The 54345-nt window shown below is 68.9% G+C and carries 56 protein-coding genes and 1 tRNA gene (1 of these 57 only partly in view); 26 read left to right on the top strand and 31 right to left on the bottom strand.

Features of this window, described 5'->3' with window-relative positions; genetic code table 11:
• The first annotated feature begins 272 nt into the window (after nucleotides 1–272).
• Both ACE3PU_RS09035 and ACE3PU_RS09040 read left to right on the top strand, forming a co-directional pair.
• Nucleotides 273–998 (top strand): hypothetical protein, encoded by a 726-nt coding sequence (locus ACE3PU_RS09035; protein WP_374388897.1) that lies wholly within the window; start codon nucleotides 273–275, stop codon nucleotides 996–998.
• A gap of 213 nt (nucleotides 999–1211) precedes the next feature.
• A complete protein-coding gene (locus tag ACE3PU_RS09040) occupies nucleotides 1212–1448 on the top strand; it encodes a hypothetical protein (protein WP_374388899.1) in 237 nt (78 codons plus the stop codon).
• A gap of 8 nt (nucleotides 1449–1456) precedes the next feature.
• Here the strand turns inward: ACE3PU_RS09040 and ACE3PU_RS09045 are convergent, their stop codons facing one another.
• The 7 genes from ACE3PU_RS09045 to ACE3PU_RS09075 form a co-directional block, all read right to left on the bottom strand.
• Complete coding sequence (locus ACE3PU_RS09045; RefSeq protein WP_374388901.1) at nucleotides 1457–2659, bottom strand: MFS transporter; 1203 nt, start codon at nucleotides 2657–2659, stop codon at nucleotides 1457–1459.
• A 43-nt stretch (nucleotides 2660–2702) separates the two neighbouring features.
• On the bottom strand, nucleotides 2703–3755 hold the full coding sequence (locus tag ACE3PU_RS09050) for a LacI family DNA-binding transcriptional regulator (RefSeq protein ID WP_374388903.1): 1053 nt from the start codon (nucleotides 3753–3755) through the stop codon (nucleotides 2703–2705).
• Nucleotides 3756–3820: 65 nt separating this feature from the next.
• Nucleotides 3821–5353 (bottom strand): tryptophan halogenase family protein, encoded by a 1533-nt coding sequence (locus ACE3PU_RS09055; RefSeq protein ID WP_374388905.1) that lies wholly within the window; start codon nucleotides 5351–5353, stop codon nucleotides 3821–3823.
• Between the two features lie 8 nt (nucleotides 5354–5361).
• On the bottom strand, nucleotides 5362–6879 hold the full coding sequence (locus ACE3PU_RS09060) for a tryptophan halogenase family protein (RefSeq protein ID WP_374388907.1): 1518 nt from the start codon (nucleotides 6877–6879) through the stop codon (nucleotides 5362–5364).
• A gap of 72 nt (nucleotides 6880–6951) precedes the next feature.
• Complete coding sequence (locus tag ACE3PU_RS09065) at nucleotides 6952–10113, bottom strand: TonB-dependent receptor (RefSeq protein ID WP_374388910.1); 3162 nt, start codon at nucleotides 10111–10113, stop codon at nucleotides 6952–6954.
• 48 nt (nucleotides 10114–10161) lie between these two features.
• Complete coding sequence (locus ACE3PU_RS09070; RefSeq protein ID WP_374388912.1) at nucleotides 10162–12441, bottom strand: beta-glucosidase; 2280 nt, start codon at nucleotides 12439–12441, stop codon at nucleotides 10162–10164.
• 262 nt (nucleotides 12442–12703) lie between these two features.
• Nucleotides 12704–12793 (bottom strand) — tRNA-Ser (locus tag ACE3PU_RS09075).
• 94 nt (nucleotides 12794–12887) lie between these two features.
• Here ACE3PU_RS09075 and ACE3PU_RS09080 point away from each other — a divergent pair.
• The 5 genes from ACE3PU_RS09080 to ACE3PU_RS09100 are packed head-to-tail and all read left to right on the top strand — an operon-like array spanning nucleotide 12888 to nucleotide 16921.
• Complete coding sequence (locus ACE3PU_RS09080) at nucleotides 12888–13676, top strand: septal ring lytic transglycosylase RlpA family protein (protein ID WP_374388914.1); 789 nt, start codon at nucleotides 12888–12890, stop codon at nucleotides 13674–13676.
• A 47-nt stretch (nucleotides 13677–13723) separates the two neighbouring features.
• On the top strand, nucleotides 13724–14356 hold the full coding sequence (gene tmk / locus ACE3PU_RS09085) for a dTMP kinase (protein WP_374388916.1): 633 nt from the start codon (nucleotides 13724–13726) through the stop codon (nucleotides 14354–14356).
• Nucleotides 14353–15345, top strand: coding sequence for a DNA polymerase III subunit delta' (locus ACE3PU_RS09090; RefSeq protein WP_374388918.1), 993 nt, complete (start codon nucleotides 14353–14355; stop codon nucleotides 15343–15345). The genes tmk and ACE3PU_RS09090 overlap by 4 nt, the downstream gene beginning before the upstream one ends.
• A complete protein-coding gene (locus ACE3PU_RS09095; protein ID WP_374388920.1) occupies nucleotides 15345–16130 on the top strand; it encodes a TatD family hydrolase in 786 nt (261 codons plus the stop codon). Before ACE3PU_RS09090 ends, ACE3PU_RS09095 begins: the two co-directional genes overlap by 1 nt.
• Complete coding sequence (locus ACE3PU_RS09100; protein WP_374388922.1) at nucleotides 16127–16921, top strand: MBL fold metallo-hydrolase; 795 nt, start codon at nucleotides 16127–16129, stop codon at nucleotides 16919–16921. The genes ACE3PU_RS09095 and ACE3PU_RS09100 overlap by 4 nt, the downstream gene beginning before the upstream one ends.
• A gap of 1 nt (nucleotide 16922) precedes the next feature.
• Here ACE3PU_RS09100 and ACE3PU_RS09105 read toward each other — a convergent pair whose 3' ends face one another.
• Entirely contained in the window at nucleotides 16923–18191 is a 1269-nt protein-coding gene (locus ACE3PU_RS09105) for a DNA polymerase IV (RefSeq protein WP_374388924.1), read from the bottom strand.
• Between the two features lie 106 nt (nucleotides 18192–18297).
• Here ACE3PU_RS09105 and ACE3PU_RS09110 point away from each other — a divergent pair, with 106 nt between their 5' ends.
• Together ACE3PU_RS09110 and ACE3PU_RS09115 are read left to right on the top strand one after the other, a co-directional pair.
• On the top strand, nucleotides 18298–18663 hold the full coding sequence (locus ACE3PU_RS09110) for a response regulator (RefSeq protein WP_374388926.1): 366 nt from the start codon (nucleotides 18298–18300) through the stop codon (nucleotides 18661–18663).
• Nucleotides 18660–20021 (top strand): PleD family two-component system response regulator, encoded by a 1362-nt coding sequence (locus ACE3PU_RS09115; protein ID WP_374388928.1) that lies wholly within the window; start codon nucleotides 18660–18662, stop codon nucleotides 20019–20021. Before ACE3PU_RS09110 ends, ACE3PU_RS09115 begins: the two co-directional genes overlap by 4 nt.
• A gap of 76 nt (nucleotides 20022–20097) precedes the next feature.
• On the opposite strand, the gene rpmG is transcribed toward ACE3PU_RS09115, so the two are convergent.
• Nucleotides 20098–20265, bottom strand: a complete 168-nt coding sequence (gene rpmG, locus ACE3PU_RS09120) for a 50S ribosomal protein L33 (protein WP_003164451.1) — start codon at nucleotides 20263–20265, stop codon at nucleotides 20098–20100.
• A 125-nt stretch (nucleotides 20266–20390) separates the two neighbouring features.
• On the opposite strand from rpmG, the gene ACE3PU_RS09125 reads away from it, so the two are divergent.
• Nucleotides 20391–20957 (top strand): hypothetical protein, encoded by a 567-nt coding sequence (locus ACE3PU_RS09125; RefSeq protein ID WP_374388930.1) that lies wholly within the window; start codon nucleotides 20391–20393, stop codon nucleotides 20955–20957.
• A 1-nt stretch (nucleotide 20958) separates the two neighbouring features.
• Here ACE3PU_RS09125 and ACE3PU_RS09130 read toward each other — a convergent pair whose 3' ends face one another.
• Genes ACE3PU_RS09130 through rnr form a run of 3 tightly spaced genes read right to left on the bottom strand, consistent with a single transcriptional unit; the run spans nucleotide 20959 to nucleotide 24382 of the window.
• Nucleotides 20959–21366: a DUF5990 family protein gene (locus ACE3PU_RS09130; protein ID WP_374388932.1), complete on the bottom strand. Its 408-nt coding sequence runs from the start codon at nucleotides 21364–21366 to the stop codon at nucleotides 20959–20961.
• Nucleotides 21367–21368: 2 nt separating this feature from the next.
• The gene (locus ACE3PU_RS09135; RefSeq protein WP_374388934.1) at nucleotides 21369–22070 is read right to left on the bottom strand and encodes an NUDIX domain-containing protein; all 702 of its coding nucleotides are present in this window, start codon (nucleotides 22068–22070) and stop codon (nucleotides 21369–21371) included.
• A complete protein-coding gene (gene rnr / locus ACE3PU_RS09140) occupies nucleotides 22067–24382 on the bottom strand; it encodes a ribonuclease R (protein ID WP_374388936.1) in 2316 nt (771 codons plus the stop codon). The genes ACE3PU_RS09135 and rnr overlap by 4 nt, the downstream gene beginning before the upstream one ends.
• Nucleotides 24383–24486: 104 nt before the next feature.
• Here rnr and ACE3PU_RS09145 point away from each other — a divergent pair, with 104 nt between their 5' ends.
• Together ACE3PU_RS09145 and ACE3PU_RS09150 are read left to right on the top strand one after the other, a co-directional pair.
• Complete coding sequence (locus ACE3PU_RS09145; protein ID WP_374388938.1) at nucleotides 24487–25887, top strand: pyridoxal-phosphate dependent enzyme; 1401 nt, start codon at nucleotides 24487–24489, stop codon at nucleotides 25885–25887.
• Nucleotides 25888–25891: 4 nt separating this feature from the next.
• A complete protein-coding gene (locus ACE3PU_RS09150; RefSeq protein WP_374388940.1) occupies nucleotides 25892–27055 on the top strand; it encodes a cystathionine gamma-synthase in 1164 nt (387 codons plus the stop codon).
• A 19-nt stretch (nucleotides 27056–27074) separates the two neighbouring features.
• Here ACE3PU_RS09150 and ACE3PU_RS09155 read toward each other — a convergent pair whose 3' ends face one another.
• From ACE3PU_RS09155 to ACE3PU_RS09180, 6 genes are all read right to left on the bottom strand, one after another.
• Entirely contained in the window at nucleotides 27075–27329 is a 255-nt protein-coding gene (locus ACE3PU_RS09155; protein ID WP_374388942.1) for a hypothetical protein, read from the bottom strand.
• A 26-nt stretch (nucleotides 27330–27355) separates the two neighbouring features.
• On the bottom strand, nucleotides 27356–27529 hold the full coding sequence (locus ACE3PU_RS09160; RefSeq protein ID WP_374388944.1) for a hypothetical protein: 174 nt from the start codon (nucleotides 27527–27529) through the stop codon (nucleotides 27356–27358).
• 69 nt (nucleotides 27530–27598) lie between these two features.
• Complete coding sequence (locus ACE3PU_RS09165; protein ID WP_374388946.1) at nucleotides 27599–27811, bottom strand: cold-shock protein; 213 nt, start codon at nucleotides 27809–27811, stop codon at nucleotides 27599–27601.
• Nucleotides 27812–27982: 171 nt separating this feature from the next.
• A complete protein-coding gene (locus tag ACE3PU_RS09170; RefSeq protein ID WP_374388948.1) occupies nucleotides 27983–28684 on the bottom strand; it encodes a TorF family putative porin in 702 nt (233 codons plus the stop codon).
• Between the two features lie 35 nt (nucleotides 28685–28719).
• Complete coding sequence (locus ACE3PU_RS09175; RefSeq protein WP_374388950.1) at nucleotides 28720–29652, bottom strand: NAD(P)H-dependent flavin oxidoreductase; 933 nt, start codon at nucleotides 29650–29652, stop codon at nucleotides 28720–28722.
• Nucleotides 29653–29965: 313 nt separating this feature from the next.
• Complete coding sequence (locus ACE3PU_RS09180) at nucleotides 29966–30319, bottom strand: endonuclease domain-containing protein (RefSeq protein ID WP_374388952.1); 354 nt, start codon at nucleotides 30317–30319, stop codon at nucleotides 29966–29968.
• Nucleotides 30320–30426: 107 nt separating this feature from the next.
• Here ACE3PU_RS09180 and queF point away from each other — a divergent pair, with 107 nt between their 5' ends.
• Nucleotides 30427–30888, top strand: coding sequence for a preQ(1) synthase (queF, locus tag ACE3PU_RS09185; protein WP_374389020.1), 462 nt, complete (start codon nucleotides 30427–30429; stop codon nucleotides 30886–30888).
• Entirely contained in the window at nucleotides 30889–31758 is an 870-nt protein-coding gene (locus ACE3PU_RS09190) for a DUF817 domain-containing protein (RefSeq protein WP_374388954.1), read from the top strand.
• On the opposite strand, the gene ACE3PU_RS09195 is transcribed toward ACE3PU_RS09190, so the two are convergent.
• The gene (locus ACE3PU_RS09195; RefSeq protein WP_374388956.1) at nucleotides 31742–32335 is read right to left on the bottom strand and encodes a nitroreductase; all 594 of its coding nucleotides are present in this window, start codon (nucleotides 32333–32335) and stop codon (nucleotides 31742–31744) included. The two genes, ACE3PU_RS09190 and ACE3PU_RS09195, sit on opposite strands and share 17 nt — an antisense overlap.
• A gap of 45 nt (nucleotides 32336–32380) precedes the next feature.
• Between ACE3PU_RS09195 and ACE3PU_RS09200 the strand changes: the two genes are divergently transcribed.
• Genes ACE3PU_RS09200 through ACE3PU_RS09210 form a run of 3 tightly spaced genes read left to right on the top strand, consistent with a single transcriptional unit; the run spans nucleotide 32381 to nucleotide 34123 of the window.
• Entirely contained in the window at nucleotides 32381–33007 is a 627-nt protein-coding gene (locus ACE3PU_RS09200; protein ID WP_374388958.1) for an NUDIX domain-containing protein, read from the top strand.
• Between the two features lie 20 nt (nucleotides 33008–33027).
• The gene (cysE, locus tag ACE3PU_RS09205; RefSeq protein ID WP_374388960.1) at nucleotides 33028–33849 is read left to right on the top strand and encodes a serine O-acetyltransferase; all 822 of its coding nucleotides are present in this window, start codon (nucleotides 33028–33030) and stop codon (nucleotides 33847–33849) included.
• Between the two features lie 52 nt (nucleotides 33850–33901).
• Entirely contained in the window at nucleotides 33902–34123 is a 222-nt protein-coding gene (locus ACE3PU_RS09210) for a DUF3126 family protein (RefSeq protein WP_374388962.1), read from the top strand.
• 42 nt (nucleotides 34124–34165) lie between these two features.
• On the opposite strand, the gene topA is transcribed toward ACE3PU_RS09210, so the two are convergent.
• Nucleotides 34166–36769, bottom strand: a complete 2604-nt coding sequence (topA, locus tag ACE3PU_RS09215; RefSeq protein WP_374388964.1) for a type I DNA topoisomerase — start codon at nucleotides 36767–36769, stop codon at nucleotides 34166–34168.
• Nucleotides 36770–36908: 139 nt separating this feature from the next.
• Here topA and ACE3PU_RS09220 point away from each other — a divergent pair, with 139 nt between their 5' ends.
• Nucleotides 36909–37103 (top strand): hypothetical protein, encoded by a 195-nt coding sequence (locus tag ACE3PU_RS09220; RefSeq protein WP_374388966.1) that lies wholly within the window; start codon nucleotides 36909–36911, stop codon nucleotides 37101–37103.
• Here ACE3PU_RS09220 and dprA read toward each other — a convergent pair.
• Nucleotides 37100–38173, bottom strand: coding sequence for a DNA-processing protein DprA (dprA, locus tag ACE3PU_RS09225; RefSeq protein ID WP_374388968.1), 1074 nt, complete (start codon nucleotides 38171–38173; stop codon nucleotides 37100–37102). The two genes, ACE3PU_RS09220 and dprA, sit on opposite strands and share 4 nt — an antisense overlap.
• A complete protein-coding gene (plsY, locus tag ACE3PU_RS09230; protein WP_374388970.1) occupies nucleotides 38170–38808 on the bottom strand; it encodes a glycerol-3-phosphate 1-O-acyltransferase PlsY in 639 nt (212 codons plus the stop codon). Before plsY ends, dprA begins: the two co-directional genes overlap by 4 nt.
• A gap of 128 nt (nucleotides 38809–38936) precedes the next feature.
• Here plsY and ACE3PU_RS09235 point away from each other — a divergent pair, with 128 nt between their 5' ends.
• On the top strand, nucleotides 38937–39869 hold the full coding sequence (locus tag ACE3PU_RS09235; RefSeq protein ID WP_374388972.1) for a glycerophosphodiester phosphodiesterase family protein: 933 nt from the start codon (nucleotides 38937–38939) through the stop codon (nucleotides 39867–39869).
• A 51-nt stretch (nucleotides 39870–39920) separates the two neighbouring features.
• Here ACE3PU_RS09235 and pyrC read toward each other — a convergent pair whose 3' ends face one another.
• Genes pyrC through ACE3PU_RS09260 form a run of 5 tightly spaced genes read right to left on the bottom strand, consistent with a single transcriptional unit; the run spans nucleotide 39921 to nucleotide 44234 of the window.
• Nucleotides 39921–41195, bottom strand: a complete 1275-nt coding sequence (gene pyrC, locus ACE3PU_RS09240; protein WP_374388974.1) for a dihydroorotase — start codon at nucleotides 41193–41195, stop codon at nucleotides 39921–39923.
• The gene (locus tag ACE3PU_RS09245) at nucleotides 41192–42175 is read right to left on the bottom strand and encodes an aspartate carbamoyltransferase catalytic subunit (RefSeq protein ID WP_374388976.1); all 984 of its coding nucleotides are present in this window, start codon (nucleotides 42173–42175) and stop codon (nucleotides 41192–41194) included. Before ACE3PU_RS09245 ends, pyrC begins: the two co-directional genes overlap by 4 nt.
• Before the next feature lie 23 nt (nucleotides 42176–42198).
• Nucleotides 42199–43122, bottom strand: coding sequence for an AEC family transporter (locus ACE3PU_RS09250; protein WP_374388978.1), 924 nt, complete (start codon nucleotides 43120–43122; stop codon nucleotides 42199–42201).
• Nucleotides 43122–43601: a Holliday junction resolvase RuvX gene (gene ruvX, locus ACE3PU_RS09255; protein ID WP_374388980.1), complete on the bottom strand. Its 480-nt coding sequence runs from the start codon at nucleotides 43599–43601 to the stop codon at nucleotides 43122–43124. The genes ACE3PU_RS09250 and ruvX overlap by 1 nt, the downstream gene beginning before the upstream one ends.
• Nucleotides 43602–43646: 45 nt before the next feature.
• Nucleotides 43647–44234 (bottom strand): hypothetical protein, encoded by a 588-nt coding sequence (locus ACE3PU_RS09260; RefSeq protein WP_374388982.1) that lies wholly within the window; start codon nucleotides 44232–44234, stop codon nucleotides 43647–43649.
• 157 nt (nucleotides 44235–44391) lie between these two features.
• On the opposite strand from ACE3PU_RS09260, the gene gatC reads away from it, so the two are divergent.
• Entirely contained in the window at nucleotides 44392–44679 is a 288-nt protein-coding gene (gatC, locus tag ACE3PU_RS09265) for an Asp-tRNA(Asn)/Glu-tRNA(Gln) amidotransferase subunit GatC (protein ID WP_374388984.1), read from the top strand.
• 2 nt (nucleotides 44680–44681) lie between these two features.
• Nucleotides 44682–46160, top strand: a complete 1479-nt coding sequence (gene gatA, locus ACE3PU_RS09270) for an Asp-tRNA(Asn)/Glu-tRNA(Gln) amidotransferase subunit GatA (protein ID WP_374388986.1) — start codon at nucleotides 44682–44684, stop codon at nucleotides 46158–46160.
• Between the two features lie 38 nt (nucleotides 46161–46198).
• On the opposite strand, the gene ACE3PU_RS09275 is transcribed toward gatA, so the two are convergent.
• Nucleotides 46199–46543 carry a hypothetical protein gene (locus ACE3PU_RS09275; RefSeq protein WP_374388989.1) on the bottom strand — a complete coding sequence of 115 codons (345 nt, stop codon included), beginning with the start codon at nucleotides 46541–46543 and terminating at the stop codon, nucleotides 46199–46201.
• A gap of 95 nt (nucleotides 46544–46638) precedes the next feature.
• Between ACE3PU_RS09275 and gatB the strand changes: the two genes are divergently transcribed.
• On the top strand, nucleotides 46639–48141 hold the full coding sequence (gene gatB, locus ACE3PU_RS09280) for an Asp-tRNA(Asn)/Glu-tRNA(Gln) amidotransferase subunit GatB (RefSeq protein ID WP_374388991.1): 1503 nt from the start codon (nucleotides 46639–46641) through the stop codon (nucleotides 48139–48141).
• A 61-nt stretch (nucleotides 48142–48202) separates the two neighbouring features.
• Here the strand turns inward: gatB and ACE3PU_RS09285 are convergent, their stop codons facing one another.
• Nucleotides 48203–49189, bottom strand: coding sequence for an RcnB family protein (locus tag ACE3PU_RS09285; RefSeq protein ID WP_374388993.1), 987 nt, complete (start codon nucleotides 49187–49189; stop codon nucleotides 48203–48205).
• Between the two features lie 151 nt (nucleotides 49190–49340).
• Nucleotides 49341–49925 carry an RcnB family protein gene (locus ACE3PU_RS09290; protein ID WP_374388995.1) on the bottom strand — a complete coding sequence of 195 codons (585 nt, stop codon included), beginning with the start codon at nucleotides 49923–49925 and terminating at the stop codon, nucleotides 49341–49343.
• A 228-nt stretch (nucleotides 49926–50153) separates the two neighbouring features.
• On the opposite strand from ACE3PU_RS09290, the gene ACE3PU_RS09295 reads away from it, so the two are divergent.
• On the top strand, nucleotides 50154–50879 hold the full coding sequence (locus ACE3PU_RS09295; protein ID WP_374388997.1) for a glutathione S-transferase N-terminal domain-containing protein: 726 nt from the start codon (nucleotides 50154–50156) through the stop codon (nucleotides 50877–50879).
• 171 nt (nucleotides 50880–51050) lie between these two features.
• Entirely contained in the window at nucleotides 51051–51362 is a 312-nt protein-coding gene (locus ACE3PU_RS09300) for a sel1 repeat family protein (RefSeq protein ID WP_374388999.1), read from the top strand.
• 9 nt (nucleotides 51363–51371) lie between these two features.
• On the opposite strand, the gene ACE3PU_RS09305 is transcribed toward ACE3PU_RS09300, so the two are convergent.
• Nucleotides 51372–52127, bottom strand: a complete 756-nt coding sequence (locus ACE3PU_RS09305; protein WP_374389001.1) for a polysaccharide biosynthesis/export family protein — start codon at nucleotides 52125–52127, stop codon at nucleotides 51372–51374.
• 125 nt (nucleotides 52128–52252) lie between these two features.
• Between ACE3PU_RS09305 and ACE3PU_RS09310 the strand changes: the two genes are divergently transcribed.
• Both ACE3PU_RS09310 and ACE3PU_RS09315 read left to right on the top strand, forming a co-directional pair.
• Nucleotides 52253–53692 carry a GumC family protein gene (locus ACE3PU_RS09310; protein ID WP_374389003.1) on the top strand — a complete coding sequence of 480 codons (1440 nt, stop codon included), beginning with the start codon at nucleotides 52253–52255 and terminating at the stop codon, nucleotides 53690–53692.
• 51 nt (nucleotides 53693–53743) lie between these two features.
• On the top strand, nucleotides 53744–54345 hold the 5' portion of the coding sequence (locus ACE3PU_RS09315; RefSeq protein WP_374389005.1) for a hfsB. Its footprint extends 100 nt past the window's final position; only the first 602 of its 702 coding nucleotides appear in the window; the start codon lies at nucleotides 53744–53746; its stop codon lies beyond the right edge, outside the window.

Consider the following 54345-nt stretch of genomic DNA (forward strand, 5'->3'; position numbering starts at 1 on the left):
ACGCCGCCGCCGCCGTACACCAGCCGCCAGCCCGCCGCCGCCGTCGCCGCGCCAAAGTCCCGCGCGGACTGCAGATAGGCGGGATCGGCGCCGTCGGACGAGGCGCAGAACAGGCAGACGGACGGACCGTCGAACGGCTGGATGGAGACGTCGGGAAGCGACATGGGGCCTCTGAATCTGGGAATGCGCGGCAGGCCATGGCCAAACCGCCGGCGGTCGAGCTAACACGAGCGGACCGCTGGGTCGCCAGTCCTATATCGTAGAGGCGAGGGATGGAACGTCGGATCGTCATCATGGCGACGCTGGTCGTCGCACTCGGCGCCTGCTCCGCCGGCGAGGACGCGCCGGCGCGCCCGACGGACGCCCCCGCGGCTTCGGCCTGGGTCCAGCCGCCGCGCATCGACGCGATCTCTCCGAACGGCGCGAGCCTGATCGTGCGGGGCGTCGCGGAGCCAGGGGCGCGGGTCGTGCTGCGCGGCGCGGACGGGGCCGCCGCGGCCGTGGCCGCCGATTCCAACGGACGATTCGAGCTGCGCATTCCCGCACCGCCGGCGCCCGTGCTGATGGCGCCCGAGGTGCAACTGGGCGAGGACGCGGCCGTCTCGCCCGATACGCTGGTGGTGATCCCGGGCGGGCCGGCGGCGTTGATCGCGGCAGGCGAGGCGACGCGCCGGCTGGATCGCGCCGGGCCGCTGGAAGCGGTCGATTTCGACGGGGCCGCCGTTCAGATGGTCGGACGGATCGCCGACGGCGCGGCGTCTGCGCCGACGCTCGTGGTCGACGGCGCGCCCCTGGCGGTCATGCGCCTGCCTAATGGGCGGTGGCGCGCCGTGCAGAGCGGGGGTGCCGCGCGCGAGATCGTCGTCGGGGGCCGCGCCTACGCCTATCCTGGCGCGCAGGCGCTTGAGGGCGAAGGGGTCGCGCGGACGGGGCAGGGGTGGCGGGTCGCCTGGGTCGGCCGGCCGTCGGGGCGTCAGGTGACCTGGCTGCCTGACTGAGCGATTAATCGCGAATTAACCAATTCGCTTAAGGAACGGGATGACCTCTGCGTATTGAGAGGCCACCATCACCGAACCTCATATCGGCCCGGCCCCGTCGCCGGGCCTATTTTTTGTTGAGGGCGATGGTTACGCAGAAGTGAACGCGGGCGCGACGCGAGGACTCCCGAAACGCCGGTTTGTATGGAAATCTGCTGGCGAAGGGATGTCGCCATGCCCATGCGCAGGACATTGATCCGGTCGGAAGCCGGCGTTCGGCTGCAGCGTATCGAGCGGCTGAGCGCCCAGCAGGTCACCCATCAGCAGTTCAGCCTGTCCAGCCTGCGTCGCCACGGCGCGCGGCTGTTTTCCGACCGGGATCAGGCGGAGGACGCCTTCGACCTGGAGGTGATCGCCGCGCTCAGCGACCCGGTCGTGGCCGACATGCAGCGTCGCGGCCTGATCGACTGAGGTCGCCGTCAGTTCGGGGACGGGCGGCCGATGGACAGCATCAACAGGGCGGCGGCGGCGCTGAACCCGGCCAGCAGCAGCAGCAGCGTCCGGTAGTCCGCGAACGACAGCACAGCCCAGGTCAGGCCCGGCCCCAGCATCGAGGGCAGGGTGTTCGACAGGTTCATCAGGCCCAGATCCCGCCCACGATGTCGGGGCGACGGTAGCAGCTTCATCGCATAGCTGGCGTGCAGGGCCAGGAAGACGGCCAGGGCGGCGCCGAAGAGGGCGTATCCCGCCACGGCGGCCGGCCAGCCCGCCGCGAAGGCCATGATCGTCAGCCCCAGGGCGCAGACCGAGGCCGCGCCCGCCAGCCAGGGCCGCCATCCGCCGCGCCGGTCGGTCGCCCAACCGATCGCCAGGCCGACGGGGGCGCTGGCCGCGGTCACAACGGCCGCGACGCCGGCCACGCGCGCGGCGACGATGTCCTTGGACGATCCCGCGTCGGGCAGGTCCGCGAGATAGTAGAGTAGGAAGGCGAACACGACCCCGCCGGCGACCTGCACCAGGAAACGGGCGACGCCGGCGCGGCCGAAGTCCGCGATCCGGCGTTTGCCGGGATCTGACAAGGCGGAGGGGGACGTCGCTGGCGCCGTGACGGGCGGGCGCGACAGGATGAACGGCAGCACCATGGCCGAGGTCGCCAGGGCCACGAGAAGCAGCTCCGCGCCGAAGGCCTGGATCGGTGCGAAGGTCGCCGCCACGCCCACCAGGGCGCCCGCCGGATAGACCAGCGCCAGAACGCCGCCGAGCAGGCCGCGGCGCTTGTCCGGCGTCTCTTCGGCGAAGGCGGCCATCAGCGGCCCCAGGATCAGGTTCAGGGCGAACTGGAACGCGACTATGGCCGCCAGAAGCGAGACCGGGCCGGCGCTGCGGGCGATCATCAGGAAGGACAGCAGGAAGCCGACCAGGCCCACCGCCATCCAGCCCCGACGTCCCAACCGCCCGTCACGGGTTCGGTCGCTGGCCCAGCCGCCGAGGACGCCGCCCAGGCTGGCGGACCCCGCGCCGCCGATGGCGCACAGACTGAGCCAGCCGACTTGCCCATCCGCCGGGACCATCTCCGACAGTTTCAGCGGGAGCAGCAGGGTGAGCAGCGGCACATAGCCGACCACGACGCCGGCGTAGGCCAGGCCCTGAAGGCCGAGGTGGGAGTGACGATAGGCCGACATCGGACGCGCAATAGGACGCAGTCGGGCCTCGGTGGCAATCGGCCTAATCGCGTCGCGGCCGCGCCGGGCCGGTCGAGTCGCGTTCGACCAGGGAGAAGGGCACGATCCAGTCGCCGGGCAGGGTCGTCTCGCCCGCCTTGGCCCGCATCAGCAGGTCTGCGGCCTGGGCGGTCATGGCCGCGATGGGCTGGCGGATCGCCGTTAGCGGCGGATGGCTGAAGCGGACGATCGGCGTGTCGTCGAAGCTGATGATCGCCAGGTCGTCGGGAACCGACAGGCCGCGCTCATTGGCCACCTTCAGGGCCGCCAGCGCCATCTGGTCGTTGCTGGCCACGACGGCGGTCGGCGGATGCGCCAGGGCCAGAAGCGCCGTCATGGCGGCGACGCCCGAGTCGAAACTGAAGTCGCCCGGCTGCACCAGGTCGGGATCGAACAGGTCCCGCGCACGCAGGGCGCCCGCATAGCCTTCAAGCCGTGCGGCGCTCAGGGCGTATTCGTCGCTGCCGGCGATGAAGGCGACGCGGCGATGGCCCAGATCCAGCAGGCGGCAGGTGGCGACGCGGGCGGCCTCGGCGTCGTCCATGGCGATGGCGAAGCCCGCGCCCTCGGCCTGCGACCCGATCCGCGCGAACGGCAGACCGCGCTGCGTCAGAAGCTCGGTGATCAGCGGATTGTCCGAGTGCGGCGGCGTGAGGATCACCCCGTCCGGGTTCAGCGCGGCGATGGCGCCCGCGACCTCGCGCTCGACGTTGCTGGAATGGGTGTCGACCAGTTCGAAGATCATGCGGTAGCCGCGCTTGGCGCATTCCAGCATGCCGCCCATCAGCATCTGGTCGACCCAGTCCGTGCCCTGGCCCGACGTCCAGCCTTCGATCGTGCGGTCACGGTCGTTCAGCGCCAGCAAGAGGTAGGAACGCGAACCGCCCATCCGGCGCGCGGCCAGGCTTGGGGTGTAGCCGAGCTTGGCGATGGCGGCGTTGACCCGCGCCTTGACCTCGGGGCGCACGTTCGGGCCGTCGTTGATGACCCGTGACACGGTCTGCAAGGAGACGTCGGCCTCGGCGGCGACATCCTTGATGGTTATCGCGCGGGCCAAGACGTCACTTCCTCATGCATCTTCACCACCATGTCAGCTTTGCCGTTTCGAAAGCAAGCGGGGGCTCAGACCGGGACCCGCCAATCGGGCGTGGGCGCCGTGCAGTGGTCCCTCAGGAAGTCGCCGTGGCTGGGCAGGCCGTCGACCGCCCGGCGAATGACGGCCGAGACCTGATCCAGATGGGCCGGCAACGGTCCATAGTCCATCCGGTCCATGAAGGGATGGTAGGCGCGCGGCCGCACGCCCATGCCCTCCAGCACCGATTGCCAGCTGACGTCGCGGAACATCAGATCGACGCCTTCGCGCACCGTCCCGTTGGTCTTGAACAGGTCGATCTTGCTCTGAAGGGACTCCGGCAGCTCCATGTCGCGACAGGCGCGCCAGAAGTCGTTGTCGTCCCTTTGGGTCGTCGCATAGTGCAGGATGACGAAGTCGCGGATCTCCTCGTAATCCTGGGTCATGCGCCGGTTGTACTCGGCGATCAGGTTCGGATCGCAGTCGGCGTCGGGCATGAACCGCAGGAAGAAGTCCACGCCGCGATAGATCAGGTGCAGGGCCGTGGACTCCAGGGGCTCGATGAAGCCGCCGGCCAGTCCCAGGGACAGGACGTTCTTGCGCCACAGCTCCTCGCGCATGCCGGTGCGGAAGGGAATGACCCACGGATCGACGACGGGTTCGCCCTCGGCCTGGGCCAGCAGGGTCGCCAGGGCCTCGTCGTCGCTGACATGCTTGTCGCAGAAGACGTAGCCGGCGCCGCTGCGTTCCTGCAGCGGGATCCGCCAGCACCAGCCGTGCGCCTGGGCGTGGGCCAGGGTGTAGGGGCCGGGCGGGGTGGGGTTGGTGACCTGCAGGGCGACGGCGCGATTGCACATCAGCCAGGGCGACCAGTCGTGATAGCCGACGCCCAGGGTCTTGCCGATCAGCAGGGCGCGGAACCCGGTGCAGTCGATGAAGAAGTCGGCCTCGATGCGCCGCCCGTCCTTGAGAACGACCGCCTCGACGAAGCCGTCCGGCCGCTGCGCCACCTGGTCCACGATGCCCTCGGTCCGCGTGACGCCTCGGGCTTCCGAATAGCGGCGAAGGAACTGCGCCATTCTGCGGGCGTCGATGTGGACGGCGTAGGCGGCGTTGGCGACCGGCGTGCGCGGCGCCTTGAACGGCAGCATGAACCGGTCTTGGCGGATCATCACCGAGGCGGCGGCGAACTCCTGCAGGCCGCGGGGATAGCCCTCGGCCTGAGACCGGAGCCAGGCCTGGTGGAAGTCTTCCAGGTCGGAGGGCAGGCCGAACCGGCCGAAGGGGTGGATGTAGTCCTCGCCTTTCAGCTTCCAGTCCTTGAAGAGGATGCCCAGCTTGAAGGACCCCTTCACCTCCTTGAGGAAGTCCTGCTCGTTGACCCCAAGGCGGGCCAGCATCTGCAGGAAAGGCGGGATCGTCGATTCACCGACGCCGACGATGCCGATGTCGTCGGACTCGACCAGTTCGATCTCGGCCAGCCGGCCCTTGAAATGCTCGGACATCAGCGCGGCGGCGATCCAGCCGGCCGAACCTCCGCCGACGATGCAGATCTTCTTCAGGGGGCGACGGGATTCGTCCATCGAGCGGCTCACGGGGTTGGGGCGCGATCAAGCGCATTGAGGAATTGGGCGTGTTCGGGCGTCTGGTCGACCAGACGACGGATGTTGTCGCGCATGTCGCGAAGGCTGCGCGCGAGATAGGCGGGCTCCATCGCATCGACGGACGGGTCGTAGTCGTCTGGAAAGACGCCGAAGCCGTCGTAGATCGCCAGCCAACTGGCGGGATGGAACATTTCCCAGCGATAGCGGACGAACTGGCCGCGCGCGGTCCAGAGGTCGATCTTGCGCTGCAGGGTCTCCGGCACCGCCATTTCGCGACAGTCGCGCCAGAAGGCGGAGTCCGTCCGACGGTTCAGCTTGTAGTGCAGGATGACGAAGTCGCGCACGCGCTCCATCTCGCGCGCGCTCTGGTCGTTGTATTCGTCGATTACGGGCCGGGCGAAGCGGCGGTCGGGAAACAGCTGCTTCAACCGCTCGATCCCGGTCTCGATCAGGGCGATGCTGGTGCTTTCCAGCGGCTCGAGGAAGCCTGCGGACAGGCCGATGGCGACGCAGTTCCTGGCCCAGGCCTGGGCGCGGCGGCCAGGCCGGAAAGGAATGCGGCGCGGCTCGGCGAGGGGATCGCCCAGCAGATGCGGCGTCAGCTCCGCCAGCGCCTGCTCGTCGCTGAGGTGCGCGCTCGAGAAGACCAGGCCGTTGCCCGCGCGATGGCGTAGCGGAATGCCCCATTGCCAGCCGGCCGAGCGGGCCGTGACGCGGGTGTAGGGCGGCGGGGCCTCGCCGGGACGGTTCTGGCTTTGAACCGCGAAGGCGGCGTCGCAGGGCAGCCAGCGGCCCCAGTCCTCGAACGGCACGCCCAGGGCTTCGCCGATCACCAGGGCGCGAAAGCCGGAGCAGTCGACGAACAGGTCGCCTTCGACCTCTCGTCCGTCGTCCAGGGTCGCGGCGCGCACGAAGCCGTCCTCGGGCCGCAGCTCGACCGAACGGATGCGAGCGTCGATCCGGGCGCAGCCTCCGGCCTGGGCATAGGCGCGCATGTGCTGGGCGAAGAGGGCGGCGTCCAGATGCAGGGCCCAGTCGAAGACCGACAGCTGTGTGGGGGGATTGGCCGCAGGCTGGGCGAACTTGCCGTCGGCGGCCAGGGCGGCGCCCAGCGAATAGGCGGCCAGGGGCGTGTCGTCGCCAGCCTGTCGCTGCTTCAGCCAGTAGTGATGAAAGCCGGTTCCTCGCACGTCCTGGCCGTAGTGGCCGAACGGATGAATGAAGTCGGAGCCCGGCCCGGACCAGTCGAGAAAGCGGATGCCCAGCTTGCAGGTCGCCTGGGTCGCCCGCATGACCGCTTCGTCGGTCATGCCCAGCTGGGCGTAGAAGCGGCGGATCGTGGGGATGGTCGCTTCGCCGACGCCGATCGTGCCGATCTCGGACGACTCGACGAGCGTGATCTTCACCGGGGTCGAACGGAAGTGCTGGACCAGGGCGGCGGCCGTCATCCAGCCTGCGGTCCCTCCGCCCACGATGACGACGGACCGGATGCGGTGGTCTTCCATGGCGGATCCTGAATACCGAAAAAGGCGGCCGGCGACACGAATGCGTCGCCGGCCCAGTCGCTCAGGAAGAAGTCAGAAGCGAGCGCGTATCCCGATGGAGTAGCGCGGCTCGAACTGATTGCGGCTGTGGAACTGCTGCTGTCCGGGCTCGAACTCGAAATAGTACTCTTCGATCTCGCCGAAGATGTTCGAGCCGTTGGCGTACACAGTCACCATGTCGTTGACGTCATAGGTGATGTTAGCGTCCACATACTGCGCCGTATCCTGGAAGATCGGAATGGCGCCGAAGGTGTTGGCCAGACGCGGCGTACGATAGTTCCACGCCACCCGGGCCTGCAGACGATCGCCCTGGTACCAGACCGCGGCGTTCATCGATTGCTCGGAGTTGTCGGGGAAGGGCAGATCCTCGCCCGACAGGTTCTGCGCGTTCTGAGAACTGTCGGAGTAGGTGTAGCTGCCGTCGAAGCCGAAGTCCCTCCAGATGGGCGTGTCGATGAAGTCCGACAGGCCGATCTTGGCCCCGATCTCGACGCCCTGGAGTTCGCCGCCTTCACCCTGGACCGGACGGTTCACATCCACCAGGCGACGGATGACGCCGTCGCCGTCCGGATATTCGCCGCTGAGCGGCACCGTTTCGCGCGTGACGAAGCTTTCGATGTTCAGGCGGAAGATGCCGATGTTGAACATCGTCGCCGGCCCGAAATAGTACTCGAGCGCCAGGTCGTAGTTGTCCGACCGCCACGGGTTCAGCTCCACCGTGCCGCCCAGGGTCGCCCCGGTGACGCGACGGACGCCGACGGGCGGCATGGTCGGGTCGACAGGCGCGCCGGGTTCGGGCTCGGGCGTGTCGGCGGTCGAGATGGTGACGCCGCCGCCGTAGTTGCCCAGGTCCAGCGGGATCATGGTCTTGGCGTAGGCGAAACGCAGCTTCAGCTGGTCGCTGAATTCGTACTGCAGGTTCAACGACGGCAGCCAGTCCGTGTAGCTTCGGCTGGAGATGGTGTCGCCGATGTCGTTGTTGGTGTCGCCGTAGGCGCGCGTGTCGCCCGTCAGGTTCTGGCGCGCACGCAGCTCGGTGCGGACCATGCGAACGCCGACATCGCCGCTCAGTTGTCCGAACTCGATGGCGCCGTTCACATAGGCGGCGTCCTCGTACAGGTCGACATCATAGGTGTTGCCCGGGATGATGACCTCGTAGGCGTTGCCGAACACCCGCTCCTGGAACGACCGGACATCGTCGAAGTCGCGCGGATCGGCCACCCACACGCCCGGAAGGCCGGTGGTGATCGAGCCGTAGTTGTCCAGGAAGTAGGTGTTGTTGTTTTCGCGCAGCAGCGTCGGACGGTTGACCGTGTAGCCCTGGAAGCAGGTCGGGGCGTTGGCCACGGCGCCGGAGGTGCAGCTTCCCGCCTCGACGATCGGAGCGGTCGGATCGAACGACGGGTTGGTGACGAACTCGCCCGCGCGGCACTGCGGATTGTCCATGACGACGTCGATGGCCTTCCACTGCGCCGAGCAGCCCGCCTGGTTGCCCGCGCCCTGGCCGGCGTAGAAGTCCGAGAACAGGTGGAAGTTGCGGATCTCCACCTCGCGCGAACTGTGGCGAACGCCGGCGTCGACCCGGGTGAGGAAGCCGAACGCGGGCGCGTCCTGGAACTCGTACGAGCCGTCGAAGCGGACCACGGTCAGGTCGGAGTTGTTGCGTTGGTTGCCTTCCGACGAATAGGCGCCGACCGTGTAGCTGTCGAGGTTCGACATGTACTGGGTCAGCGGAACCTCGCCGAGGCCGCCGGAGATCGGATTGTCGAAGCCGCTCCAGGCCAGGGTGCCGCCGCTGATGTCGATATGGACAAGCGGATCTTCGCCGTAGCCGTACGGGTTCGGATTGATGTAGCGACCGCCTTGGCTGCCGACCACGCCGTTCGAGTATTGCGAGGCGGGATACAGGGCGGCGATCGACGCGGGGTAGAAGGTGCCGCGCGTCCGGTCGCCCGCCTGCCGGAACAGGGTGAAGGCGCGGTCAGGCGAATACTGCCAGTTCGACAGGTCGCCCTGAACCTGGCCGTTCATGCTCTCCAGGCTGGCTTCGGCCTTGATGGCGCGCGCCGTGAAGGTGAACGGTCCGCCCTTGTCGTAGTCCAGCTCCAGGTTGAAGTTGGTCGACTCGTTCTCGGTCGCCCGGTTGACGGTGAACGAGTTCATCCACCAGACGTCAAGGTCGTACTCGCTGACGTTCAGCCACGGATTGCCGTTGTTGCCGTTCACGCCGGTTTCGACGAACTCGGTCGGCGTGGTCCAGGTCACCCCGCTCCAGCGGTTGGAGATGTTCAGGCCGGCGGCGCGGTTGTATTCCTGCTGGTGGGTGTAGAAGACCTCACCGGTCAGGCGGATGCCGTCCTCGATGTCGAACTGGAAGGCGCCGTTCAGGCTGTAGCGCTCACGCTCGACGACGCGGTTGAAGCTGTCGTAGCCGTGGGGCGCGATCCAGTTGTCGGCGTCGCCGCCCCAGTCGTTGTTGCCCATGACGCTCTGGCTGATGCCAGAGTAGTTGTTGCCCAGGTTGGAATTGCTGATGACGCCCGACAGCATCGCGCCGAAGCGGTCGCCGCGCCAGTTCAGCAGGCCGTTGAACAGATAGTCCGACTCCTTGGTGCGCTCGCCGGTCTGATATTCGGCGGCGGTGAAGACGGTCGGGCCGTAGTCGAAGTCCATCGGCCGGCGGGTGCGCAGGTCGATGGTGCCCGAGATGCCGGACAGGGCGTTCGAGACGTCCTGCGACTTGAACACGACGATCGAGTTCATCAGCTGCGAGGGCACGTCGTTCAGGTTCGGCTGGGCGCTGCCCAGGTTGCCCGGCGCCAGATACTGTTCGCCGTTCAGCAGGGTGATGACCTGCGGCAGGCCGCGGATGTTGACGGTCGAGCCTTCGCCCGCCGTGCGCTGGACCTGAATGCCCGGAATGCGCTGCAGGGCGTCGGCGACGGTGACGTCGGGCAGCTTGCCGATGTCCTCCGCCGAAATGGCGTCCACGAGCGCGGTTTCGTTGCGCTTGATGTCGATGGCCTGAGCCTGCGAGGCGCGGATGCCGGTGACGACGATTTCGTCGACCTGCGTCACGCCCTGGTCCATGGGGACCTGATCCTGGGGCGCGTCCGCCGTCTGGGCGTAGGCCGGCGCGACGAGCGCCGAACTGGCCAGCAGGGCCGCGACCAGGGGTCGCTGGTGAATTCTCATTGTGTCTTTCCTCCCTCTTTGCAGCGCCGCGTGCGTTGGCGGCTGGTCTCAGGGCCTCGTGGCGGTCCCTGAAATGGTGGTTTCGCCGGTCACGCCGGGATCTTCGGCGTCACGAGCGATGGAGACGGCGTACGCCCCCTCGGCGATGCGCCAGCCCGGCAGGCTGGTGTCGTAGTTCGCCAGGATGCGGGGTTCGGCCTTGATGACGACGCGGCGCGTCTCGCCCGGCTGGAGCGCCAGGCGGGACCAGCCGGCCAGGCGGCGGGGCTGGTCGCCGGCGGCGGGCCGGACGTAAAGCTGGGGCACGTCGACGCCGGCGACGCGGCCGGTGTTGGTCACGTCGACGCTGACGCTGACGCCGTCGGTGTTCGACACCGTCAGATTGTCATAGGCGAAGGTCGTGTAGCTGAGGCCGTGCCCGAACGGGAACAGCGGCTTCAGGTTCTGGCGGTCATACCAGCGATAGCCGACGTCGGCGCCTTCGACATAGTCGACGGCGAAGTCCTGCATGCCGGGGGCGGGCGGGGCGCCGGGATTGGCGGCGGCGTCCGCGGCGGCGCTGTCGGCGGCCTTCATCAGATCCAGGCCCGGCGGGACCGGACGAGGCGGCTGGTCGGCCGTGGCGGGGAAGGTGATCGGCAGGCGGCCCGACGGATTGACCTGGCCGAACAGGATGCGGGCGATGGCCTCGCCGCCGCGCTGACCGGGATACCAGGCCTGAATGACGGCGGGCGTCTGGTCCAGCCAGGGCATCAGCACCGGACCGCCGGTCTCCAGCACCACGACCGTCTTCGGATTGGCCTGGGCCGCCGCCGCGATCAGGGCGTTCTGCTCGGCCGCCAAATCCAGGTTCTCGGAATCAACCGCCTCGGTGCTCCACTTGGTCGCGAAGACCACGACGACATCGGCCGCCGCCGCCGCCGCGCGGGCGGCTTCGAGATCGTCGCCGGCGGTGAAGGTCACCGTCGCCTGCGGGGCCAGCGCGCGGATCGCGTTCAGCGGCGAAGAGGCGTGGTAGGTGTAGCGCGCGAAGGAGGCCGCCGCGCCCGACGTCAGCGGCACCTCGACCGGCGCGCCGCCGACCGAGCGGACCTGGGACGAGCCGCCGCCCGACAGGACGCCGACATCGGCATGGCCGCCGATCAGGGCGATGGTGCGGGCGTTCGCCGCCAGCGGCAGGACGCCGCCTTCGTTCTTCAGCAGGACGATGCCCGCCTCGGCCGCGCGCTGTGCGACCTCCGCATTGGCGGCGTAGTCGATGGGCTGGGGCTCGGTCACCACCGGCGCGTCCAGCACGCCCGCGTCGATCAGGCCGATCAGGAAGCGGCGGACCATGTCGTCCAGCCGCGCCTGCGGAATCTGGCCCGCCTCCAGCGCTTCACGGAACGGCGCGTCGAAATATAGAGCCTTGTCCAGTTCCTGGCCCGAAGCCTGGTCCAGCCCGGCCATGGCCGCCTTGACGGTGGAATGAACCGCGCCCCAGTCGGACATGACCCAGCCTTCGTAGCCCCAGTCGCGCTTGAGCACCTGGTTCAGAAGGAAGTCGTTCTCGCAGGCCCAGTCGCCGTTGACCTTGTTGTAGGCGCACATGACCGAGGCGGGATCGCCGATCTCGATGGCGATCTGGAAGGCCAGCAGGTCGCTTTCACGCAACGCCGCCTCGTCCAGGCGGGCGTCCATGATCATCCGCCCCGTTTCCTGGGAGTTGAAGGCGAAGTGCTTGATGGTGGAGACGATGTGGTTGGACTGGACCCCCCGGATGTGCTCGCCGGCCATGACGCCGGCCAGCAGCGGATCCTCGCCCAGATATTCGAAGTTGCGGCCCGCCCAGGGATCGCGCGTCAGGTTGACCCCGCCGGCCAGCAGGACGTTGAAGGTCTTGGCCCGGGCCTCGGCGCCGATCATGGCCCCGCCGGCGTAGGCGATCTCGGGATCGAAGCTGGCCGCGGTGGCCAGGCTGGCGGGCAGGGCGGTGGCGACATCGCCCTTGCGCTGCTCGACCTGATTGGCGACGCCCAGGCTGGCGTCGCTTTCGCGGATGTTCGGGATGCCCAGGCGCGGGATGCCGGGGATGTGGCCGGCGGAGGGGATCATGTCCTCGACGGGCGCGCCGGGCGTCCGGTCGGCCAGCGGCGGGAAGTAGCCGTGGATCAGCTGCAGCTTCTCGTCCTGCGTCATCTGCGCCAGCAGGGCGTCCGCGCGCTGGGCCGCGGTTTGCGACGCGGCGGCGACCGCAGGAGCCGGTTGCGCCTGCGCCCAGGCGGGCGAGGTCGTCGCCAGGGCGACGACGAACAGAGATGCGCCGAACAGAAGCGGACGAGAACGCATGGAGACTCCCCGGAAGACATCAAAGGACCGCCCCTCGCGGCCATCAGTTGTCAGGAGAATCGGTCCCGCGACGTCGCGCGGCGCGACGGATGCATGGTCCAAAGGGCGCGGAATGACGGGAAATAGCCCGTCTGTCGCTCCCGAATCCTCCCTGAGCGGAAGAGTCTGACGCTCTTCTCGAGTCGCTTTGAAGCATGAAATGAGAACGTTCACAACGACAACGCGGAATTGCCGCGATCACGCTGTGCAACAAGAGGGGGAATGGCGGGTGGTGAGAGATTCGAACTCTCGGAAGCCTCGCAGCTTCGCCGGTTTTCAAGACCGGTGCATTAAACCGCTCTGCCAACCACCCGCGGCGCGGACGCCATAGCAAACGAATGTGTCATTAACCAAAGGGGAAATCTCGTCCGTCATGCTGCAAGCATGGTTAAGCGGCGAGGCGTGCGATGACGGCGCGGAAGATGGGGCGAGGCGCCCTGGTCGTGGCGATGTTCTCCCTGCTGGCGGCCTGCTCCAGCCTGGGCGGGCGCGGCGCGCCGGCCAGCGCGCCCGTGGTCCGCGATCCGGCGCCGATCGTGTCGGGGACGATGCGCCCCTATCAGGTGCGCGGGCGCTGGTACCGCCCGGAAGAGCAGCCGAACTACGACGAGGTCGGCATGGCCTCCTGGTACGGCTCGGCTCACAACGGAAGGCCCACGGCGACGGGCGAGCGTTTCGACATGAACGCCCTGACGGCGGCGCACAAGACGCTGCCGCTGCCGGGACTGGTCGAAGTGACCAATCTGGACAATGGCCAGCGCGTCGTGGTGCGCATCAACGATCGCGGGCCGTTCGCCGAGGGCCGCATCATCGACCTGTCGCGCGAGGCGGCCGACGAGCTGGGCCTGCTGGCGAAGGGCGTCGGAAGGGTTCGCGTCCGCTATCTGGGCCGCGCGCCGCGGCTGGGCGGGGGCGCGGTGCTGACGGCGTCGACGACGTCGTCTCGGCCCCCGGCGCCGACCGACGCCGCGGGCGCCGAAGCCGGGCCCTTCTGGGTCCAGGCCGGGGCCTTCTCCGACGCCGACCAGGCCCGGCGAATCGCCGACAGCCTGAGCGGCTGGGTGCGGGCCAACGGCGCGGACGCCCAGTTCCGCGTCGTCGTGGGGCCGTGGGACGACGCCAATGCGGCGGAAAGCGCCCGTCAGGCGGTCGTGGCGCGCGGCTATGTCGACGCCCTGTTGATATCCGGAAGCTGATCGTCGCGGGGCTTGCGTCCGGGCTCGCCGGGGCGCCATGAAGCCTCGTGACCCGTGGAAAGTTCATCACCTTCGAGGGCGGCGAGGGCGCCGGCAAGTCGACCCAGGTCGGCCGTCTGGTCGCCCGCCTGCAAGCGCTGCTGGGCGAGCGAACCGTGGTGCGCACCCGGGAGCCCGGCGGCTCGAAGGGCGCCGAGGTGATCCGCAACCTGGTCGTGGCCACCGAGGCCGAGCCCTGGTCGGCGATGACCGAGACGCTGCTGATGTACGCGGCGCGATCCGACCATCTCGAGAACACCATCCGGCCGGCGCTGGAGGCGGGCGATTGGGTGGTGTGCGACCGCTTCGCCGATTCCAGCCGCGCGTATCAGGGCGCGGGCGGCGGGGTGGCCCAGAGCTTCATCGAACAGATCGACGCCGGCGTGGTCGGCGAGGACCAGCCGGACCTGACCCTGGTGTTCGACCTGCCGGTCGAGGTGGGCCTGGAGCGGGCGTTCGGGCGCGGCCTGTTCGAGACCCGCTTCGAATCCAAGGGGCTGGAGTTCCACCAGCGGCTGCGCGAGGGCTTTCTGCGCATCATTGAGGCCAATCCGCAGCGTTGCGTCCGGATCGACGCGGTCGGCGACCTCGACGAGGTCGAGGCGCGGGTCTGGCGGGCGGTCGAGGAGCGGCTGCTGTGAGCGAGGACCACCCCCGCGACCGGTTCGACCTGGTTCCCGACGCCCAGGCCGAGACGGCCTTCCTGGATGCCTGGGAGCGGGGACGGCTGCACCACGCCTGGCTGCTGTGCGGGGTCGAGGGGACGGGCAAGGCGACCTTCGCCCATCGCGCCGCGCGGCGACTGATGGGGGCGGCGGCCGATCCGGCGCGCGGGCCGCTGGGCGCGCGCCGCGACGATGCCGTCAGCCGGCTGATCTCGGCCCAGGCCCATCCCGACCTGCTGGTGCTGGAGCGGACGGTGGAGGGCGGCAAGGTCAAGAAGTCGATCTCGGTCGACCAGGCGCGGGAACTGCCGGAGTTCTTTTCCAAGAGCCCGTCTCAGGCGCGCTATCGCGTGGCGATCATCGACGCGGCCGACGACCTGAACCTGAACGCCGCCAACGCCCTGCTGAAGGTTCTTGAGGAACCGCCCGAGCGCGGGGTGCTGTTCCTGGTCACCCATGCGCCGGGCCGTCTGCTGGCCACGATCCGGTCGCGGTGCCGGCGTCTGAGTTTCCCGATCTGGCCGCAGGACCGGCTCGAGACGCTGGTCCGCAACCGCACGGGCGCCGAGCCCGAGGACGCGGCCCATGCAGCGGCGATGGCCGGAGGCTCGCCGGGCGCCGCGCTGGCGCTGGCGTCGGGCGCGACCTTCGAGATGGACCAGCTGGCGCGGCAATGGGTGTTGGGCGACATCGACCGGGCCGAAGCCCTGGCCGTCGCCGACAAGTTTCGCGGCGCCGAGGGGCAAGAGCGGTTCGAGACCCTGATGGACCGGCTGATCGCGGCGGTTCGGATGCGCGCGCTGGAGGCCCCGCCCGGCATGGGAAACCGCTGGGCCGAACTGTGGGAGCGGCTGAGCCCGCTGCCTGACCGCGCGGCGGGCCTGAACCTGGATCGGGGCGACGTTCTGGCCGCGACCCTCGCCGACATCCGGCGCACCCGCGCGAGAACGGAGGCCACAGGCTGATGCTGATCGACAGCCACGTGAACCTTCACGCCCCGCAGTTCGACGAGGATCGCGACGCGGTCATCGAGCGGGCGCGCGCGGCGGGGGTGCGGCTGATGGTCGAGATTTCCGACCGGCTGACGACCTTCGAGGCCACCCACGGCCTGGCCATGGCGCACGACGACATCTGGTGCACCGTCGGCGTTCACCCTCATGAGGCCAAGGACGCCGCGGACCTGACGGCGGAGACGTTGGTGCGACTGGCCGGGCGCCCCAGGGTGGTCGGCATCGGCGAATGCGGCCTGGATTTCCACTACGACCTGAGCCCGCGCGAGGTGCAGGCGGCGGTGTTTCGCCAGCATGTGGCGGCGGCGCGGGAAACCGGTCTGCCGCTTGTAATCCACACGCGCGAGGCCGACGCCGTCATGGCCGAAATCCTGCGGGAGGAACACGCCGCCGGGCCGTTCCGGATGCTGATGCACTGCTACACCAGCGGCGCTGAGCTGGCGGCGACGGCCGCGGAACTGGGCGCCTGGTTCTCGGTTTCCGGCATCGCCACCTTCAAGGCGGCCGAAGAGGTGAGGGCGATCATCCGCGACATGCCTGCCGATCGGATCATCGTCGAGACCGACTGCCCCTATCTGGCGCCGGTTCCGCACCGGGGCCGTCGCAACGAGCCGGCCTATGTCGGCCTGGTCCTCGACAAGCTGGCCGAGATACGGGGCTGGAGCGCCGAGGAGGCCGATGTGCGCACGACCGACGCCTTCTTCGCCCTGTTCGACCGTATCTCGAGGCCGGCGGCATGAGCCTGAAGGTCGTCATCCTGGGCTGCGGCTCGTCGGGCGGGGTGCCGCGCGGCGATGGCGACTGGGGCGCCTGCGATCCGGCCGAACCGAGAAACCGCCGCACGCGCTGCTCCATGCTGGCGCGCCGCACAGGGCCGGACGGCGTCACCAACGTCCTGATCGACACCTCGCCGGACCTGCGTGAGCAGATGCTGGCCAGCGGCACGAAGCACATAGATGCGGTGCTCTACACCCACGACCATGCCGACCAGACGCACGGCATCGACGATCTGAGGGTTTTCGCCACGCGGGCCAGACAGCGGATCCCCGCCTGGATGGACGCGGCGACGCACGCCGCGCTCAGTCACCGCTTCGACTACATCTTCGAGATGAAGCTGGGCTATCCGGCGCTGCTGGACGCCCGCATCGTTCCTCCGCACGGACAGGCCTGGAGCATCGAGGGCGCCGGCGGGGCGATCCCAGTCGTCACCTTCGACCAGGCGCACGGTCCGATCCGTTCGGTCGGCTACCGGCTGGGCGACATGGCCTATTCCAGCGACGTGTCGGATCTGGACGACGCCGCCCTCGACGCCGTGCGCGGCTGCAAGCTGTGGATCGTGGACGCCCTGCGCTACGCCCCGCACCCGACCCACGCCCATCTGGATCGCGCCCTGGAATGGATCGCGGCGGCGGATGTCGAGCGGGCCGTGCTGACCAACCTGCATATCGACATGGACTACCGCGCGCTGTCGGCCCTGCTGCCGCCCAATGTCGAGGTCGCCTTCGACGGCTGGACGCAGCGGATCGACTGAGTCAGCTCTTCAATGCCCGGCCCGCGACCACCGCGTCCTTGCCGAACTTCTCCCGCAGCCTGTCGATCGCCCGCTCGGTCTTCAGCGCGCGGGTCTCGGCGGTCTGGAACAGGCCGGCGGGGGCGTCCTCGGCGTCCTGGATGTCGGCCATGCCGATGCCGATCAGGCGGTAGGGGCGGCCCAGTTCGGGCTTCAGCAGATCGCGGCCGGCGGCGAACAGGGCGCGCGCGGTCTGGACCGGCTCGGGCAGGGTCACGCGCCGGGTGATGATCTTGAAGTCGGTGCGGCGCAGTTTCAGCACCAGAACGCGGCTGGCCACGCCGTCCAGGCGCGCCTTGGACGCCAGCTTCTCGCACAGCGGCCAAAGCTCCGCCTCCAGCGCCTCCTGTGTCGAAAGGTCCTCGTTGAAGGTGGTCTCGGCGCTCATCCCCTTGCGGTCGCGCTCGGGGTTCACGGCGCGGGCGTCGCGGGCATGGGCCAGGTCGTGCAGGCGCAGGCCCGATTCGCCATAGCGCCTGACCAGATCGCGCACGTCCGCCTTCGCGAGGTCGCCGATCAGGGCGTAGCCGTCGCTTCGCAAGGCCTTGCCGAACACGGGGCCGACGCCGGGCAGGGCGGTGACGGGGCGGGGCGCCAGGATCGCCTGGGCGTTGGCGCGACCCACGACCGAAAAGCCGCGCGGCTTGTCCATTTCCGACGCCATCTTGGCCAGGAAGCGATTGGGGGCCAGACCGATGGAGACTGTCAGCCCGGTCTCGTCCTCGATCCGCTTCTGGAAGCGGATCAGCTGCAGCGCCGGCGGGCCGCCGTTCAGCCGTTCGGTGCCCGACAGGTCCACCCAGGCCTCGTCCAGCGACAGCGGCTGGATCAGCGGCGTCAGCTGGGCCAGGGCGCCCAGGATGCGACGGGACTCGAAGGTGTATTTGCTGAAGTCGGGCTTGATGACGACGGCGTCGGGACAGGCCTTCAGCGCCTTGAACATGGGCATGGCCGAGGCCACGCCGTACAGCCGCGCCACATAGCAGGCGGTGGAGACGACCCCGCGCTTGCCGCCGCCGACGATGACCGGCTTGTCGCGCAACTCCGGCCGGTCGCGCTTCTCCACCGAGGCGTAGAAGGCGTCGCAGTCCATGTGGGCGATCGACAGCTGGTCCAGCTCGGGGTCCGCAACGATGCGGCGCGAGCCGCACGCCGGGCAGCGGCGATCGGGCGGCCCGGCGGGGTCTTCGCCGGTCCACAGGCAGTCGCGACATATGGCCTTGATGGCCACCTTTAAGGTCTCCGTAAGGTTGGCTTCACCCCAACTTAAGACTGGGCGGCCAGTATCGCATCAAGGAAGCCGTCCCCGCGTTCGGGGACGCGCGGGCTGGGTGATGATGTCGAAGAAGGTCCTCATCGTCGAGGATAACGAGCTGAACATGAAGCTTTTTCATGATCTCCTCGATTCCCAGGGCTATGAGACGCTGCAGACCCGCGAAGGGATGCAGGCGTTAGCGCTCGCGCGCGCCCACCTTCCCGACCTGATCCTGATGGACATCCAGCTGCCCGAAATCTCCGGTCTGGAGGTCACCAAGTGGCTTAAGGACGACGACGAGCTGAGCCACATCCCCATCATCGCCGTCACGGCCTTCGCCATGAAGGGCGACGAGGAGCGGATCCGGCAGGGCGGCTGCGAGGCCTATATCTCCAAGCCCATCTCGGTGATGCATTTCCTCGAGACGGTCAGGAAGCACCTGGTATGAGCGCGCGCGTCCTTGTCGTGGACGACGTCGAGGCCAACGTCCGTCTGCTCGAAGCCAAGCTGACCATCGAATATTTCGACGTGGTGTCCTGCCACGACGGCGCCACGGCCCTGTCGCTGGCGGCCGAGGCTCAGCCGGACCTGATCCTGCTGGACGTCATGATGCCCGGCATGGACGGGTTCGAGACCTGTCGCCGGCTGAAGGCCCAGCCCGAGACCCGCCACATCCCGGTGGTGCTGGTCACCGCCCTGGACGGTCGCGAGGACCGCATCCGGGGGCTGGAGGCCGGGGCCGACGATTTCCTGACCAAGCCGATCGACGACGTCATCCTCTTCGCCCGCGTGCGGTCGCTGACCCGCCTGAAGCAGGTGATGGACGAGCTGCGCGAGCGCGAGGAGAACAGTCGCCGCATGGGCGTCAGCGGCGACACCGCCGGGCGGCTGCGGGCCGAGGGCGGGCGTGTTCTGGTCGTCGATGACAATGCGCGGCAGGCGGCCGTGATCGCCGAGGCCCTGGGCCAGGAGCACCGCGTCACGGTCGAGACCGATGCGGACAAGGCCCTGACAGCGATCAAGGGGCCGCTGGACCTGATCATCGTCAACGTCACGGCCGACGCCTTTGACGGCCTGCGCATCGTCGCCCTCTCCAAATCCGGCGACGCGCGTCGCGCGCCGATCCTGGCCGTCGTGGACCCGCAGGATCGCGCCCGCATGGTCAAGGCGCTGGAGCTGGGCGCCACCGACATCCTGCCGCGCCCGATCGACGTCGAAGAACTCTCGGCCCGGGCCAAGACGCAGATCCGGCGCAAGCGCTACAGCGACTTCCTGCGCGAGAAGCTGGATTACAGCCTGGAGATGGCGGTCACCGACGCCCTGACCGGTCTGCACAATCGCCGCTACATGGCGGGCCAGCTGCAGGCGCTGGTCAACCGCGCCGTCCACGGCGGCAGCTCGGTCGCCGTGCTGCTGATGGACATCGATCACTTCAAGTCGGTCAACGACAGCTTCGGCCACGACGCGGGCGACGAGGTGCTGACCGAGTTCGCCGTGCGCCTGGCCACCAATGTCCGCGCCGTCGATCTGCCGTGCCGCATGGGCGGCGAGGAGTTCGTGGTGGTCATGCCCGGCGCCGAACTGGAGGACGCGCACAGGGTCGCCGAACGCATCCGTCGCGACGTGGCCTCGGCGCCGTTCCGCATCATGGGCGGCCGCGAAAGCCTATCGATCACCATCTCGATCGGCGTGGCCGCGACGAACGGCGTGGGCGATACGCCGGAACAGCTGATGAAGCGCGCGGACGAGGGCGTCTACGAAGCCAAGGCCGGCGGCCGCAACAAGGTCATCGCCCGGGCGGCCTGACCGATCCCGGCCACCACAACGAAAAACGCCCGGCTGGTTTCCAGCCGGGCGTTTTCAATTCGGTCGGATCAAGCGCTTACTTGATCTTGCCTTCCTTGAACTCGACGTGCTTGCGCACGACCGGGTCGTACTTCTTGACGACCATCTTCTCGGTCATGGTGCGGGCGTTCTTCTTGGTGACGTAGAAGAAGCCGGTGTCGGCCGTGGAGTTCAGGCGGATCTTGATGGAAGCCGGTTTGGCCATCGGAATTACCTCTGCGACGGCGAAAGCCGCTAAAATAAGAGGCGCGGAACATACTCAGGCGCGGCTCAAAGTCAACGGGCGCGATGCCACCTTGTAGCAGCCTTTCACCCAGATAGGGTTTGGACATGAAAATCGCATCTCTTTCGGCGGCCGCCGCCCTTCTGTTCGCGTCCCTCGCCGGCCCCTCGATCGCCCAGACGCCGGCGTCGCAGGACGCCTTCATGGCCAGCCTCGCCGCCTTGTGCGGCCAGCGATTCGAGGGGCGCGTGGTCACGACCGACGCCGCCGATGCGGAGTTCGCCAGCCAGCGGCTGCTGATGCATGTGCGCGACTGTTCCGCGGACGAGGTGCGCATTCCCTTCACCGTGGGCGCGGATCGTTCCCGCACCTGGGTCGTGACGCGGACCGACGCGGGCCTGCGGCTGAAGCACGATCACCGCCACGACGACGGCTCGACCCATGTGCTGCACTGGTACGGCGGAGACACGGCGAACGCCGGCACGGCCGAGCGGCAGGAGTTCCCCGTCGACGCCGAATCGATCGCCCTGTTCAACGCCAACGACGCGGCGGTCTCGACCACCAATGTCTGGGCGATGGAAGTCCATCCGTATCGGATGTTCGCCTATGAGCTGCGGCGGCCAAATCGGCATTTCCGCGTGGAGTTCGACCTGACGAAGCCGGTCGCCGAATAGGTCAGACGGCGCGCCAGGGCTGGAGCGGGCGCACGGTGGCGCAGGCCGGGCCGCCGTCGCGGGCGCGGCCGGGCAGAACGGCTTCAAGCGGGCGGCCCTGGCGCGCCAGGGCCAAAAGGTCTGCGGGAATGTCATGGACGTCGATCTTGGCACGACGGGTCCACTCGCTGTGCTGTCCGGCCGATGTGCCGATGGCGATAAAGACGAAGCGTCGCGACGGTCCTTCGCGTCGCACGAAAGGCCCGGTCATCCGGCCGTCGTCAGACAGGGTGACGGGGACGTCGAAACTGATCGGTCCGTCGCCGGCGATGCGAGGCTCGACCGGCGCATTGGCCTCGTCCTGCAGGCTGTAGGCGACGCCTGGGACAGGGTCTGCTGTGGTCAGGCGTAGGGTGATGGCGCTTGGCATGGTCAGTCCCTGTGATCGACCACGTGGCGGCCGCGCACCATGCGGACGAAGGGCAGGGGGCGGTCGGGATTCGACAGCCGCTCGGCCAGTTCGCCCAGCACGAAGCGGGTGATGGCGGGCAGATCCAAGGCGCGGGCGTCTTCCAGCGGCAACCAGGCGATTTCGTCCAGTTCGCCAGACCCGGCGGTCGGCTCGGGCGTCAGCAGGGCCTCGGCCGGGGCCATGAAGAAGCGAGCGTCGAACCGGCGCGTGCGGCCGGGCGGCGTAACGGCGCGGGCGATGTAGGACAGGACCGAAAGATCGGGCAGGGCGCCCGCTTGGCGGTATTCGCGCCACGGTCCGGCGACGCTGGCGGAGGGCGCGGCGCGGCCCAGGATCAACCCGGTCTCCTCGAAGGTCTCGCGGATCGCCGTCAGGGCCAGGGCGCGGGCGCGGCGGGCGGGAACCTCGGCCTCCAGCCGCCGTGCGACGTCGGACGCCAAGGCGCCGGTCGAGGCGGCGGTGAAGTCCGCCCGGTCGATTCGTCCGCCGGGAAACACCCATTTAGAGGCCATGAAGACATGGCCCGGCGCCCGCCGCCCCATCAGCACCTCGGGCCGCGACCCGCCCCGTGTCACGATCAATGTCGCCGCGTCCTTGGGCCGTTGGGCGCCGCCGACGCGAGGCGCGTCGGTCAGGTCCTGCGCGGCGTCGAAGGGGGTCACCTGCGCTTGCCTTTGCGCACGCCCTTCAGCCCGCCCGAAGGCCTGGAGCCGTTGCGGGGCTTGGGGCCGCCGAGGCGGTTCTTGCCGCGCATCGGCGGGCCGTCGCCGCCGCGGCCGCGAATGCCGTAGCGGGGGGCTGGGGCGTTGGGATCGCGCGGCTCCGGTTCGCTGAGCATTTCGAACACCAGGCCTCCGGTGACCGGCGTCGCTTCGACCAGCTTCACCTCGACCATACGCCCAAGGGTGAACCGCTTGCCGGACCGTTCGCCGACCAGGGCGTGCGCGCGGTCGTCGTGGGTGAAATACTCGCTGCCCAGGGTCGAGACGGGGACCAGGCCGTCCGCGCCGGTGTCTTCCAGACGGACGAACAGGCCGAAGCGGGTCACGCCGGTGATCCGGCCCGTGAAGGTCGCTCCAACCCGGTCTTCCAGGAAGGCGGCGATATAGCGGTCCATGGCGTCGCGCTCGGCCGCCATGGACCGGCGCTCGGTCATGGTGACGCCCTCGGCGATGGCCGGCAGTTCCGCGATCTCTCGATCCGTCAGCCCGTCCTTCCCCAACCCAAGGGCGCGGATCAGTCCGCGGTGGACGATCAGGTCGGAATAGCGCCGGATCGGCGAGGTGAAGTGGGCGTAGCGGTCCAGGTTCAGGCCGAAGTGGCCGACGTTCTCTGGGCTGTAGATGGCCTGCATCTGGGTGCGCAGGACCACCTCGTTGACCACGTCGGCGTGTTCGCCGTCGCGCGTCTCGTCCAGCAGCTTGTTGAACCGCTTGGTCGTGCCCGGCTCGCCCTTGTTCCACGGCTTGCCGATGGTCGACAGGAAGTCGGCCAGGTTGAAGATCTTCTCCTGGCTGGGCGCGTCGTGCACGCGATAGATCAGCGGGGTCTTCTTCTGCTCCAGCGTCTCGGCCGCGCAGACGTTGGCCTGGATCATCATCTCCTCGATCAGCCGGTGCGCCTCCAGTGAGGTGCGCTTCTCGATCGAGGCGATGCCGCCGTCGGGGGCCATGCGGATGCGGCGTTCGGCGGATTCGATCTGCAGCGGGCTGCGCTTCAGCCGCCCCTTCAGCATCGTGTGGTAGGCGTTCCACAGCGGATAGAGGATGGTCTCCATGATCGGACCGGTGGCGTCGTCCGGCTGCCCGTCTATCGCCGCCTGGGCCTGTTCGTAGGAAAGCTTGGCGTGCGACCGCATCAGGCCGCGCACGAACCTGTGGCCGGTCTTGCGGCCGTTCCTGTCGAAGACCATCCGCACGGCCATGCAGGCGCGGTTCTCGCCCTCCTTCAGGCTGCACAGGCCGTTCGACAGCACCTCGGGCAGCATGGGTTCGACCCGATCCGGGAAATAGGTCGAATTGCCCTTGTCGCGCGCCTCGCGGTCCAGCTGGGTTCCGGGGCGGACATAGGCGGCGACGTCGGCGATGGCGACCCAGACGATCCAGCCGCCTTCGTTCTTCGGGTCCTCGTCGCGCGCCGCGTAGACGGCGTCGTCGTGATCGCGCGCATCGGCGGGGTCGATGGTGATGAAGGGGACCTCGCGCAGGTCCTCGCGGCCCTTCAGCGTCGGCAGGGCCTGATCCTCGGCCTCGCGCTCGACCGCCTCGGAGAAGCCGGTGGGGACGCCGTGGGCGTGGATGGCGATCAGGGAGGCGGCGCGGGGATCGTCCTCCTTGCCGATATGCTCCAGGATCTTGCCGCGCTTAGGCCCATAGCGCTGCTCGCCCTTCTCGATGGCGGCCAGGACCAGATCGCCGTCGCGCAGGTCGCCGGACTGCGCCTGGGGCACCAGCAGCACGTCTTTGGAGCGACGGTCGACCGGCTCGACGCGCGTCTCGCGCGCCGACTTGCGGATCACGCCCAGGACGCGGTTCGTCCCGACGTCCAGCTTCTTGATCAGGCGGGCTTCCCAGCCTTCTCCGCCGCGCTGGAACTTGACGAGCAGCCGGTCGCCCAGGCCGGGCGCGGGGCCGGGCTTGCCCTTGTCGGGCATCAGTATGGCGCGCGGGGCGTCGGCGCTGGCCTCGACCAGGCGGACATACAGTTCGCCGTCGCCGTCGCGCTCGATCACGTCGGCCACGCCGACGGGGGGCAGGGCGCCGGCCTCGGCGAAGCCCTTGCGGCCGCGCTTGCCCAGCTTACCCTCTTCTTCCAACTCGCGGATCATTTCGCGCAAGGCGCGGCGGTCGCCACCCTTCAGCCCGAAGTGGCGGGCGATGTCGGTCTTTTCGGCCGATCCGGCCTCGCGCAGGAAGGCGAGGAGGGTGTCTTTATCGGGAAGGCCCGCAGGGGGCCTCTTGGATGATTTGTTCATTCTGTCTTTCGTAGCGCGGAACCGCGCCTTTAGGTCAAATCTTGCATGAGTTGACCGAGTGATTGCGGGGCCTCAGCTTCCGCCGGTCCCGAATGGAGTCTCCGATGTCCCTCAACGCCCCCGCCCTGAGCGCGACCGTCTCTTCGCCGCTGGATCTGATCGGCAAGACGCCGATGGTGGAGGTGACGAAGATCGACACCGGCCCGTGCCGCCTGTTGCTGAAGCTGGAGTCGCAGAACCCCGGCGGGTCGATCAAGGACCGCATCGCCATCTCCATGCTGGACGCGGCGGAGAAGGAGGGCTTCCTGAAGGCGGGCGGCACCATCGTGGAGGCGACGGCGGGCAACACCGGCCTGGCCTTGACGCTGGTCGGCCGGGCGCGGGGATATAAGGTGCTTCTGGTCATTCCGGACAAGATGTCGAAGGAAAAGATCCAGCATCTCAGGGCCATGGGCGCGGATGTTCGCCTGACGCGTTCGGACGTCCCGCACGGCCATCCCGAATATTACACCGACATGGCCGAGCGTCTGGCCCAAGGCATTCCTGGCGGTTTCTACGTCAACCAGTTCGCCAACGCCGCCAACGCCGAGGCCCATGTGAAGACGACGGGGCCGGAAATCTGGGAGCAGACGAGCGGCCACATCGACGCCTTCGTCGCCGGCATCGGCTCGGGCGGGACAATCACAGGAACGGCGCGGTTCCTCAAGAGCGTCGGCTCCAAGGCCGAGATCATCCTGGCCGACCCGGTCGGATCGACCCTGGCCGGCATCGTCAACGACGGCGTCCCGGGTCCGGAAGGCAGCTACACCGTGGAAGGCATCGGCCAGAACTTCGTGCCCGACACGGCGGACATGAGCCTGATCGACAAGGCCTATTCCATCCCCGACGTGGAGGCGATCGCAACCGCGCGCGAGCTGCTGCTGAAGGAAGGCATACTGGCCGGTTCGTCCTCGGGCACTTTGATCGCCGCCGCCTTGCGCTGGTGCCGTGAACAGACCGAGGCCAAGACCTGCGTCACCTTCGTCTGCGACACCGGCGCCAAGTATCTGTCCAAGGTCTATAACGACGCCTGGCTGGCGGACCAGGGCCTGGGCGAGCGCGAGCTGCACGGCGACCTGTCGGACCTGATCAACCGCAAGTACGAGAAGGGCGACGTCGTCATCGCCGGTCCGGGCGACACCCTGGACACCGCCTTCAAGCGGATGAAGGGCGCCGACGTGTCGCAGCTGCCGATCATCGAGGACGGTCGCCTGGTCGGCATCCTGGACGAGAGCGACCTGATCCAGGTGATGAACACCGATGAGATCACGCGCAAGGAGCGCTTCGCCAAGCCCGTGGCCTCGGCCATGACGCGCGATCTGGACACGGTTCAGGTCAATGAGCCGCTGGACGCCCTGATCCCCGTCTTCGACCGCGACCGCGTGGCCATCGTGCTGGACGGCGAGAAATTCGTCGGCCTGATCACCCGCACCGATCTGATCAATCACCTCAGCCTGAACCGGTAAGGTCATGAGCGACAAGAAGAACAGCCAGGGTTTCTCGACCCGCGCCATCCATGCCGGCCAGCATCCCGACCCGACGACCGGGGCGGTGATGACCCCCATCTACGCCACCTCGACCTACGCCCAGGAAAGCCCGGGCGTGAACAAGGGCTATGAGTATGCGCGGGGCAAGAACCCGACGCGCGAGGCGTTCGAGGCCTGCATCGCCGACCTGGAAGGCGGGACGCACGGCTTCGGGTTCAGCTCCGGCATGGCGGCGACCTCGACGGCGCTGGAGCTGCTCGACGCGGGCGACCACATCGTCACGGGCGACGACCTGTACGGCGGCTCCTGGCGGCTGTTCGAGCGGGTCCGGCGGCGGTCGATGGGGCTGGACTTCGCCTATGTGGACCTGAGCGACATCGCCGCGGTCGAGGCGGCCATCACGCCCAAGACCAAGATGCTGTGGGTCGAGACGCCCACCAATCCGCTGATGAAGCTGGCTGACATCGCCGCCCTGTCGAAGGTCGCCAAGGCGCATGGCCTGCTGCTGATCGTGGACAACACCTTCGCCACCCCCTTCTGCCAGCAGCCGCTGAGCCTGGGGGCGGACGTGGTGATGCACTCGGCGACCAAGTATCTGAACGGCCACTCGGACATCATCGGGGGGGCGCTGGTGACGGGCGATCCCGATCTGGCGACGCGGATCAAGTTCCTGCAGAACTCGGTCGGCGGGGTCATGGGTCCGTTCGACGCCTTCCTGGCCAACCGGGGCCTGAAGACCCTGGCGCTCAGGATGAAGGCGCATTGCGAGAACGCCCTGACGATCGCGCGCTGGCTGGAGACCCGCAAGGGCGTGGCCAAGGTGATCTACCCCGGCCTGATCGCCCATCCGCAGCACGAGCTGGCGGCGAGGCAGATGCACGGCGGTTTCGGCGGCATGGTGACGGTGGTGCTGGACGGCGACCTGGAGCGAACCAAGCGGGTGCTGGAGCGGGTCCGGGTCTTCACCCTGGCGGAGTCGCTGGGCGGGGTCGAAAGCCTGGTGAACCACCCGGCCATCATGACCCACGCCAGCGTGCCCAAGGAGGTCCGCGAGAAGGGGGGCGTCACCGACAGCCTGATCCGGTTGTCGGTGGGCGTGGAGGACGTGGAAGACCTGATCGCGGACCTGGACCAGGCGCTGGGCTGAGGCGCCGCCCCAGCCGGCTTCAGCCCGCCAGGGCGGTCTGGTGGCCGGTGACGGGGGCGAGCTTCTTCTTGGGCGCGGCGCGCTTCTTCACGGGCGCGGCGGCCTTGGGCAGAGCGGCGCGGCGAGCGACCTCGGTGTCGATGACCGGGATGATGTCGCTGGCGGCGATCACCTGGGTCGATGCGCCGTGCTCGACCAGGCGCGCGGCGTTGGCGCGCAGGGTCACAAGGTCAGCGTCGGTCATGGCGGGGATCATGTCGGCGAGCGGGGTCATGGCGGCGTCCTGTTCGGAAACGGGCGTCAGGGCCGGCGCGCGAGGCGCCAGCCCTTCAGCTGATTGAAGGCGATCTCGACCACGACGCGGTCGCCCAGCAGCGAGACGCCGTTGGGCGCGCCGAGCGTGGGCAGGACCGTGATCACGTGGCCGTTGTCCAGGCGGACCTTGCGGCCGCCCAGCGGCAGCAGCCGCGTCACCTCGCCGTCGAAGGCGATGGCGCCGGGCGAAGCCGGCGGGCCGTTGCTATTGGAAGCCCGGAGCTTGTCCTACTCCGCCGCCGAGAGGCGGCCGGCGGATTCCTTGCCGGAGCGCGAGTCGCGCTCGATCTCGTAAGAGATCTTCTGGCCCTCGTTCAGGGAGCCGACGCTCGACGTCTCGACAGCCGAGGCGTGGACGAAGACGTCCTTGCCGCCGTCATCGGGCGCGATGAAGCCGTAGCCCTTGGTGGGGTTGTACCATTTAACAGTGCCGGTAGCCATTTGGAGACCTCCGTCTGGCGTTGACCGCAGGGAGGATCCCTGGTCGGCCTGTCGGGTCTGAATGGGAGCGGCGTTTGGACCTCGGTGCGTGATGCAAAGGGAGCAGCGGCGTTACGCAGAGAGATCGACCCGCCCAAGATGGGAACGGGCGGGCCGATGCGCAAGGGCGCGTCAGAAGGCGTAGGCGATCTCGGCCACCAGAGCGTCCTCGTACTGCTCGCCGAACTCGGCGGCGTCGGTGTCGTAGTAGCGGACATCCAGCGCCAGGGCGTCCGTGAGGGCGTAGGTCACGCCCGCGTTCCAGGCGGTGTAGTCGGGGGCGTTGTCCTGCTCGCGGCGGCCCAGGGCCACCGTGCCGTCGAGCCGCGGGGTGAAGGTCCAGCCCAGGCGGCCCTCCACCCAGGTGAAGGCCTCCGTCGAGCCGGCGGAGTCGGGGGAATACTGGACCTGCAACCGGGCGCTGGCCGGGCCGATGGCGCGGCTGATGTTGGCACCGAACTCGACCATGTCCTCGTCATAGCCGGACTCGGCGTCCAGGCGGTTCTTGTAGGCGACGTTGAAGTCGAACTGATAGCCGAAAGCCTCGGGTTGGTAGCCGAAGGCGACCTCGGCCTCGACGTTGGAGCCGCCGGCCTGGATCGTCTCGGCCGCCGGGCTGATGTAGAACAGGCCGTCGGCGCTTTCCCAGGTGGCCGAGCCGAAGGCGTAGCCGTCATTGCCGGACTTGGACGCGCCCTTGGAGCGATTGTCCGATCCCGCGCCGACCTCGAACGACCAGTCGCCGCCGGACATCGACTGAGCCGACGCGGCGCCGGCGAGAGGGCCGGACAGGGCGGCGACGGAGAGGACGGCGAGGACGGCTGTGCGGATCATGGCGGCTCCAACGCGCGAAAGGCGCGGTCGTGCCTTTAACGTGCTCCGGCCTTGATGGCGAATTGATCCGTGGCCTGAGCGAACTCTTGTCGCAGGCGCGTCACCAGGTCAGCCGTGGGCAGGACGTCGTGGATGGCCCCGGCGCCCTGGCCGGCGGACCAGACCGTCTTCCAGGCCTTGGCCTCGTCGCCCATGTCCAGCTTGTGCTCGGGCAGGTGTTTGGGATCGATGCCGTTCTCGATCAGCGACTTGCTCATGAAGTTGGCGGGGATGCCGGAGACGGCGGGCGTGTGGACGATGTCGGTCGAGCCGCTGTCGACGATCATCTGCTTGTAGCCGTCCGAGGCCATGGCCTCGGTCGTGTTGATGAAGCGGGTGCCCATGTAGGCGAAGTCGGCGCCCATCATCAGCGCCGCGGCCACGTCCTGACCCGTCGAGATCGCGCCCGCCAGGATGATGGTCCCGTCGTAGAAGGACCGCACCTCATTGATCAGGGCGAAGGGGTTGATGATCCCCGCGTGGCCGCCGGCGCCGGCCGCGACCAGGATCAGGCCGTCGACGCCGGCTTCCGCCGCCTTTCGCGCGTGGCGGATGTTGGCGATGTCGTGGAAGACCACGCCGCCATAGCCGTGCACCGCCTCGACCACGTCGCGCACTGCGCCCAGCGAGGTGATGATCAGCGGCACCTGCTCCTCGACCGACACCATCATGTCGGCCATCAGCCGGGGGTTGGTGGGGTGGACGATGTGGTTGACGCCGAAGGCGGCCGCCTCGGGCTTCAGGCGGCTCTTGATGTCGCGGACCCACTCCCGATAGCCCTCGGTGGTGCGCTGGTTCAGCGACGGGAAGGTTCCGATCACGCCGGCGTTGCAGGCCTCGACCACCAGGTCCGGACCCGAGACCAGGAACATCGGAGAGGCGATCACCGGCAGGGTCAGGCCCTTTTTCAGCGAAGCGGGAATGGCCACGGGACGGCTCCTTCGAGGGTTTCGTTTCGCTACGCTTAGCGGGCTGTCGCGGGGGAAGGCAATCGGGAGGATTTCAGACGGTGAAGCGAAAAAAGACAGTGTGAATAGTGCGAAATGTCTGAAATCGGAGCGGCGGAGCAGGGCGGGCGATGCGGGCGCGCGATTATGGCACGGCGCGGGAGGGTGTCAGTTCGATTGGCGCGGCGGCGGCTCAAGCCATTGGTTTTGATGAGTTGCGCCGTCGAAATTGCGATGGCGAGCGCATCGAGATCCTCCCCGACGGGGGAGGGGGACCGCGAAGCGGTGGAGGGGGCTAGCCGCGCACCCGGCGCCTGATGTGGTCAAGAACGGCCGACAGATCGACCAGCACGTCTCGCGCGGGAGTGCGGAGGACCTCAATCCCACGCAGGGTCAACCACGACGTCCGGCATTCGTCGTGACGATATGCATCCGGGTGCTCGTGACCTTGGCCGTCGATTTCGACCGCCAGCTTGGCCTCCTCGCAGTAGAAGTCGAGGATATACGGCCCGATCGGATGCTGGCGGCGGAAGCGAAGTCCATCCAGTCGCCGCCCTCTAAGGGCCTGCCAAACCAGCACCTCCGGCAGCGTCAGTTTACGGCGTAACGCCCTGGCGCGGCCGACCGTGGTTTTCGGCGCATGGTCCATCTGCTTTACCGACCGAGCGTGCGGCCGGCCCCCTCCACCGCTTCGCGGTCCCCCTCCCCCAGTGGGGGAGGATTTTCTTGGGCGGCGCAAGCGACTACATGGGCGGCATGACGCACTACACTGAAGGCCTCAGCCAACTGGGCGCCCAGACCGCCGCCCCGACCAGCCCCGAAACCGCCGTGCTGGAGCGGGTGCCGAACCCGCACGCCGATACGCTGTATCTGGCCCGGTTCACGGCGCCGGAGTTCACCAGCCTGTGCCCGGTGACGGGCCAGCCCGACTTCGCCCACATCGTCATCGACTATGCGCCGGGCGACTGGCTGGTCGAATCCAAGAGCCTGAAGCTGTACCTGACCAGCTTCCGCAACCACGGCGCCTTCCACGAGGACTGCACCGTGGCCATCGGGCGGCGGCTGGCGGACCTGCTGGCGCCCAAGTGGCTGAGGATCGGCGGCTACTGGTATCCGCGCGGCGGCATCCCCATCGACGTCTTCTGGCAGACGGGCGCCCCGCCGGAAGGGCTGTGGCTGCCGGATCAGGGCGTGCCGACCTATCGCGGGCGGGGATAGGTGGTCCCAGGCTCCCCACGCCTTCCCCTCGAAGCCTGGGGCCGCCGTCTGCTGACGCGCGCCCAGGCGTGGGCCGATCGGTCCCGCCTGAGGGGCTACGCCTTCGAGTTCCTGTGGTTCGGGCTGAAGCAGGGATGGGCGTGTCTGTTCGGGGGGCTGATGCTGGCGTTGATCGTCGGCACCTTCCTGTGGTGGCCCGAGACGGCGCCGATCAGCCGTTACGACTTCCTAGTCGTGGGGGCGGTGCTGATCCAGGCGGCGATGCTGGCCTTCCGGCTGGAGAGCTGGGAGGAGGCGCGGGTCATCTTCCTGTTCCATGTGGCCGGCACGATCATGGAGCTGTTCAAGACGGCGCACGGGTCGTGGGTCTATCCCGAGGACAGCCTGCTGCGGATCGGGGCCGTGCCGCTGTTCTCGGGCTTCATGTATGCGGCGGTGGGCAGTTACATCGCGCGGGTGCAGCGCATCTTCCACATCCGGGTGAGGCGCTATCCGCCGCTGTGGACGACGTGGGTGCTGGCGGCGGCGATCTACGTCAACTTCTTCGCCCATCACTGGCTGCCGGACGTGCGGATCGCGCTGTTTCTGGCGACGGTGCTGCTGTTCGGGCCGGGCTGGTTCTACTTCACGGCGGACCGGCGGCGGCGGTCGATGCCGCTGCTCATGGGCTATGGGCTAGTGGCGCTGTTCATCTGGTTCGCCGAGAACCTGGGCACCTTCGCGCGGGCCTGGACCTATCCCGGGCAGGAGATCGGGTGGGAGATGGTGTCGCTGGGCAAGCTGGGGAGCTGGTTCCTGCTGATGATCATCTCGGTGGTGCTGGTGTCGATCGTGCACCGCCCGGAAGAGGAGCCTAGGGCAGGCGCGTGACCTTGGCGGCCATGTCGGGGCGGGGGCGTTCCAGGGCGGGCTCGGACAGGCTGCCGATATGGATGAAGCCGGCGATGGTCTCGCCGTCCCGGACGCCGAACAGGGCGGCGCCTTGCGGGTCGTAGCTGTACCAGTCGGTGATCCAGCTGGCGGAATAGCCGAAGGCGCCCGCTGCGTGCTCCAGGTTCATGCAGACGGCGCCGGCCGACAGCTGCTGCTCCCACACCGGCTTGGCGTTCGGGACGGGGGCGGAGATCACCAGGATGGTGACCGGCGCGGCGGTCAGCTTGGCCAGCACGGCCTGGTCCTTGGCGGGCTTGTCGCGCAGTTCGGCCAGGACGGCCAGCTTCTCGGCGATCTCGGCGCGGGTGCGGGGGCCAAGGACCACGAAGCGCCAGGGAAACAGCTTGCCGTGGTCAGGCGTGCGGGCGCCCAAGGTCAGGATCTCGTCGATCTCGGCCTCGGACGGGCCGGGGGCGGCAAGGGCCTGGGCCGGGGCGGAGCGGCGCTCGGCCAGGCGACGGCGCAGATCGGCCGAGGGGACGGGCGGGGGCAGGGGCTGGTTGAGTTCGACCATGCGGCCTAGCTAGGCTTTCGGTCCGCCGTCCGCCATACCCCCAGCATGAACGACGCGAACGAACCAAAATGGGCGGCGGGACTGGCCAAGCCGCCGGCCTGGCGCAACGACGGCGAGGAGACGCTGTTCGAAAGCCCGTGGCTGCGGCTGACCCGGCATCCGGCGACGGCGCCGACGGGGGCGGCGGCCGACTATGTGGTGATGCGGCCCAAGAACGTTGGGACCGGGGTGCTGCCGATCCACGAGGACGGCACGGTGGTTCTGGTCGGGCAGCAGCGCTTCGCCCTGGCGAACTATTCCTGGGAGATGCCCGAGGGCGGGGCCCCGCTGGGGGAGGATCCGTTCGACGGGGTGCGGCGCGAGCTGGCCGAGGAGGCGGGGCTGAAGGCCGAACACTGGCGGCCGGCGCTGACGATGGAGCTGTCCAACTCCATCACCGACGAGATCGCCATGACCTGGCTGGCCTGGGGGCTGAGCCCGGCGCCGACCGCGCCGGATCCGACCGAGGTGATCGCGGTCGCGCGCGTGCCCTTCGTCGATCTGCTGGCGGAGATCGGGCGCGGGACGGTGCGGGACGCAATGACGGTGGCGACCGCCTACAAGGCCTACCATATGGCGGTGACCGGCGAACTGCCCGAGGCGCTGGCGCGGGCCTTGCTGGGGCGGTTATGATGTCGTCGAAGGAGCCCGGCATGGCCCAGTTGGAAATCGTCGCGGAAACCGACAGCGTGTGGCGTCAGCTGCGGGCCTCGGCCGAGGCCGCGTCGCGCGAGGAGCCGCAGTTGGGCTCGCAGATGAACGCCGTGATCCTGTCGCATGACGACCTGGCCGGCGCGCTGAGCTTCCAGATCGCGCGCAAGCTGGCCGATGGCGAAATGAGCGCCATGTCGGTGCGCGAGGTGTGCCTGTCGGCCTTCGTGGCCGATCCGTCGATCGTGGAGGCGGCGGAAGCCGACCTGCAGGCCGTGGCCGAGCGCGATCCGGCGATCCGCAACCTGCTGCAGCCGTTCCTCTATTTCAAAGGCTTCCAGGCGCTGCAGGGCTGGCGCGTGGCGCACTGGCTGTGGGGACGGGGGCGCGAGACGCTGGCCTTTCACTTCCAGAGCCGGATTTCCGAGCTGTTCCAGCTGGACATCCATCCGGCGGCGCGGCTGGGCAAGGGGCTGTTCCTGGACCACGGCACCGGCATCGTCATCGGCGAGACGGCGGTGGTCGGCGACGACGTCTCCATGCTGCACGGGGTGACCCTGGGCGGCACGGGGGCCGAGCGCGGCGATCGCCACCCCAAGATCGGCAAGGGCGTGCTGCTGGGCGCGGGGGCCAAGGTGCTGGGCAATATCGCGGTCGGAGACTACGCCAAGGTGGCGTCCGGTTCGGTGGTGCTGAAACCGGTGCCTTCGGGCTGCACGGTGGCGGGCGTGCCCGCGCGGCTGGTCAACTGCCCAACCGGGGCCGAGCCGGCGCGCACGATGGACCACACCCTGGCCGAGGTGGTGTACGACTTCGTCATCTGACGGGTTTCCCTGAACGGCCGACTTCTCTAGGGTCCGCGGCCAACTCCAGACCATGAGGCCCCCCGTGAAAGAGACCGACCTGAAGCGCATCGAGAGCCATCTCAAGCGCACCTTCAACACCGGCGGCATCATCGTGAAAGCCCGCCCCAAGCAGAACGATTCCGCCGAAGTCTATGTCGGCGACGAATTCATCGGCGTCGTCTTCGAGGACGAGGACGAGGAAGGCTCGTTCATGTTCGAAATGGCCATCCTGGCGGAAGACCTGCCGGACTGACGGACAGGAGCGGCGTCGCGGACGCCGCTCCCGCTGTGTCGATCAGCCCGCAGCCTTCGAGGCCGCGGGCTTTTTCGTGGCCGTCTTCTTGGCGGCGGGCTTCTTCGCAGCAGCTTTCGGGGCGGGAGCCTTCTTCTTGGGCGCGGCGCCGGCCTTGGCGGCGAGCAGGGGCAGGGCGTCTTCCAGGGTCAGGTCTTCGGGCGTGGCGCCCTTGGGCAGGGTGGCGTTGATCTTGCCCGACTTGACGTAGGGGCCGAAGCGCCCGGCCATGACGTGGATCGGCTCGCCCGTTTCCGGGTGGGCGCCCAGGTCCTTCAGCGGAGCAGTGGCGGCGCCGCGGCCGGGACGACCGGCGCGCTTTTCCGCCAGCAGGGCGACGGCGCGGTTCAGGCCGACCTCGAACACCTCTTCGATGTCCGAGACATTGGCGTAGGTGCCGGCGTGCAGGACGAACGGGCCATAGCGGCCGAGGCCGGCCGTGATCATCTTGCCGTCCTCGGGGTGGACCCCGACCTCGCGCGGCAGGGCCAGCAGGCGCAGGGCCTGGTCCAGCGTGAGGGACGCCGGCGACCAGCCCTTGGGCAGGGACGAGCGCTTGGGCTTGTCGCCCTCGGGCGGCGCGATTTCGACATAGGGGCCGAAGCGGCCGATCTTCAGCTGCACCGGCTGACCGGTCTCAGGATCGACGCCCAGCTCGCGGTCGCCGCTCTGGGCCGAGCCGTCCTCGGCGGACGGGCTGGCGACGGGGCGGGTGTATTTGCAGTCGGGATAGCGGTCGCAACCGATGAAGGCGCCGAACCGGCTGGTCTTCAGGCTGAGCTGGCCCTGGTGGCACAGGGGGCATTCGCGCGGGTCGGAGCCGTCGCCCTTGTCCGGGAAGATGTGGGCGCCCAGGCTTTCGTTCAGGGCGTCCAGGATGGCCGTGGTGCGCAGTTCGCCCGCCGCCTGGGTGGCGGCGTGGAAATCCTGCCAGAAGCTGCGCAGCAGCACCTTCCAGTCCAGATCGCCGGCCGAGACCTCGTCCAGCTGGGTCTCCAGGGCGGCGGTGAAGTCGTATTCGACCCACTTTCTGAAGAACTGCTCCAGGAAGGCCGTGACCAGCCGGCCCTTGTCCTCGGGATAGAAGCGGTTCTTGTCGACGCGGACGTATTCGCGGTCGCGCAGGGTCGTCAGGGTGGAGGCGTAGGTCGAGGGGCGGCCGATGCCCAGCTCTTCCAGCTTCTTGACCAAGGTGGCTTCGGAATAGCGCGGGGGCGGCTCGGTGAAGTGCTGGTCGGTGCGGATGGCGTCGACCTTGGCCTTGGCGCCTTCCTTCAGGGCGGGCAGGCGGCTGGTGTCGTCCTCGTCCTCGTCGGAGCCCTTCTGCTTCTCGTCGCGGCCTTCTTCATAGACGGCCAGGAAGCCGTCGAAGGTCACCACCTGGCCCGTGGCGCGAAGGCCCGTCAGGCCGTCGGAGGTCTCGATGTCCACCGTGGTGCGGTCCAGGCGCGCGGCCTCCATCTGGGAGGCGACCATGCGTTTCCAGATCAGCTCATAGAGCCGCTGGAGGTCGGATTCGAGGCGCAGGCTGTCGGGGTGACGGGCGATGTTGGTCGGCCGGATCGCTTCGTGCGCTTCCTGAGCGTTCTTGGCCTTGGTCTTGTAATAGCGCGGTTCCTGGGGAACGAACGCCGGGCCGAACTCCTTGCCGATGACCTCGCGCGCTTGGGCGATGCCCTCGGGCGTGGTCTGGACGCCGTCGGTCCGCATATAGGTGATCAGGCCGCCGGTCTCGTCGACGCCCTCATACAGTTTCTGCGCCGCCTGCATGGTGCGCTGGGCCGAGAAGCCGAGCTTGCGGGCCGCCTCCTGCTGCAGGGTGGAGGTGGTGAAGGGCGGGGCCGGGTTGCGGCGGACCGGCTTCTTCTCGACCGAGCTGATGGTGAAGTCGCCGGCGTCGATGGCCGCGCGCGCCGCCTTGGCGGTCGCCTCGTCCTTGATGTCCAGGCGCTGGACCCGCTTGCCGGCGTGCTTGACCAGGCGGGCGGTGAAGGGCGGGCTGTCGGCGTTCAGGTCGGCCTCGATGGACCAGTATTCCTGAGGCTTGAACTTCTCGATCTCCATCTCGCGATCGACGACGATGCGAAGCGCGACCGACTGGACGCGGCCGGCCGAGCGGGCTCCGGGCAGCTTGCGCCACAGCACAGGCGACAGGGTGAAGCCGACCAGATAGTCCAGGGCGCGGCGGGCCAGATAGGCCTCGACCAGCTCCATATCCAGCTGGCGCGGATTGGCCATGGCCTCCAGGACCGCGGACTTGGTGATGGCGTTGAAGGTGACGCGCTGGACCTCGGTGTCCTTCAGCGCCTTCTTCTTGTTCAGCACCTCGAGCACGTGCCAGCTGATCGCTTCCCCTTCGCGATCGGGGTCGGTGGCCAGGATGACGCGGTCGGCGCGCTTGGCGGCCTCGGCGATCTCGGACAGGCGCTTGGCGCCCTTGGCGTCGGCCTCCCAGTGCATGGAGAAATCGTCGTCGGGCAGGACCGAGCCGTCCTTCGACGGCAGGTCGCGGACATGGCCGTAGGACGCCAGCACCTCATAGTCGGAGCCGAGGTATTTGTTGATGGTCTTGGCCTTGGCCGGGCTCTCGACGATGACGAGGTTCATGGTTTGGTCTGTCTCGGGAAGGGGCGCGAACGTGGTTGGCGCGAGCGCTGCTGTCAATCGCCCCTTACGTGTTACGTCCTAAAGTAGTTGATTCTCATATGAGCATCTTTAGATTGTGATCAGGGCAACGGAGGCGATTGTGGGCACCGCAGGAGGCAAATCGGACTCGGCGACGGCGACCCGCTCCGACATCGAGGCGGCGGCGTTTCCGACCAGGGAGTACATCGGCGCAATGGCGCTGGAGATGGCGCGAATGGCGCGCGACGAGGGCGACGGCAAGCTGGCGGATCTGCTGGAGCAGGTGGCGCAGGCGGCCGGAGTGCGGCCGGTCTAGAGGGAGACCAGTCCGCCCGGCAGCAGTTCGGCGCGGCCGACGAGGCTGAGCTCCAGAAGGGCGGCCGCCACCTGGGCCGACGGGGCGCCGACGGCGCGGGCGATCTCGTCGCGGGGCGTGGGTGTGGGCGACAGCAAGGCGGCGACGCGTTCCAGGAAGGCGTCCTCGATCTCGCCGTCGTAGGCCAGAGGGTCGGACGGCGGTTCGCGCAGGGTGCGCAGGGTGGTGAAGGCGCGTTCGATGTCCTCGATCCCTTCGCACAGGATGGCGCCCTGGCGCAGCAGTTCGTTGGGCCCCCGGGCGCGCGGGTCCAGCGGGGAGCCGGGAACGGCGAAGACGTCGCGGCCCTGCTCGGCCGCCAGGCGGGCGGTGATCAGGGATCCGGAGCGGATCTCGGCCTCCACCACCACCACGCCGCGCGACAGGCCGGAGATGATGCGGTTGCGGCGGGGGAAGTCGCGCGCCTGGGCGCGGGCGCCGATCGGGCTTTCGGACACGACGCAGCCCTGGTCGACCAGGCGGGCGTAGAGGTCGGCGTGTTCCGGCGGATAGATGTCGTCGACGCCGCCGCCGAGGACCGCGACGGTTCCGGTCGGCAGGGCGCCTTCATGGGCGGCGCCGTCGATGCCGCGCGCCATCCCCGAGACGACGACGTGACCGGCCTGGCCCAACTGCTGCGCCAGGCCGCGCGCGATCCGCTGGCCGCCGGCCGAGGCGATGCGGGCGCCGACGATGGCGACGGCGGGGCGGTTCAGAAGCGCCGCGCGGCCACGGGTCCACAGGACGGGCGGGGCCGGATCGAGTTCGGCCAGCATCTGCGGATAGTCGGCGTCGCCCAGGACCAGAAGGCGGGCGCCGAGGCGGTCGCCTGCGGCCAGCTCGCGCTCGACGGCTTCGGACGATGGGGGAAGGGTGGCGGCGCCGGACTTCCTGACCAGGTCCGGCAGGGCCTCCACGGCGCGAACGGCCGAGCCGTAGCGCCCGAGAAGCTGGGAAAAGGCGACGGGACCGATGCGGTCGGTGCGGGCCAGCCGCAGCCGTGCGAACCGCTCGGCCGCGGACAGGGTCACGCCTTCTTGGCCCCGATGCGCGGCTCCTGGCCCTTGAGCAGCCGGGCGATGTTTTCATGGTGCCGGACCCAGATCAGGACGGCGGCGAAAACGGTCAGCGCCAGGATCGGCGCGGGCGCCGGCAGCCCCACGGCGGCCAGAGGCAGCAGCGCCAGCAGCGGCGCCGTCGCCGAGGAGATCAGGGCCGCCAGCGAAGAATAGCGGAACAGGAAGGCGCAGATCAGCCAGACGGCCCCGGCCATCAGGCCCAGCGGCCAGGCGGCGGCCAGCAGCAGGCCGTAGAAGGTGGCCACGCCCTTGCCGCCCTTGAACCTGAGCCAGACCGGGAACAGGTGGCCCAGGAAGGCAGCGCCGCCGGCGATGGCGCCGGCGACTTCGCTGTCGAACAGATGGCGGGCGATCAGCAGGGCCGCGGCGCCCTTGCCGGCGTCCAGCAGAAGGGTGGCCAGGGCCAGGTCCTTGCGACCGGTGCGCAGGACGTTGGTCGCGCCGATATTGCCCGAGCCGATGTTGCGCACATCGCCGGCGCCGGCCGCGCGCGTGATGACCACGCCGAAGGGAATGGAGCCCAGCAGGTAGCCGCCCAGCGCGACGAGCGCGAGTGTCGCCATGGCCGGCGCGACCAGATCCTGCACGTTGATTCGCTCCCCTTGTCCTGTTGCGGCAAAATGCGTCGGCGGGCGGCGCGGAGCAAGGGCGATCCAACCTCTTGACCCCGGGATGCGAGCGGCGTCTGGTCCCGCGCGTTTCGCTGGAGACTCCGATGACCCGAATCCCGATGGCCGCCGCCGTGGCCCTGCTGCTGTCGACGAGCGGTTGCGTGGGCGCCGCGCGCACGTCGCATGCGCCCGACGCTGGTCCGGCGCTGGCGGGGTATTTCGACTGCGTGCGCGAGGGCGGCGTGGCGATCTCGGCGCACCGCGCGGTTTCGGCGATGGATCAGCCCGAGAACTCCATCGCCGCGATCGAGGCGACGGGGCGGGCGATTCCCAATGCGATCCTGGAGCTCGACGCCGTGCTGACCCGGGACGGCCAGCTGATCCTGATGCACGACGAGACGATGGAGCGGACGACGACGGGCCGGGGCCGGGTCGCGGACCTGACGCTGGCGCAGGTGAGGTCCGCCCGGCTGAAGGCGTCGAACGGCGCCCTGACCGACGCGCCGCCGCCGACCCTGGGCGAGGCGCTGGACGCGGCTGGGCGGGTCGGGGCCATAGCGAGCATCGACCTGAAGCCGGCGGACGGCGACAGCACGGTGGATCTGGCGCGGGCGGTGATCGATCAGGTGCGGCGCTCGCGGGCGCAGGATCGGGTGATCCTGATCACCTACAACGACGCCGACGCGCGGGCGGTGGCGGCGATGGCGCCGGAGATGATGATTTCGGCGGGCCTGGGCGGGACCGAGGATCTGGCGGGCCTGAACCCGGCGCAGATTCTGGCCTGGACCGGGACGCGCGAGGAACGCCCCGCCCTGTGGCGCGCGCTGCGCGAGGCGAGCGTCGAGGTTCAGTTCGGCACCCTGGGCGCGGAAGGCGTGCGGCGCGACGACCGCTATGCGGCGGACGGCGACGTGTCCGAGTATCGCGACCTGTTCCGGCAGGGCGTGACGGTGATCGCCACGGACACGCCGCTGGCGGTCAAGAGCGTGCTGGGGCCCGAGGTGGCGAAGGCCGCGACGTGCGCGCGGGGAAGATGATCTGAGTTCCTCACCCTCGGGCTTGTCCCGAGGGTGACGGTCACTTGCGGATCAGTGAACCTTACGCCCGCCGACCCACGTCCCGATCACCTTGCCCTGCAGGCGGCGACCGTCGAAGGGCGAGTTCTTGGACTTGGAGCGCAGGGCGTCTGCGTCGACGATGATGGGCGCGCCGGGGTCGAACAGGACCAGGTCGGCGGGCGCGCCCTCGGCCAGGACGCCGGCGTCCAGGCCCAGCAGAGACGCCGGGCCTTGGGTCAGGGGACGCAGCACGTCCAGCAGGTCCAGACCGTCCTCGTGGTGCAGGGTCAGGGCGGCGGGCAGCAGGGTCTCCAGGCCGACGGCGCCGGGCGCCGCCTCGGCGAAGGGACGGCGCTTGTCCTCGGCGGGGGCGGGGGCGTGGGCGGAGGTGATGACGTCGATCAGTCCCTCGCGCACGGCCTCGATCAGGGCCTGACGGTCGGCTTCGGCGCGCAGCGGCGGGTCCAGCCGGTAGAAGGTGCGATAGTCGCCGATGTCCACCTCGTTGAAGCACAGGTGGTTGATCGAGACGCTGACGGCGACCTCCAGCCCCTTGGCGCGGGCGCGGGCCAGGGTGTCGAGCGCGCCTTCGGTCGAGATCTGGTCGACCAGGAAGCGGGCGCCGGTCTGTTCGACCAGGGCCAGATCGCGCTCCAGCCCGATGCGTTCGGCGATGGCGGGGCTGCCCGACAGGCCCAGGCGGGTGGCCAGTTCGCCCGAGGCGGCGACCGCGCCTTCCGTCAGCCAGGGATCGACGGGGCGGCAGGCGATCAGGGCGTTGAAGGCGGCGGCGTAGCTCATGACCCGCTGAAGGGTGCGGCTGTTGACGATGACCTTGTCGCCGTCGGTGAAATACAGGGCGCCGGCCTCGTCCATTAGACCGATCTCGGCCATGCGTTCGCCGCCCAGAGCCTTGGTCGCGGCGCCGGCGGCGCGGACGTTGACCAGGTTCAGGGCCGCGCCGCGCCGCTGGATGAAGTCGACCATGGCCGGGTCGTCGACGGCGGGGTCGGTGTCGGGCTGGACGACGATGGTGGTCACGCCGCCTGCGGCCGCGGCCAGGCTGGCGGACTTCAGCGTCTCCTTGGGCTCGGCGCCCGGTTCGCCGGTCTTGACGCGGATGTCGATCAGGCCGGGCGCGAGGCAAAGGCCGTCAGCGTCGACGATGCGGTCGGCGGCGAGATCCGGCGCCGCGCCATGGATAACGCGGACGATGCGGCCGTCCTCGACCAGAACGGCGCCGGGGCCGTCGTAGTCGGTCGCGGGGTCCAGCAGGCGGGCGTTGACGATGGCGAGACCGGTCATCGGGCGTCTCCCCAGCGGGCGGAGAGGGAGGCCAGGACGGCCATGCGGGCGGCGACGCCCATCTCGACCTGATCCTGGATCAGCGAGACGTCCAGGTCGTCCGCGACGTCGGAATCGATCTCTACGCCCCGGTTCATGGGCCCAGGGTGCATGACCTTGGCGCCCGGCCTGGCCCAGGCCAGCTTCTCGCGGTCCAGGCCCCAGAAGCGGAAATATTCGCGGGTCGAGGGGACCAGGGCGCCGGCCATCCGCTCCAGCTGCAGGCGCAGCATCATGACCACGTCGCAGCCTTTCAGGCCCTCGCGCATGTCGTGGAAGACTTCGCAGCCCCAGCGGTCGGCGTCGCCGGGCACCAGGGTCGGCGGCCCGATCAGGCGCACCCGCGCGCCCATCATCTGCAGCAGGGCGACGTTGGAGCGGGCCACGCGGCTGTGGGTGATGTCGCCGCAGATGGCGACGGTCAGGCTGGTCACGTCGCCCAGCGCGCGGCGCATGGACAGCAGGTCCAGCAGGGCCTGGGTCGGATGTTCGTGGCGGCCGTCGCCGGCGTTGACGACGGCGCAGCCGACCTTCTGGCTGAGCAGTTCGGCGGCGCCGGAGGCCGAATGGCGGATCACCAGGATGTCCGGCTTCATGGCGTTCAGGGTGACCGCGGTGTCGATCAGGGTCTCGCCCTTCTTCACCGAGGAGGCGGCGACCGGCATGGTCACGACATCGGCCCCCAGCCGCTTGGCCGCGATCTCGAACGAGGAAGAGGTGCGGGTCGAGTTCTCGAAAAACAGGTTCACGACCGTGCGGCCGTGCAGGACGTCCAGCGCCTTGGAGGACTGGCGATTGAAGTCGACGAAGGCGTCGGCCAGGTCCAGCAGCTGCGGCGTGACGTAGGGGTTCAGGTCCGAGGCGGCGAGGAAATGCGCCGTGGGGAACGGGATCAGCCGCTCGAGAATGGCCTGGTCGGTGACGGTGGGCGGCTGGGTCATCGAGACGCGGCTATAGGCGGCCTTCACGCCAAATGGAACAGCGCCAGGAACAGCGGCATGGTTATCGCCCCGCCGACGGTGGTCAGGGCGATGACGCCGGCCATCAGGGGCGCGTCCCCGCCCATCTGCCGCGCCAGCATGTAGGAGGCCGCGGCGCCCGGCGTCGCGCCGCACAGCATGGCCAGAGCCTGGGCCAGTTGATCGCCGCCCAGCAACCGGCAGACGCCCCACATCAGGAAGGGCATGACCAGCAGCTTGACGACCGAGACCCCGGCGACGGTGATCCGGCGCCGCGCCACCTCGGCGAAGCTGAGGCCCGCGCCCGCGACGATCAGGCCCAGCGGCAGGGCCGCGCCGCCGATCAGCTCCAGTATGCGCGACAGGACCGGAAAATCGGGCGCGCCGGCGAAGTTCAGCACCAGACCGATCAGGCAGGCCATCAGAATCGGGTTCTTCAGCATGGCCGTGAGCAGGGCGATGGGCGACACGCCCCGCTGATCGTCGCCCCAGCGCGCCAGCACGGCGACGCAGGCGATGTTGGTGACCGGGATGATGCAGGCGATCATGACGGCGGCGACGGCCAGGCCCTGTGGCCCGAAGGCGGCCTGGACCACGGGCAGGAAGACGAAGCTGTTCCAGCGGATCACGCCCTGGAAGACGCTGGTGTAGGCCGGGCCGTCCAGGCGGATCAGCGGCTTGGCGGCCAGCGCCAGGGCCGCGACGATGATCACCGACACCACCGCCGCGCCGCCCGCCGGCCCGGCGCTGTCGCCGGACAGGTCGGCGTGCCAGATGGCCGGGATCAGGAAGCCCGGGTAGAGGATGTTGATCGACAGCTTCTCGATCGGCCGCCAGGCGGCGTCGGGCAGGAAATCCGACTTGCGCAGGCCGTAGCCCAGGGCGATCAGGACGAAGACCGGCGCGATGCCGAGAACCAGTCCGCCCATCAGATCCAGGTGGCCTGATCGCGCACCCGGTCCAGCGCGCCCTGCAGAATCCAGGCGGCGGCGGTGCGGTCGATGACGCCCGCGCGGCGCTTGCGGTTCAGGTCCAGGTCCTCGATCAGGAAGCGTTCGACCGCGCTGGTCGACAGCCGCTCGTCCCAGAAGGCGACGTTGACGGGGCGCAGACGCTCCAGATTGCGGGCGAAGGCGCGGCACGACTGGGCGCGCGGCCCCTCGGTCCCGTCCATGTTCACCGGCAGCCCGATGACCAGGGCCGACACCTTGCGGTGATCCATCAGCCTGAACAGATGTTCGGCTTCATGCGTGAACTTGGACTTGCGGATCAGCTCCAGCGGGGAAGCGATCATGCGCGTGGCGTCCGACACCGCCACGCCGATGGTCTTCTCGCCCAGGTCCAGCCCCATCCAGGGCGTGTCGGGCGGGCAGGCGGCGGACAGGTCGAGAAGGTCGAGAACGGGCACGACGGGGCGGTAGGCCGCAAAACGCCGGGAGTCAAAGGGCCGGCGCTACGCGGCGGGACGACAATCTCGGTTGTAGGCTTCGCCATAGGGTTTGCCGAAGCAGGCGATCAGTCCGTCCAGCACGTCGAGATTCAGCGGCCAGACCAGATCACGCCCGTAACGTTCCTTGAAGGTCCGGGAGCTTTCTTCGAAGCCAGGCGGCGGAGGCGTCGCCGCCAGCCGCTCGCGGGCCGCCTGAAGCGTCGGTAGGTCGTTCAACAGGAAGGCGACCGTGCCGATCGCATAATCCGCCTTGCCGTCGGGGATGTTCGAAGGGCTGACGCCCGCCAGCAATAGCCGCACGGCGCGGTCTTTCTGTCCAAGTGCGGCCCGCAGCTGTCCCTCGTGCCAATAGTTGGTGTGTAGCTGATCGACGTTCAGATCGCCCCAGTGGGCTTGGCGATAGATAGCCAGCAGATCGGCGGCGGCCTCGCGGCATTCGTCTCGGTTTCCGAGGGGACGCCAGCCGCCAGCCAAGTCCTGATCAAAGTCTTCAGGAGCTAGCGCGAGCATGGCGTCGCGGTCGTAGGCGCAAGCTTCCGGGACCGGCGTCGGCTGGAAGATCGCTAGAGTCATGACGGCGGCGATTAACATGTAAAGCTCCCGATTGTACCGAGGCGCAGCAACGCTTGTGAATGCGGCGCCAGTTGGGCTTGGCCTCATCCTTGTGAATCCGGCGCGACGCCGCTAATCCGGCCGTTCGACTTCACGTTCTGCGTGAGTTTCAACTTCATTGTGTTTGGAGGGCCGCATGGCCATCGACGCCGCGACGGTGCGCAAGGTGGCGCATCTCGCCCGCATCAAGACCCCCGAGGATCGGCTGGAGCCGCTGGCGCAGGAGCTGAACGGCATCATGCAGTGGATCGAGCAGCTGACCGAGGTCGATGTCGACGGCGTCGAGCCCATGACGTCCAACGTCGCCCAGCCGCTGCGCCTGCGCGAAGACGTGGTGACCGACGGCGGCAAGATCGCCGACGTCCTGTCCAACGCGCCGAAGTCGGCGGACGGCTTCTTCGTCGTGCCCAAGGTGGTCGAATAGTCATGAGCGACCTGACCAAGCTGACCCTGAAGGGCGCCGTCGACGGCCTGAAGGCCAAGGACTTCACCTCGGCCGAGATCACCCAGGCCTTCCTGAGCAATATCGCGGCGTCGAACCCGACGCTGAACGCCTATGTCGAGGTGACGGCGGACAAGGCGCTGGAGATGGCGCGCGCGTCCGACGCGCGGCTGGCGGCGGGCGAGGGCGGGGCGCTGGAAGGCGCGCCGCTGGGGATCAAGGACCTGTTCTGCACCGACGGCGTGCAGACCACCGCCGGCTCCAACATGCTCCGCGGCTTCGTGCCGCCCTATGAATCCACCGTGACCGCCAACCTGTGGCGCGACGGGGCGGTGATGCTGGGCAAGCTGAACATGGACGAGTTCGCCATGGGCTCGTCCAACGAGACCAGCGCCTTTGGTCCCGTGAAGAACCCCTGGAAGTCCCAGACCTCGAACGCCGAACTGACGCCAGGCGGATCGTCGGGCGGCTCGGCCTCGGCCGTGGCGGCGGACCTGTGCCTGGCGGCCACCGCATCGGACACCGGCGGCTCGATCCGCCAGCCGGCCGCCTTCACCGGCACGGTCGGGATCAAGCCGACCTACGGCCGCGCCAGCCGGTTTGGCATGGTGGCCTTCGCCAGCTCGCTGGACCAGGCCGGACCGATCACCAAGACGGTCGAGGACGCGGCCCTGCTGCTGAAGTCCATGTGCTCGTTCGATCCGAAGGATTCCACCAGCCTGGACGTGGAAACGCCCGACTGGACCGCCTCGGTGGGTCAGTCGGTGAAGGGGCTGCGCATCGGCGTGCCGCGCGAATATGTGGTGGACGGCATGCCGGCCGAAATCCAGGCGCTGTGGGACCAGGGCGTGGAATGGCTGAAGGCCGCCGGTTGCGAGATCGTCGACATCAGCCTGCCGCACACCAAATACGCCCTGCCGACCTATTACATCGTGGCGCCGGCCGAGGCGTCGTCGAACCTGGCGCGCTATGACGGGATGCGCTTCGGCCATCGGGCCAGCGAGGCGAAGTCGCTGACGGACCTCTATGAAACCAGCCGGGCGGAAGGTTTCGGCAAGGAGGTGCAGCGTCGCCTGACCATCGGCGCCTATGTGCTGTCGGCCGGATTCTATGACGCCTATTACGTCCGCGCGCTGAAGGTGCGCCGCCGCATCGCCGAGGACTTCGACAAGGTCTGGGGCCAGGTGGACGCCATCCTGACGCCGTCCACGCCGTCGGCCGCCTTCGCCATCGGCGACAAGCAGATCGATCCGGTGACGATGTATCTGAACGACGTCTTCACGGTGACGGCCAACCTGGCGGGCCTGCCCGGCATCTCGGTGCCGGCGGGCGTGGACTCGGGCGGTCTGCCGCTGGGCCTGCAGGTCATCGGCAAGGCGCTGGACGAGGCGACGGTGTTCCGCGTCGGCAAGGCGCTGGAAGACGCGGCGGGCTTTGCGGCCAAGCCGGAGAAGTGGTGGTGAGATGAGAAGGGCCGGCGGATCGCCGGCCCCTCATTGATTCAGGCCGGCGGCAGCGCCTTCAGGTCGGCGTCGATGGCGGCGATGATGTCATCGGTGATGTTGCCGCCGGAGAAGGGGGCGACCTGGCGCAGGGTCATGCGCTTGAACTGGCCGTAGGCGTTGTGTTCGGCCAGGCCGGGCAGGTGCTTGTCCAGGACGGCCTTGGTCACAGGATCATTCACCAGGGCCTCGATCGGGCTCTCGATCGTCGGGCGCGCGGCCGCCGGGGCGTGGGCGGCGTGGTCTTGTTGCGGGGCAGGGGCGGTCTGGGCCGGGGCGGTCTGGGCCGTGGCGGCGCCGGCGGCGAAGAGGGCGACGGTCGCGAGCAGAATGGACTTGATCATGGGAATCTCCGTTGGACGCCGCAGATGAGCGCGGTTTCGCGACATCCGCGCGACAGCCTCTTTCTCCGGCCGCGCCGGAGCGCTAGGACGGGCGCATGACCGACACGATCGCAAACACCAAGCTCATCCAGGGCCGGACCGGCGACTGGGAAATCGTCATGGGGCTGGAGATCCACGCCCAGGTGGCGTCGAAGGCCAAGCTGTTCTCCGGGGCCGCCGTCGGCTTCGGCGCGGGGCCGAACGAGCAGGTGTCGCTGGTGGACGCGGGCTTTCCCGGCATGCTGCCGACGCTGAACAAGCATTGCGTCGAACAGGCGGTGAAGACCGGCCTGGGCCTGCGCGCCAAGATCAACAAGCGCAGCCAGTTCGACCGCAAGAACTACTTCTATCCCGACCTGCCGACCGGCTATCAGATCAGCCAGCTGTTCTATCCGATCGTCGGCGAGGGCGTGGTCGAGGTGGAGGCCGAGGACGGCAGCTTCTTCAACGTCGGCATCGAGCGGCTGCACCTGGAGCAGGACGCGGGCAAGCTGATCCACGACCTGTCGCCGACCGAGAGCTATGTCGACCTGAACCGGGCGGGCACGGCGCTGATGGAGATCGTCTCCAAGCCGGACCTGCGCAGCCCGGAAGAGGCGGTGGCCTACGTCAAGAAGATCAGGACCATCCTGATCTATCTGGGCACCTGCGACGGCGACATGGAGAAGGGCAATCTGCGCGCCGACGTGAACGTATCCGTCTGCCGCGCCGGCAACTACGACAAGTTCAAGGAAACGGGCGACTTCAGCTATCTGGGCACGCGCTGCGAGATCAAGAACGTCAACAGCTTCCGCTTCATCTCCCAGGCCATCCAGTATGAGGCGCGCCGCCAGATCGAGATCATCGAGGACGGTGGCGCGGTCGTGCAGGAGACGCGCCTGTTCGACCCGACCAAGGGCGAGACGCGCTCGATGCGATCCAAGGAAGAGGCGATGGACTATCGCTACTTCCCCGACCCGGACCTGCTGCCGCTGGACCTGGAAGAGGCGTGGATCGCCGACATCAAGGCGTCGCTGCCGGAACTGCCCGACGACAAGCGCAAGCGGCTGATGAGCGAGTACGGCCTGTCGCAGTACGATGCGGTGGTGCTGATCTCGGAACAGGCCAAGGCCGACTATTTCGAGGCGGCGGCGAAGGGCCGCGACGCCAAGCTGGTGTCGAACTGGGTGACGAACGAGGTCTCCGCGCGCCTGGCGGCGGACGGCAAGGACTTCAGCGAGAACCCCCTGCCGGCCGCGCACGTGGCCGAGCTGGTCAAGCTGATCGAAGAGGGGGTTATCTCCTCCAAGATCGCCAAGGAGGTGTTCGACCACGTCTGGAACGGCGAAGGCTCGCCGGCCGAGGTGGTGGAGAAGCACGGCCTGAAGCAGGTGACCGACACCGGCGCCATCGAAAAGGCGGTGGACGAGATCATCGCCGCCAACCCGGACAAGGCGGCGGCGGTGGCCGAAAAGCCCCAGGCCATCGGCTGGTTCGTCGGCCAGGTCATGAAGGCCACGGGCGGCAAGGCCAATCCGGCGGCGGTCAACGACATCCTGAAAGCCAAGCTGGGCCTCTGAGCCTCTACGCGATGAAAAGAGGGGCCCGGAGATCGCTCTCCGGGCCCCTTGTCTTGCGCGACTACCAGTTCCAGGCGTTGCGGATCACCTCGATGATGTATCCGTCGTATTCGTCGATCAGGTAGATCGTGTTGTCGACCGACACCCAGCGCGTGCCTTCGGGCGGGTAGCCCAGGCCGTAGGTCCGCCAGTCGTCCAGGCGGTAGCGCCAGAAGGTGTCCGGCAGATACTGTCCCACCGACCAGGTGCGGCCCCAGTAGGAGCGGGGCACGCTGTAGTAGCCCCAGCCCGGCGCGAAGTAGAAGCCGAGCCGGACGCCGCTGTAGCCCCTGAAGCGACGGTCGTTCCGCCACCAGTCGGCGCGATGGTTGCGGTAGAAGTCCCGCCGCCACTGGTCCCGGTCGAACCGGCGATGGAAGTCGCCGTGGTTGCGGTCGCGATCCGGCCGGTTCCAGCCGCCGCCCGGACGGTCGGGGCGGTCGGGACGGTCGGGTCGCCCAGGACGGTCAGGACGCCCGCTGTCTTGGCCAGGCCGATCCGGGCGGTTCCAGCCGCCGCCGACGGGTCGGTCGGGCCGGTCGGGTCTTGCGGCGTTGTCACGGTCGGGGCGGGCGGGACGGCCAGGGCGTCCGTTGTTGTCGCCGGACTGATCCGGGCGGTTCCAGCCGCCGGCCCCAGGCCGGTCGGGCCGGTCGGGACGATCGGGTCTGCCGGCGGTGTCGTTGGGCCGTTCGGGACGACCGGACCGGTCCGGTCGATTCGGACGATCGGGTCTTGCACCCTCTTCGCCGCGGTTCGGTCGGGCCGCCGGCGCGCTTGGCCGGGGCTCGCGCACCTCGGGGGCGGGACGCGAGACAGGCCGTTCCGGGCGAGCGGGACGGTCCGCGTCGCCGCTGGGGCGACGGCGCTCGATGGAGGGTCGGTCCGGACGCGCGGGCCGGTCTTCCCGGGCGCGGTCCTCACGCGATTGAGCGATGGCCCCAACCGGCGCCGCGAGGGGGCCGGCGAGGGCGGCGATGGCGGTGAAGGCCATCAGCAGACGTTTCATGATGTCTTTCCTCGAATGCCGCTTTCGGCGGCTTGTGGCCCAATGTCGGTTCTGGCCCATGAACCCGGGCTGAACGCCGTTCGGCGCCCCATCGACAGAAAACCCCGCGAGCGAACTCGCGGGGTTCTGCAAGGCGTGATCCTGGCCGGGCCTAGTAGACGTTCGATAGCACGCTGGCGATCAGGCCGGTCGCGACGGCGACCAACAGAATGTCGCTGCCGGCATGGACGTAGCGGTAGCCTCGCGGGGCCGGACGCAGGCCGTAGAAGTAGGGATCGCTGACGTAATAGTTGCGGTACTGGACCGGCAGGTAGCCGCCCGTGCGCCAGCGATAGCCGTAGTAGCGGGGCTCTACGCGATAATAGCCGTGACCGGGCGCGTACCAGTACCCGCGGCGCGCGCCGGTGTAGCCCCGGAAGTCCGAGCGGCCGCGCCACCAGTTCGGATTGCCCCGATCCCAGCGGTCGCGGCGGAAGTCCCGGCGGTCGTCGCGACGCTCTTCACGATAGTCGCGCCGGTCATCGCGGCGATCCCGGCGATAGTCGCCGCGATCGCGATATTCACCCTGGCGCCAGTCGCGGCGGTCGTCGCGGCGCTCGTCGCGGAAATCGCGTCGGTCGTCGCGTCGGTCCTGGCGGTATTCGCGGCGGTCCCGGCTTTGGGCCTCCGCGAGCATGGGGACGGCCGTGGTCGACAGCGCCAGGGCGACGACAGCGGCCTTGGTCAGGCGGTTCATCTGCTGCTCCGATCTGTGAAGCCCAAGAGGCGGCTTCGTTGATGGCGTCAGCTTCGGGCGGCCCGCATGAACTCGTTCTGAACGATCGTGTCAGGTTCGCAGGCGGCCTCAGGCGATCGGCCAGCCCTGCGCCGCGACATGGGCGGGGGCGAACGCGTCGACGGCTCCTTGCGCAAACGGCGGGCGGCGATACCGTGGGCGGCCGTTTCCGCCACCGCGAGCCCGCCGATGACCCGACCGATCGAACTCTGGTACTGGCCGACGCCGAACGGCTGGAAGATCTCCATCGCCCTGGAGGAGATGGGGCTCGCCTATGAGATGAAGCCGGTGAACATCGGCGCGGGCGAGCAGTTCGCGCCCGGCTTCCAGGCCATCAGCCCCAACGGACGAATGCCGGCCATCGTTGATCCCGACGGGCCGGGCGGCGAGCCGATCGCGATCTTCGAGTCCGGCGCGATCCTGCAGTATCTGGGCGCGAAGTCCGGCCGCTTCTACCCTTCCGACCCACGCGGCAAGGCCGAGGTCGACCAGTGGCTGTTCTGGCAGGTCGGCGGCCTGGGGCCCATGGCGGGCCAGACGCACCACTTCCGCCAGTATGCGCCGGTAATGATCCGGGACCAGCGCCAGATCGCCTATGGCGTGCGCCGCTATACGGACGAGACGCACCGGCTGTACGGCGTCATGGATAGGCGTCTGGCGGACCGCGACTATCTGGCCGGCGACTATTCGATCGCCGACATGGCGGCGTGGCCCTGGGTGCTGCCCGAACTTCAGGGGCAAAACCTCGAGGAGTTCCCGAACCTGAGGTCCTGGCTGGAGCGGGTGGGCGCGCGCCCGGCGGTCAGGAAGGGCCGGGCGCTGGGCGACGAACTGCGCCGGAACCTGGCGGCCGGCGGCAAGGCGGCGGAGGAAGCGCGCAAGCGTCTGTTCGGCCAGCGCGCCCATCGAACGTAAACAGAGGATTTGCGAGCCGTTTCAAGAGTATGAAGGACGGCGGGAGTATTCATCCCAGCTTTACTGAAAAGTTCGGCTCGGCCGTTCGGCGTTAACTCTAACTTCAAAACGTCGGTATTTGATCGCGTATCGGAGGCGGGCCCAGAACGGCGCCCGACGGGAGATACGGTGATGAACGCGCAAGAAATGGCGCACGACCTGCAGGCCGGTTCGCAAGACGAGGGCCTGCCGCTGCCGACGGCGGACATGTCCGGCGACGACCTGTTCAAGCTGGGGATGATGTATTCGGCCGGATCGGGCGGTTGCCCGATGGACCGGGTCTCGGCCCACATGATCTTCAACCTGGCGGCCATGAAGGGCTCGATCGAGGCGCGCGTCTATCGCCGCGAGATGAGCCAGGAGATGGAGCGCGAGGAGCTGGCCGAGGCCCAGCGCGCCGCGCGCCGCTACATCGACCAGGGCGTCGTGCGTCTGGTCGCCTGATCGATCCGATCAGGACGAGGCGTAGGTGGCGCCGTTGATGGCGTAGCTGAAGCCGACCGGCAGGGCGCTGCGCACCTGGGTGAAGAAGGCGGCCAGCTCGCCCAGGGTCGACCGCGGCACGAAGACGATGTCGCCCCGACGCAGGGCCACGACCTCGGCCTGACGCGGACGAAGGTCGATCACCCGCATCATCCGGCTGCCGCCCGGTCCGCGCCGGATCAGGGCCACGCTGCGCGCCTGGGCGCCCGGCATCAGGCCGCCGGCCTGGACCACGGCCTGATAGGCGTCCAGGTCTCCGACCATCTCGATCACGCCGGGGGTGCGAACCTCGCCGTCGACCCAAACGCGGATCGGCCCCGCCTGGCGCAGGGTCACCTCGATCACCGGCCGCACCAGCTGCGAGGCGTAGGCGGCCGACAGGCCCTGCTGCAGGTCCGTCAGGCTGAGATCCGCGGCCATCACATTGCCGATCAGGGGCAGGGCGATCCGTCCGTCCGGCGCCACGCGCAGCGTCCGCGTCAGTTCCGTCGCCGTGGGCATGGCGACCTCGATCTCGTCGCCGGGATAGAGGCGGTATTCCGGTTCCGCGTCGGTCCAGTCGGCGAAGGGGATGTCGGGAAAGGCGTTCGGCCCCGTGGGCTCCACCCGCCGCGCGCCATAGGCCGACGGGCGCGGCATCCGCCCGCCGTTGCCGCCGCCGCACGCAGCGAGCGTCGGCAGGGCGGCGCCGAGGGCCAGCAGGAACAGGCGGCGATCAGGCGTCATGGGAATCGGTCGATCCGGACTGGACAAGGCGTCAGGGGCCAGCGTCGTCGCTTATGGGTAACTAGTGGTTAACGCCGGTCGGCGAAGGGTTCACGGGAACAAGCGTTTCAGGATTCGGCCCGCCCATGCGTTCGACGGCCCACGTCACGACAAGACCGCGCTATGGCGTGCTGGACGTCGTGGGCCTGCTGTTCCGCGAACTGTTGCTGATGATCGTGATCTTCCTGGTCATCTTCGCCATCGGCGCGGCGCTGGCCTTCACCCTGAAGCGGACCTACACGGCCACGGGCGCCGTCTTCGCCGGGGTGGGGCAGGAGTATGTCTATCGCCCCCGCGTCGGCGTGGAGCCCCAGGCCCAGGCGCCGCAGGGCGACGAGGTGGCCAACGCCGAGGCCAGCATCCTGGGCTCCAGCCAGGTGCGCCAGCGCGTGGTCGAGGCCCTGGGGCCGGCTGCGATTCTGGGCGAACAGCCCAAGGGTTCGCCGGAGCGGGCCCAGGCGGCGGCGCGCAAGATGCTGGGGACCAGCCTGGGCGTCGGCACCGCGCCCGGCAGCGCCGTGATCCAGCTGAGCTACGAGGCGGACGACGCCGAGCGGGCGGCGCGGGTGCTGAACGCGGTCATCGACCAGTATCTGGCCTATCGTCGCGAGGTCTTTCTGGACAAGACGCCGGCCATCGCCAGCCAGCGCCTCGCCTTCGAAGGCGACCTGTCCCAAGCCGACCATGCCTATGAGCAGTTTCTGGCGTCGAACAACATCGGCGACTTCGCGGCGGCCAAGGCGACCCTGGCCGCGACCTACCAGACCACCTTCGCCGAACGTCTTTCGGTTCAGGCGCAGCTGAACCAGGCCGCGCGCCGGCTTCAGACCCTGGTCGCCCAGCAGGCCCAGACGCCGGCCGAGGTGGCGTTGCAGCAGGACCTCAACATCTCCGCGCAGGACCAGGTGCTGCAACTGCGCACGGAGCGCGAGCAACTGCTGTCGCGCTATACCGCCGACGCCCAGCCCGTCAGGGATATCGAGGCCCGCATCGCGCAGCTGCAGCAGTATGTGGCCACCGGCACCGCCGTCGGCCCGCGCGAGGTGCGCACCGGCCCGAACCCGGTCTGGACCGAGCTGGAAAGCACGCGGATCAACACGCAGGCCGAGCGCGACTCCCTGGCCGCGCGGCTTGCCGTGCTGGACCGGCAGCTGACCGAACTCCGCAATCGCCAGGCCCATCTGACGACGCTGGAGTCGGAGAACTCGACCCTGGCGGGCGCCCGCGAGGTGCTGACCGCAAACATCCGCGAGTTCCAGCAACGCGAGAGCCAGAGCCGCGCCGACAACGCCCTGGTGGCCGCCGGCGCCGACAATGTCACGGTCATCGAGCGCGCCCAGCCGCCGGCCGTGGGCAAGAGCCTGAAGATCCCCGCCCTGGCGGCGGTCTTCCTGTTCGCGGGCTTCACGGCCCTGTGCATCGGCCTGCTGCGGGTGTTCACCCGGCGCGGCTTCACGACCCCGGCCTCGGTCTCGCGGACGCTGGACATGCCGGTCCTGGCCGTCGCGCCGGCCAAGGGACGCTAGGACCTGCGCCATGCTAGGCTGCGGCTTCGAGGGAGTTCGCGCGGCGATTCGATGGTCGATCTGACGTCTGAAATGGCCGGCCTGTGGGCGGCGCTGGGGCCCGCCCCCGCGCATCGCGCACGCGTCATTCAGTTCGCCTCGGCCGCATCGGGCGAGGGGGTGTCCACGGTCGCCCGCGAATACGCCCGGCTGGCGGCGGTGCGGGCGCGAAAGCCGGTCTGGCTGATCGACGGCGACCTGATGCAGCAGGGCCAGCTGGAAGCCGTCGCCGCCGACGCCGACCGTTTCGGCCAACTGGGCAAGCCGGCCCAGGCCTCGCCGGACGGATCGTGCTTCTTCGCCGTGACGCCGCGCGTCGTGGGCCGGGACGGCAAGCCCGTGCCGGCGGCACGCCTGATGACCGCAAGGCCCTGCCTGGGCGGGCGGCTGTGGGTCACGCGCTTCCACATGGAGGCGCTGCGTTCGGGACACCGGGTCGAGGCGATCGGCGAGCCGCGCTATTGGGACGCGCTGCGCCCCCACGCCGACACCATCGTCATCGACGCCCCGGCGGCCGACCGCAACGACATGGCGATCATCCTGGCGCCCTTCGTCGACATGACGGTGCTGGTGATTGCGGCCGAGAGCACCGCCGCCAACGAGCCCGTCATCCT

The sequence above is a fragment of the Brevundimonas sp. genome, assembly GCF_041911375.1.
Taxonomy (GTDB): Bacteria; Pseudomonadota; Alphaproteobacteria; order Caulobacterales; family Caulobacteraceae; genus Brevundimonas.

What these genes read in the sequence shown, in the direction of transcription:
- ACE3PU_RS09035 (WP_374388897.1), top strand. Translation starts at nt 273, where the DNA reads ATGGAACGTCGGATCGTCATCATGGCGACGCTGGTCGTCGCACTCGGC.
- ACE3PU_RS09040 (WP_374388899.1), top strand. Translation starts at nt 1,212, where the DNA reads ATGCCCATGCGCAGGACATTGATCCGGTCGGAAGCCGGCGTTCGGCTG.
- ACE3PU_RS09045 (WP_374388901.1), bottom strand. Translation starts at nt 2,659, where the DNA reads ATGTCGGCCTATCGTCACTCCCACCTCGGCCTTCAGGGCCTGGCCTAC.
- ACE3PU_RS09055 (WP_374388905.1), bottom strand. Translation starts at nt 5,353, where the DNA reads ATGGACGAATCCCGTCGCCCCCTGAAGAAGATCTGCATCGTCGGCGGA.
- ACE3PU_RS09060 (WP_374388907.1), bottom strand. Translation starts at nt 6,879, where the DNA reads ATGGAAGACCACCGCATCCGGTCCGTCGTCATCGTGGGCGGAGGGACC.
- ACE3PU_RS09065 (WP_374388910.1), bottom strand. Translation starts at nt 10,113, where the DNA reads ATGAGAATTCACCAGCGACCCCTGGTCGCGGCCCTGCTGGCCAGTTCG.
- ACE3PU_RS09070 (WP_374388912.1), bottom strand. Translation starts at nt 12,441, where the DNA reads ATGCGTTCTCGTCCGCTTCTGTTCGGCGCATCTCTGTTCGTCGTCGCC.
- ACE3PU_RS09080 (WP_374388914.1), top strand. Translation starts at nt 12,888, where the DNA reads ATGACGGCGCGGAAGATGGGGCGAGGCGCCCTGGTCGTGGCGATGTTC.
- ACE3PU_RS09095 (WP_374388920.1), top strand. Translation starts at nt 15,345, where the DNA reads ATGCTGATCGACAGCCACGTGAACCTTCACGCCCCGCAGTTCGACGAG.
- ACE3PU_RS09100 (WP_374388922.1), top strand. Translation starts at nt 16,127, where the DNA reads ATGAGCCTGAAGGTCGTCATCCTGGGCTGCGGCTCGTCGGGCGGGGTG.
- ACE3PU_RS09110 (WP_374388926.1), top strand. Translation starts at nt 18,298, where the DNA reads ATGTCGAAGAAGGTCCTCATCGTCGAGGATAACGAGCTGAACATGAAG.
- ACE3PU_RS09115 (WP_374388928.1), top strand. Translation starts at nt 18,660, where the DNA reads ATGAGCGCGCGCGTCCTTGTCGTGGACGACGTCGAGGCCAACGTCCGT.
- rpmG (WP_003164451.1), bottom strand. Translation starts at nt 20,265, where the DNA reads ATGGCCAAACCGGCTTCCATCAAGATCCGCCTGAACTCCACGGCCGAC.
- ACE3PU_RS09125 (WP_374388930.1), top strand. Translation starts at nt 20,391, where the DNA reads ATGAAAATCGCATCTCTTTCGGCGGCCGCCGCCCTTCTGTTCGCGTCC.
- ACE3PU_RS09130 (WP_374388932.1), bottom strand. Translation starts at nt 21,366, where the DNA reads ATGCCAAGCGCCATCACCCTACGCCTGACCACAGCAGACCCTGTCCCA.
- rnr (WP_374388936.1), bottom strand. Translation starts at nt 24,382, where the DNA reads ATGAACAAATCATCCAAGAGGCCCCCTGCGGGCCTTCCCGATAAAGAC.
- ACE3PU_RS09145 (WP_374388938.1), top strand. Translation starts at nt 24,487, where the DNA reads ATGTCCCTCAACGCCCCCGCCCTGAGCGCGACCGTCTCTTCGCCGCTG.
- ACE3PU_RS09150 (WP_374388940.1), top strand. Translation starts at nt 25,892, where the DNA reads ATGAGCGACAAGAAGAACAGCCAGGGTTTCTCGACCCGCGCCATCCAT.
- ACE3PU_RS09155 (WP_374388942.1), bottom strand. Translation starts at nt 27,329, where the DNA reads ATGACCCCGCTCGCCGACATGATCCCCGCCATGACCGACGCTGACCTT.
- ACE3PU_RS09165 (WP_374388946.1), bottom strand. Translation starts at nt 27,811, where the DNA reads ATGGCTACCGGCACTGTTAAATGGTACAACCCCACCAAGGGCTACGGC.
- ACE3PU_RS09170 (WP_374388948.1), bottom strand. Translation starts at nt 28,684, where the DNA reads ATGATCCGCACAGCCGTCCTCGCCGTCCTCTCCGTCGCCGCCCTGTCC.
- ACE3PU_RS09180 (WP_374388952.1), bottom strand. Translation starts at nt 30,319, where the DNA reads ATGGACCATGCGCCGAAAACCACGGTCGGCCGCGCCAGGGCGTTACGC.
- queF (WP_374389020.1), top strand. Translation starts at nt 30,427, where the DNA reads ATGACGCACTACACTGAAGGCCTCAGCCAACTGGGCGCCCAGACCGCC.
- ACE3PU_RS09195 (WP_374388956.1), bottom strand. Translation starts at nt 32,335, where the DNA reads ATGGTCGAACTCAACCAGCCCCTGCCCCCGCCCGTCCCCTCGGCCGAT.
- ACE3PU_RS09200 (WP_374388958.1), top strand. Translation starts at nt 32,381, where the DNA reads ATGAACGACGCGAACGAACCAAAATGGGCGGCGGGACTGGCCAAGCCG.
- cysE (WP_374388960.1), top strand. Translation starts at nt 33,028, where the DNA reads ATGGCCCAGTTGGAAATCGTCGCGGAAACCGACAGCGTGTGGCGTCAG.
- ACE3PU_RS09210 (WP_374388962.1), top strand. Translation starts at nt 33,902, where the DNA reads ATGAGGCCCCCCGTGAAAGAGACCGACCTGAAGCGCATCGAGAGCCAT.
- topA (WP_374388964.1), bottom strand. Translation starts at nt 36,769, where the DNA reads ATGAACCTCGTCATCGTCGAGAGCCCGGCCAAGGCCAAGACCATCAAC.
- ACE3PU_RS09235 (WP_374388972.1), top strand. Translation starts at nt 38,937, where the DNA reads ATGACCCGAATCCCGATGGCCGCCGCCGTGGCCCTGCTGCTGTCGACG.
- pyrC (WP_374388974.1), bottom strand. Translation starts at nt 41,195, where the DNA reads ATGACCGGTCTCGCCATCGTCAACGCCCGCCTGCTGGACCCCGCGACC.
- ACE3PU_RS09245 (WP_374388976.1), bottom strand. Translation starts at nt 42,175, where the DNA reads ATGACCCAGCCGCCCACCGTCACCGACCAGGCCATTCTCGAGCGGCTG.
- ACE3PU_RS09250 (WP_374388978.1), bottom strand. Translation starts at nt 43,122, where the DNA reads ATGGGCGGACTGGTTCTCGGCATCGCGCCGGTCTTCGTCCTGATCGCC.
- ACE3PU_RS09260 (WP_374388982.1), bottom strand. Translation starts at nt 44,234, where the DNA reads ATGTTAATCGCCGCCGTCATGACTCTAGCGATCTTCCAGCCGACGCCG.
- gatC (WP_374388984.1), top strand. Translation starts at nt 44,392, where the DNA reads ATGGCCATCGACGCCGCGACGGTGCGCAAGGTGGCGCATCTCGCCCGC.
- gatA (WP_374388986.1), top strand. Translation starts at nt 44,682, where the DNA reads ATGAGCGACCTGACCAAGCTGACCCTGAAGGGCGCCGTCGACGGCCTG.
- ACE3PU_RS09275 (WP_374388989.1), bottom strand. Translation starts at nt 46,543, where the DNA reads ATGATCAAGTCCATTCTGCTCGCGACCGTCGCCCTCTTCGCCGCCGGC.
- gatB (WP_374388991.1), top strand. Translation starts at nt 46,639, where the DNA reads ATGACCGACACGATCGCAAACACCAAGCTCATCCAGGGCCGGACCGGC.
- ACE3PU_RS09285 (WP_374388993.1), bottom strand. Translation starts at nt 49,189, where the DNA reads ATGAAACGTCTGCTGATGGCCTTCACCGCCATCGCCGCCCTCGCCGGC.
- ACE3PU_RS09290 (WP_374388995.1), bottom strand. Translation starts at nt 49,925, where the DNA reads ATGAACCGCCTGACCAAGGCCGCTGTCGTCGCCCTGGCGCTGTCGACC.
- ACE3PU_RS09295 (WP_374388997.1), top strand. Translation starts at nt 50,154, where the DNA reads ATGACCCGACCGATCGAACTCTGGTACTGGCCGACGCCGAACGGCTGG.
- ACE3PU_RS09300 (WP_374388999.1), top strand. Translation starts at nt 51,051, where the DNA reads ATGAACGCGCAAGAAATGGCGCACGACCTGCAGGCCGGTTCGCAAGAC.
- ACE3PU_RS09305 (WP_374389001.1), bottom strand. Translation starts at nt 52,127, where the DNA reads ATGACGCCTGATCGCCGCCTGTTCCTGCTGGCCCTCGGCGCCGCCCTG.
- ACE3PU_RS09310 (WP_374389003.1), top strand. Translation starts at nt 52,253, where the DNA reads ATGCGTTCGACGGCCCACGTCACGACAAGACCGCGCTATGGCGTGCTG.